Annotated in this window: 61 protein-coding genes (2 of these 61 cut by a window edge); 33 read left to right on the top strand and 28 right to left on the bottom strand. The window is 71.6% G+C overall.

Annotation, left to right across the window (positions count from 1 at the left end; translation table 11 throughout):
• Both ACFRFH_RS16415 and ACFRFH_RS16410 read right to left on the bottom strand, forming a co-directional pair.
• On the bottom strand, window positions 1-102 hold the 5' end (the start) of the coding sequence (locus ACFRFH_RS16415) for a DNA-3-methyladenine glycosylase I (RefSeq protein ID WP_382464059.1). The gene continues 525 nt to the left of window position 1, outside the view; only the first 102 of its 627 coding nucleotides appear in the window; its start codon is at window positions 100-102; the stop codon falls past the left edge of the window.
• Window positions 99-596: a methylated-DNA--[protein]-cysteine S-methyltransferase gene (locus tag ACFRFH_RS16410; protein ID WP_382464058.1), complete on the bottom strand. Its 498-nt coding sequence runs from the start codon at window positions 594-596 to the stop codon at window positions 99-101. The genes ACFRFH_RS16415 and ACFRFH_RS16410 overlap by 4 nt, the downstream gene beginning before the upstream one ends.
• Before the next feature lie 132 nt (window positions 597-728).
• Between ACFRFH_RS16410 and ACFRFH_RS16405 the strand changes: the two genes are divergently transcribed.
• The 4 genes from ACFRFH_RS16405 to ACFRFH_RS16390 all read left to right on the top strand — a co-directional run bounded on the left by ACFRFH_RS16405 (window position 729) and on the right by ACFRFH_RS16390 (window position 6,158).
• Window positions 729-1,700, top strand: coding sequence for an aldo/keto reductase (locus tag ACFRFH_RS16405; protein ID WP_382464057.1), 972 nt, complete (start codon window positions 729-731; stop codon window positions 1,698-1,700).
• A gap of 74 nt (window positions 1,701-1,774) precedes the next feature.
• A complete protein-coding gene (locus ACFRFH_RS16400; protein WP_382464056.1) occupies window positions 1,775-2,419 on the top strand; it encodes a TetR/AcrR family transcriptional regulator in 645 nt (214 codons plus the stop codon).
• Entirely contained in the window at window positions 2,410-4,143 is a 1,734-nt protein-coding gene (locus ACFRFH_RS16395; RefSeq protein ID WP_382464055.1) for an ABC transporter ATP-binding protein, read from the top strand. Before ACFRFH_RS16400 ends, ACFRFH_RS16395 begins: the two co-directional genes overlap by 10 nt.
• Window positions 4,140-6,158: an ABC transporter ATP-binding protein gene (locus ACFRFH_RS16390; RefSeq protein WP_382464054.1), complete on the top strand. Its 2,019-nt coding sequence runs from the start codon at window positions 4,140-4,142 to the stop codon at window positions 6,156-6,158. The genes ACFRFH_RS16395 and ACFRFH_RS16390 overlap by 4 nt, the downstream gene beginning before the upstream one ends.
• 63 nt (window positions 6,159-6,221) lie before the next feature.
• Here the strand turns inward: ACFRFH_RS16390 and ACFRFH_RS16385 are convergent, their stop codons facing one another.
• Window positions 6,222-7,004, bottom strand: coding sequence for a DUF1206 domain-containing protein (locus tag ACFRFH_RS16385; protein ID WP_382464053.1), 783 nt, complete (start codon window positions 7,002-7,004; stop codon window positions 6,222-6,224).
• 117 nt (window positions 7,005-7,121) lie between these two features.
• Here ACFRFH_RS16385 and nusA point away from each other — a divergent pair, with 117 nt between their 5' ends.
• The 6 genes from nusA (at window position 7,122) to ACFRFH_RS16355 (ending at window position 13,308) form a co-directional block, all read left to right on the top strand.
• Complete coding sequence (gene nusA / locus ACFRFH_RS16380; RefSeq protein WP_382464052.1) at window positions 7,122-8,129, top strand: transcription termination factor NusA; 1,008 nt, start codon at window positions 7,122-7,124, stop codon at window positions 8,127-8,129.
• 149 nt (window positions 8,130-8,278) lie between these two features.
• Window positions 8,279-8,572 carry a YlxR family protein gene (locus tag ACFRFH_RS16375; RefSeq protein ID WP_382464051.1) on the top strand — a complete coding sequence of 98 codons (294 nt, stop codon included), beginning with the start codon at window positions 8,279-8,281 and terminating at the stop codon, window positions 8,570-8,572.
• Window positions 8,573-8,652: 80 nt separating this feature from the next.
• On the top strand, window positions 8,653-11,460 hold the full coding sequence (gene infB, locus ACFRFH_RS16370; protein ID WP_382464050.1) for a translation initiation factor IF-2: 2,808 nt from the start codon (window positions 8,653-8,655) through the stop codon (window positions 11,458-11,460).
• A gap of 74 nt (window positions 11,461-11,534) precedes the next feature.
• Window positions 11,535-11,978, top strand: a complete 444-nt coding sequence (gene rbfA / locus ACFRFH_RS16365; RefSeq protein ID WP_382464049.1) for a 30S ribosome-binding factor RbfA — start codon at window positions 11,535-11,537, stop codon at window positions 11,976-11,978.
• A gap of 48 nt (window positions 11,979-12,026) precedes the next feature.
• Complete coding sequence (locus tag ACFRFH_RS16360) at window positions 12,027-13,010, top strand: class I SAM-dependent methyltransferase (protein ID WP_382464048.1); 984 nt, start codon at window positions 12,027-12,029, stop codon at window positions 13,008-13,010.
• A gap of 4 nt (window positions 13,011-13,014) precedes the next feature.
• Complete coding sequence (locus ACFRFH_RS16355) at window positions 13,015-13,308, top strand: YciI family protein (protein ID WP_345836433.1); 294 nt, start codon at window positions 13,015-13,017, stop codon at window positions 13,306-13,308.
• A gap of 27 nt (window positions 13,309-13,335) precedes the next feature.
• On the opposite strand, the gene ACFRFH_RS16350 is transcribed toward ACFRFH_RS16355, so the two are convergent.
• On the bottom strand, window positions 13,336-14,220 hold the full coding sequence (locus tag ACFRFH_RS16350; protein WP_382464047.1) for an A/G-specific adenine glycosylase: 885 nt from the start codon (window positions 14,218-14,220) through the stop codon (window positions 13,336-13,338).
• A 39-nt stretch (window positions 14,221-14,259) separates the two neighbouring features.
• On the opposite strand from ACFRFH_RS16350, the gene ACFRFH_RS16345 reads away from it, so the two are divergent.
• Window positions 14,260-14,850, top strand: a complete 591-nt coding sequence (locus ACFRFH_RS16345; protein ID WP_382464046.1) for a hypothetical protein — start codon at window positions 14,260-14,262, stop codon at window positions 14,848-14,850.
• Here the strand turns inward: ACFRFH_RS16345 and ACFRFH_RS16340 are convergent.
• Together ACFRFH_RS16340 and ACFRFH_RS16335 are read right to left on the bottom strand one after the other, a co-directional pair.
• On the bottom strand, window positions 14,847-15,854 hold the full coding sequence (locus tag ACFRFH_RS16340; protein ID WP_382464045.1) for a ketopantoate reductase family protein: 1,008 nt from the start codon (window positions 15,852-15,854) through the stop codon (window positions 14,847-14,849). The genes ACFRFH_RS16345 and ACFRFH_RS16340 overlap by 4 nt on opposite strands.
• Before the next feature lie 99 nt (window positions 15,855-15,953).
• The gene (locus tag ACFRFH_RS16335) at window positions 15,954-17,414 is read right to left on the bottom strand and encodes a DHA2 family efflux MFS transporter permease subunit (protein WP_382464044.1); all 1,461 of its coding nucleotides are present in this window, start codon (window positions 17,412-17,414) and stop codon (window positions 15,954-15,956) included.
• Window positions 17,415-17,486: 72 nt separating this feature from the next.
• Between ACFRFH_RS16335 and ACFRFH_RS16330 the strand changes: the two genes are divergently transcribed.
• The 6 genes from ACFRFH_RS16330 to ACFRFH_RS16305 are packed head-to-tail and all read left to right on the top strand — an operon-like array spanning window position 17,487 to window position 22,099.
• Complete coding sequence (locus ACFRFH_RS16330) at window positions 17,487-18,125, top strand: TetR/AcrR family transcriptional regulator (RefSeq protein ID WP_382464043.1); 639 nt, start codon at window positions 17,487-17,489, stop codon at window positions 18,123-18,125.
• Window positions 18,122-19,045: a tRNA pseudouridine(55) synthase TruB gene (gene truB, locus ACFRFH_RS16325; RefSeq protein WP_382464042.1), complete on the top strand. Its 924-nt coding sequence runs from the start codon at window positions 18,122-18,124 to the stop codon at window positions 19,043-19,045. Before ACFRFH_RS16330 ends, truB begins: the two co-directional genes overlap by 4 nt.
• Window positions 19,042-19,410, top strand: a complete 369-nt coding sequence (locus ACFRFH_RS16320) for a hypothetical protein (RefSeq protein WP_382464041.1) — start codon at window positions 19,042-19,044, stop codon at window positions 19,408-19,410. The genes truB and ACFRFH_RS16320 overlap by 4 nt, the downstream gene beginning before the upstream one ends.
• 33 nt (window positions 19,411-19,443) lie before the next feature.
• Window positions 19,444-19,923 carry a hypothetical protein gene (locus tag ACFRFH_RS16315; RefSeq protein ID WP_382464040.1) on the top strand — a complete coding sequence of 160 codons (480 nt, stop codon included), beginning with the start codon at window positions 19,444-19,446 and terminating at the stop codon, window positions 19,921-19,923.
• The gene (locus ACFRFH_RS16310; RefSeq protein ID WP_382464039.1) at window positions 19,920-20,864 is read left to right on the top strand and encodes a bifunctional riboflavin kinase/FAD synthetase; all 945 of its coding nucleotides are present in this window, start codon (window positions 19,920-19,922) and stop codon (window positions 20,862-20,864) included. The genes ACFRFH_RS16315 and ACFRFH_RS16310 overlap by 4 nt, the downstream gene beginning before the upstream one ends.
• Window positions 20,861-22,099, top strand: a complete 1,239-nt coding sequence (locus ACFRFH_RS16305; protein WP_382464038.1) for an MFS transporter — start codon at window positions 20,861-20,863, stop codon at window positions 22,097-22,099. The genes ACFRFH_RS16310 and ACFRFH_RS16305 overlap by 4 nt, the downstream gene beginning before the upstream one ends.
• A gap of 15 nt (window positions 22,100-22,114) precedes the next feature.
• Here the strand turns inward: ACFRFH_RS16305 and ACFRFH_RS16300 are convergent, their stop codons facing one another.
• Both ACFRFH_RS16300 and ACFRFH_RS16295 read right to left on the bottom strand, forming a co-directional pair.
• A complete protein-coding gene (locus ACFRFH_RS16300; RefSeq protein ID WP_382464037.1) occupies window positions 22,115-22,426 on the bottom strand; it encodes a pyrophosphatase in 312 nt (103 codons plus the stop codon).
• 25 nt (window positions 22,427-22,451) lie between these two features.
• Complete coding sequence (locus ACFRFH_RS16295) at window positions 22,452-23,411, bottom strand: ROK family protein (RefSeq protein ID WP_382464036.1); 960 nt, start codon at window positions 23,409-23,411, stop codon at window positions 22,452-22,454.
• 80 nt (window positions 23,412-23,491) lie between these two features.
• On the opposite strand from ACFRFH_RS16295, the gene ACFRFH_RS16290 reads away from it, so the two are divergent.
• The 5 genes from ACFRFH_RS16290 to ACFRFH_RS16270 are packed head-to-tail and all read left to right on the top strand — an operon-like array spanning window position 23,492 to window position 28,547.
• Window positions 23,492-24,463, top strand: a complete 972-nt coding sequence (locus ACFRFH_RS16290; RefSeq protein WP_382464035.1) for a sugar-binding transcriptional regulator — start codon at window positions 23,492-23,494, stop codon at window positions 24,461-24,463.
• The gene (deoC, locus tag ACFRFH_RS16285) at window positions 24,460-25,500 is read left to right on the top strand and encodes a deoxyribose-phosphate aldolase (protein WP_382464034.1); all 1,041 of its coding nucleotides are present in this window, start codon (window positions 24,460-24,462) and stop codon (window positions 25,498-25,500) included. The genes ACFRFH_RS16290 and deoC overlap by 4 nt, the downstream gene beginning before the upstream one ends.
• Window positions 25,501-25,517: 17 nt before the next feature.
• Window positions 25,518-27,053 (top strand): aldehyde dehydrogenase family protein, encoded by a 1,536-nt coding sequence (locus ACFRFH_RS16280; protein WP_382464033.1) that lies wholly within the window; start codon window positions 25,518-25,520, stop codon window positions 27,051-27,053.
• Window positions 27,050-27,910: an aldehyde dehydrogenase family protein gene (locus ACFRFH_RS16275; protein ID WP_382464032.1), complete on the top strand. Its 861-nt coding sequence runs from the start codon at window positions 27,050-27,052 to the stop codon at window positions 27,908-27,910. The genes ACFRFH_RS16280 and ACFRFH_RS16275 overlap by 4 nt, the downstream gene beginning before the upstream one ends.
• Before the next feature lie 43 nt (window positions 27,911-27,953).
• Window positions 27,954-28,547, top strand: a complete 594-nt coding sequence (locus tag ACFRFH_RS16270) for an SGNH/GDSL hydrolase family protein (RefSeq protein WP_382464031.1) — start codon at window positions 27,954-27,956, stop codon at window positions 28,545-28,547.
• 9 nt (window positions 28,548-28,556) lie between these two features.
• Here ACFRFH_RS16270 and ACFRFH_RS16265 read toward each other — a convergent pair whose 3' ends face one another.
• The 3 genes from ACFRFH_RS16265 to ACFRFH_RS16255 all read right to left on the bottom strand — a co-directional run bounded on the left by ACFRFH_RS16265 (window position 28,557) and on the right by ACFRFH_RS16255 (window position 30,704).
• Entirely contained in the window at window positions 28,557-29,831 is a 1,275-nt protein-coding gene (locus tag ACFRFH_RS16265; RefSeq protein WP_382464179.1) for a M20/M25/M40 family metallo-hydrolase, read from the bottom strand.
• A gap of 65 nt (window positions 29,832-29,896) precedes the next feature.
• Window positions 29,897-30,424, bottom strand: a complete 528-nt coding sequence (locus ACFRFH_RS16260) for an O-acetyl-ADP-ribose deacetylase (RefSeq protein WP_382464030.1) — start codon at window positions 30,422-30,424, stop codon at window positions 29,897-29,899.
• A 1-nt stretch (window position 30,425) separates the two neighbouring features.
• Window positions 30,426-30,704, bottom strand: a complete 279-nt coding sequence (locus ACFRFH_RS16255) for a metal-sensitive transcriptional regulator (protein WP_382464029.1) — start codon at window positions 30,702-30,704, stop codon at window positions 30,426-30,428.
• Between the two features lie 152 nt (window positions 30,705-30,856).
• Between ACFRFH_RS16255 and ACFRFH_RS16250 the strand changes: the two genes are divergently transcribed.
• The 3 genes from ACFRFH_RS16250 (at window position 30,857) to ACFRFH_RS16240 (ending at window position 34,107) form a co-directional block, all read left to right on the top strand.
• Entirely contained in the window at window positions 30,857-31,285 is a 429-nt protein-coding gene (locus ACFRFH_RS16250) for an RbsD/FucU domain-containing protein (RefSeq protein ID WP_382464028.1), read from the top strand.
• A gap of 111 nt (window positions 31,286-31,396) precedes the next feature.
• Window positions 31,397-31,732 carry a DUF6804 family protein gene (locus ACFRFH_RS16245; protein ID WP_382464027.1) on the top strand — a complete coding sequence of 112 codons (336 nt, stop codon included), beginning with the start codon at window positions 31,397-31,399 and terminating at the stop codon, window positions 31,730-31,732.
• Window positions 31,733-31,902: 170 nt separating this feature from the next.
• Window positions 31,903-34,107, top strand: coding sequence for a DEAD/DEAH box helicase (locus tag ACFRFH_RS16240; RefSeq protein WP_382464026.1), 2,205 nt, complete (start codon window positions 31,903-31,905; stop codon window positions 34,105-34,107).
• 3 nt (window positions 34,108-34,110) lie between these two features.
• On the opposite strand, the gene ACFRFH_RS16235 is transcribed toward ACFRFH_RS16240, so the two are convergent.
• Together ACFRFH_RS16235 and ACFRFH_RS16230 are read right to left on the bottom strand one after the other, a co-directional pair.
• Entirely contained in the window at window positions 34,111-34,302 is a 192-nt protein-coding gene (locus tag ACFRFH_RS16235) for a hypothetical protein (RefSeq protein WP_382460278.1), read from the bottom strand.
• Window positions 34,303-34,359: 57 nt separating this feature from the next.
• On the bottom strand, window positions 34,360-34,755 hold the full coding sequence (locus tag ACFRFH_RS16230) for a DUF3224 domain-containing protein (protein WP_382464025.1): 396 nt from the start codon (window positions 34,753-34,755) through the stop codon (window positions 34,360-34,362).
• A gap of 76 nt (window positions 34,756-34,831) precedes the next feature.
• Between ACFRFH_RS16230 and ACFRFH_RS16225 the strand changes: the two genes are divergently transcribed.
• The 3 genes from ACFRFH_RS16225 to ACFRFH_RS16215 all read left to right on the top strand — a co-directional run bounded on the left by ACFRFH_RS16225 (window position 34,832) and on the right by ACFRFH_RS16215 (window position 37,552).
• The gene (locus ACFRFH_RS16225) at window positions 34,832-35,452 is read left to right on the top strand and encodes a CYTH domain-containing protein (RefSeq protein WP_382464024.1); all 621 of its coding nucleotides are present in this window, start codon (window positions 34,832-34,834) and stop codon (window positions 35,450-35,452) included.
• An 80-nt stretch (window positions 35,453-35,532) separates the two neighbouring features.
• Window positions 35,533-36,561: a 6-phosphofructokinase gene (locus ACFRFH_RS16220; protein WP_382464023.1), complete on the top strand. Its 1,029-nt coding sequence runs from the start codon at window positions 35,533-35,535 to the stop codon at window positions 36,559-36,561.
• Window positions 36,562-36,625: 64 nt separating this feature from the next.
• Entirely contained in the window at window positions 36,626-37,552 is a 927-nt protein-coding gene (locus ACFRFH_RS16215) for an NADP-dependent oxidoreductase (RefSeq protein ID WP_382464022.1), read from the top strand.
• A gap of 70 nt (window positions 37,553-37,622) precedes the next feature.
• Here ACFRFH_RS16215 and ACFRFH_RS16210 read toward each other — a convergent pair whose 3' ends face one another.
• Entirely contained in the window at window positions 37,623-38,915 is a 1,293-nt protein-coding gene (locus tag ACFRFH_RS16210; protein ID WP_382464021.1) for an alpha/beta hydrolase, read from the bottom strand.
• A 137-nt stretch (window positions 38,916-39,052) separates the two neighbouring features.
• Here ACFRFH_RS16210 and ACFRFH_RS16205 point away from each other — a divergent pair, with 137 nt between their 5' ends.
• Window positions 39,053-39,460 carry a hypothetical protein gene (locus ACFRFH_RS16205; RefSeq protein ID WP_382464020.1) on the top strand — a complete coding sequence of 136 codons (408 nt, stop codon included), beginning with the start codon at window positions 39,053-39,055 and terminating at the stop codon, window positions 39,458-39,460.
• 62 nt (window positions 39,461-39,522) lie between these two features.
• Here the strand turns inward: ACFRFH_RS16205 and ACFRFH_RS16200 are convergent, their stop codons facing one another.
• Both ACFRFH_RS16200 and ACFRFH_RS16195 read right to left on the bottom strand, forming a co-directional pair.
• A complete protein-coding gene (locus tag ACFRFH_RS16200) occupies window positions 39,523-40,845 on the bottom strand; it encodes an alpha-hydroxy-acid oxidizing protein (protein WP_382464019.1) in 1,323 nt (440 codons plus the stop codon).
• Window positions 40,846-40,949: 104 nt separating this feature from the next.
• Window positions 40,950-41,639, bottom strand: coding sequence for a LysR family substrate-binding domain-containing protein (locus ACFRFH_RS16195; RefSeq protein WP_382464018.1), 690 nt, complete (start codon window positions 41,637-41,639; stop codon window positions 40,950-40,952).
• Between the two features lie 53 nt (window positions 41,640-41,692).
• Between ACFRFH_RS16195 and ACFRFH_RS16190 the strand changes: the two genes are divergently transcribed.
• Window positions 41,693-42,079: a DUF5997 family protein gene (locus ACFRFH_RS16190; RefSeq protein WP_382464017.1), complete on the top strand. Its 387-nt coding sequence runs from the start codon at window positions 41,693-41,695 to the stop codon at window positions 42,077-42,079.
• 3 nt (window positions 42,080-42,082) lie between these two features.
• On the opposite strand, the gene ACFRFH_RS16185 is transcribed toward ACFRFH_RS16190, so the two are convergent.
• From ACFRFH_RS16185 to ACFRFH_RS16160, 6 genes are all read right to left on the bottom strand, one after another.
• A complete protein-coding gene (locus tag ACFRFH_RS16185; protein ID WP_382464016.1) occupies window positions 42,083-42,496 on the bottom strand; it encodes a DUF1622 domain-containing protein in 414 nt (137 codons plus the stop codon).
• 77 nt (window positions 42,497-42,573) lie between these two features.
• On the bottom strand, window positions 42,574-44,460 hold the full coding sequence (locus tag ACFRFH_RS16180; protein ID WP_382464178.1) for an amino acid transporter: 1,887 nt from the start codon (window positions 44,458-44,460) through the stop codon (window positions 42,574-42,576).
• 337 nt (window positions 44,461-44,797) lie between these two features.
• Entirely contained in the window at window positions 44,798-46,291 is a 1,494-nt protein-coding gene (locus ACFRFH_RS16175) for an SDR family NAD(P)-dependent oxidoreductase (protein WP_382464015.1), read from the bottom strand.
• 43 nt (window positions 46,292-46,334) lie between these two features.
• On the bottom strand, window positions 46,335-46,589 hold the full coding sequence (locus ACFRFH_RS16170) for a DUF6510 family protein (protein ID WP_382464177.1): 255 nt from the start codon (window positions 46,587-46,589) through the stop codon (window positions 46,335-46,337).
• A gap of 5 nt (window positions 46,590-46,594) precedes the next feature.
• Window positions 46,595-47,347, bottom strand: coding sequence for a ferredoxin reductase (locus ACFRFH_RS16165; RefSeq protein WP_382464014.1), 753 nt, complete (start codon window positions 47,345-47,347; stop codon window positions 46,595-46,597).
• Window positions 47,344-47,937, bottom strand: a complete 594-nt coding sequence (locus ACFRFH_RS16160) for a sulfite oxidase-like oxidoreductase (RefSeq protein WP_370056947.1) — start codon at window positions 47,935-47,937, stop codon at window positions 47,344-47,346. The genes ACFRFH_RS16165 and ACFRFH_RS16160 overlap by 4 nt, the downstream gene beginning before the upstream one ends.
• Window positions 47,938-47,998: 61 nt before the next feature.
• Between ACFRFH_RS16160 and moaA the strand changes: the two genes are divergently transcribed.
• The 3 genes from moaA to ACFRFH_RS16145 all read left to right on the top strand — a co-directional run bounded on the left by moaA (window position 47,999) and on the right by ACFRFH_RS16145 (window position 49,774).
• Window positions 47,999-49,093 carry a GTP 3',8-cyclase MoaA gene (moaA, locus tag ACFRFH_RS16155; RefSeq protein WP_382464013.1) on the top strand — a complete coding sequence of 365 codons (1,095 nt, stop codon included), beginning with the start codon at window positions 47,999-48,001 and terminating at the stop codon, window positions 49,091-49,093.
• The gene (locus ACFRFH_RS16150; protein WP_382464012.1) at window positions 49,086-49,337 is read left to right on the top strand and encodes a MoaD/ThiS family protein; all 252 of its coding nucleotides are present in this window, start codon (window positions 49,086-49,088) and stop codon (window positions 49,335-49,337) included. The genes moaA and ACFRFH_RS16150 overlap by 8 nt, the downstream gene beginning before the upstream one ends.
• Before the next feature lie 101 nt (window positions 49,338-49,438).
• Window positions 49,439-49,774: a hypothetical protein gene (locus ACFRFH_RS16145; protein ID WP_382464011.1), complete on the top strand. Its 336-nt coding sequence runs from the start codon at window positions 49,439-49,441 to the stop codon at window positions 49,772-49,774.
• On the opposite strand, the gene ACFRFH_RS16140 is transcribed toward ACFRFH_RS16145, so the two are convergent.
• The 6 genes in view from ACFRFH_RS16140 to moaCB are tightly spaced (at most 57 nt apart) and all read right to left on the bottom strand, a layout consistent with a single transcriptional unit that may run on beyond the window.
• On the bottom strand, window positions 49,771-50,808 hold the full coding sequence (locus ACFRFH_RS16140; protein ID WP_382464010.1) for a sulfate/molybdate ABC transporter ATP-binding protein: 1,038 nt from the start codon (window positions 50,806-50,808) through the stop codon (window positions 49,771-49,773). The two genes, ACFRFH_RS16145 and ACFRFH_RS16140, sit on opposite strands and share 4 nt — an antisense overlap.
• Window positions 50,805-51,602 carry an ABC transporter permease gene (locus ACFRFH_RS16135; RefSeq protein WP_382464176.1) on the bottom strand — a complete coding sequence of 266 codons (798 nt, stop codon included), beginning with the start codon at window positions 51,600-51,602 and terminating at the stop codon, window positions 50,805-50,807. Before ACFRFH_RS16135 ends, ACFRFH_RS16140 begins: the two co-directional genes overlap by 4 nt.
• Window positions 51,603-51,628: 26 nt before the next feature.
• Window positions 51,629-52,465, bottom strand: coding sequence for a molybdate ABC transporter substrate-binding protein (modA, locus tag ACFRFH_RS16130; RefSeq protein WP_382464009.1), 837 nt, complete (start codon window positions 52,463-52,465; stop codon window positions 51,629-51,631).
• Window positions 52,462-52,866 (bottom strand): molybdopterin-binding protein, encoded by a 405-nt coding sequence (locus tag ACFRFH_RS16125; RefSeq protein ID WP_382464008.1) that lies wholly within the window; start codon window positions 52,864-52,866, stop codon window positions 52,462-52,464. The genes modA and ACFRFH_RS16125 overlap by 4 nt, the downstream gene beginning before the upstream one ends.
• 57 nt (window positions 52,867-52,923) lie before the next feature.
• Entirely contained in the window at window positions 52,924-53,337 is a 414-nt protein-coding gene (locus ACFRFH_RS16120) for a molybdenum cofactor biosynthesis protein MoaE (RefSeq protein ID WP_382464007.1), read from the bottom strand.
• A protein-coding gene (gene moaCB, locus ACFRFH_RS16115; protein WP_382464006.1) for a bifunctional molybdenum cofactor biosynthesis protein MoaC/MoaB crosses the window boundary here: on the bottom strand, window positions 53,334-53,880 show its 3' portion. 476 nt of this gene lie beyond the right edge of the window; the window shows 547 of its 1,023 coding nt (coding positions 477-1,023); the start codon falls outside the window, past its right edge; it ends in the stop codon at window positions 53,334-53,336. The genes ACFRFH_RS16120 and moaCB overlap by 4 nt, the downstream gene beginning before the upstream one ends.

The raw sequence follows: 53,880 nt of genomic DNA, 5'->3' as shown, positions 1-53,880 counted from the left end.
CGAGCACCTGGCCCGGCCGTCGTCGCCGACCGCCAGCGCCGCGCGCGCGACGGTCTCGGCCGGGAGGGTGGGCGTCGTCCCGGTCTGATCGGTCGTGCTCATGCCGCGAGGGTGATCCCCTCGTGCTCCAGCAGCCAGAGCTTGGTGGGGATGCCCTCGCCTCCGCTGTACCCGGTGATCTTGCCGCTGGACGCGAGGACGCGGTGGCAGCCGATGATGATGGGCACCGGGTTCGCCCCGACCGCGCCGCCGATGGCGCGCCCATAGCCCGCGTGGCCGAGCGACAACCCGAGCTCGCCGTAGGTGGTGAGCGTGCCGTACTCCAGCGAGGTGAGGCGCTCCCAGACGGCGGTGCGGAACGCGGTGCCGTTGAGGTGGACGGGGACGTCGAACTCCCGCCGCGTGCCCGCGAAGTACTCGTCGAGCTGCGCGGCCGCCGTCTCGAGAACGGCGTCGCGGTTCTCGGGGAGGTCGTCGTGGGGGAGCACGTCGTCGCGTGCGATCGAGAGGGACGTGACGGCCGTGCCGTCGCCGGTCAGCTCGATGCGGCCGATGGGGCTCGGCATCCGGAGGAGGGTGATCGTGGAACTGCTCATGGATCGACTCTACGGCCGGCCACCGACAGCCACTCGCGGAAATCGGACATCGGGGATAAGTCGCATTCCGGCCTCGGCTGTGGAGGACTAATTGGTCGGATCGCACTCCGGCCGCTGCCTAGACTCGAGGGCATGGCGAACATCGAATACCGCACCCTCGGCACCTCCGGCCTGGTCGTCTCGACGATCGGTCTCGGCTGCAACAACTTCGGCCGCGCGGGCACGGCCACCGAGACCCAGGAGGGCACCGACGCGGTCATCGACGCCGCGATCGACGCCGGTGTGACGTTCTTCGACACCGCCGACATCTACGGCAAGGAGCGCGGGCTCTCGGAGACGCTCATGGGCGCGTCACTCCAGGGCAAGCGCGACCGGATCGTGCTGGCCACCAAGTTCGGCATGGACATGGCGGGCGCGAACGGCCCCGACTGGGGCGTGCGGGGATCCCGCCGCTACATCCGGCTCGCCGTCGAGTCGTCGCTGCGCCGGCTGCGCACCGACTGGATCGACCTCTACCAGCTCCACACGCCCGACCCGGCGACGCCGATCGAGGAGACGCTGGAGACGCTGGACGACCTGATCGCCGAGGGCAAGATCCGCTACATCGGCCACTCCAACCTCGCCGGCTGGCAGATCGCGGACGCCGAGTTCACCGCCCGGCTCGCCGGGCACCCGAAGTTCATCTCCGCGCAGAACGAGTACAGCCTGCTCGTCCGCGGCGCCGAGCGGGAGGTGCTGCCGGCCGTGAACGCGTACGGCCTGGGCTTCCTGCCGTTCTTCCCGCTGTACAACGGGCTCTTCACGGGCAAGTTCAGCCGCTCGGGAGGTCCGGCGGACAGCCGCATCATGATGATCCGCAAGCACCTGCTCGACGGCGCCCCGTGGGACGCCATCGAGCGTTACCAGGCGTTCTGCGACGAGCGCGGCGTCACGATGCTGCAGGCGACCTTCGCCTGGCTGCTCGCCCAGCCGGGGCTCACCAGCGTGATCGCCGGGGCGACCCGTCCGGAGCAGATCGTGGCGAACGCCGAGGCGGCGACCGCGTGGACGCCGTCGGCGGAGGATGTCGCGACCATCGCGAGCTTCTTCCCGCTCGACCGCTGAGCAGAAGGGTTGTTCGCTCAGGGCGAACAGCCTCAGCATTGTGAGTGAGCACTCACTCCGCTTACGATTCCCGCGTGGAAACCGAGTTGGAGACGACGCGCAATCGCGCCCAGCCGCTGCCGCCGGAGGACCGCAAGGCGATGATCATCGCCGCGGTCATCCCGCTGCTGATCGAGCATGGCCGCGGCGTGACTTCGCGCCAGATCGCCGACGCCGCCGGGATCGCGGAGGGCACGATCTTCCGCGCCTTCGGCGACAAGGAGACGCTCGTCCAAGCCGCCATCGAGACATACCTCGACCCGGAGCCGCTGCGTGAGGCCTTGCGCGCCATCGATCCCGGCCTCCCGCTGGAGCTCAAGGTCCGCGCGATCGTCTACCTGCTCCGCGAGCGGTTCCAGAACGTCATGCGCATCATGGCCGTGGTCGGCCACGAGCGACCGCCGATCCCGCACGAGCGGACCGAGTTCGCGGCGATCATCGGTCGCATCCTCGCCCCGGAGGCCGACGAGCTGAACTGGCCGCCGGACCGCGTCGCGCACATCCTGCGCCTGATCAGCTTCTCGTCCGCGTTCCCCGCGCTGAACGACGGGATCGAGTTCAGCGTCGACGACCTCGCCCGGATCGCCCTCGTGGGCGTCGCCGGCCGGCCGTTCGCCATCTATACACCCGCCACGACCGCCGCCGACGCGGCAGACCAGGGAGAGCCCGGATGCTTCTGAAACTCCTCGGCCGGCACCTCCGGCCGCACTGGCGGCTGCTGATCGGGGTGCTGGTCTTCCAGCTCGCGCAATCGCTGCTGTCGCTCTGGCTGCCGACGCTGAACGCCGACATCGTGGACAACGGCATCGCCAGAGGCGACACCGGCTACATCCTGTCGACCGGAGCCGAGATGCTCGGCGTGACCGTCGTCCAGATCGCCTGCGCGATCACCGCGGTGTACTTCGGCGCCAAGGTGGCCATGCTGGTCGGCCGCGACCTCCGCGGCGCGATCTTCCACCGCGTCGGCGAGTTCTCCGAGCGCGAGGTGACGCACTTCGGCGCCCCGTCGCTGATCACCAGGAACACCAACGACGTCCAGCAGGTGCAGATGCTCGTGCTGATGACCTGCACGCTCCTGGTGTCGGCTCCGATCCTCGCGATCGGCGGCATCATCCTGGCGATGCAGCAGGACATCCAGCTCTCCTGGCTGATCGCGGTGAGCGTGCCGGTGCTGCTGATCGCCGTGAGCATGATCATCGTGCGGATGGTCCCGCAGTTCCGAAAGATGCAGGAGCGGATCGACCGGGTCAACCGCGTGCTGCGGGAGCAGCTCACCGGCATCCGCGTGGTGCGCGCGTTCGTGCGGGAGGACGTCGAGACCGCGCGGTTCCGGGTCGCCAACGACGAGGTCACCGCCACCGCGATCAAGGCGGGTCGCCTGTTCGCCCTGATGTTCCCGATCGTGACGCTGATCCTCAACGTCTCGAGCGTCGCCGTGATCTGGTTCGGCGCGCACCGCGTCTCCGACGGCTCGATGCAGATCGGCACGCTGACCGCGTATCTGCAGTACCTCGCGCTGATCCTGATGGGCGTGATGATGTCGACCATGATGGCGATGTTCGTGCCGCGGGCGGCGGTCTGCGCCGACCGCATCGGCGAGGTGCTGAACACGGAGCCGTCGGTGGGCGCCGTCGAGAACCCGATCACCGAGGTCACCGCCCGAGGGACGGTCGAGTTCGTCGGCGTCGGCTTCTCCTACCCGGGGGCCGAGCAGCCCGTTCTCAGCGACGTGACCTTCTTCGCGGAGGCCGGCAAGACCACCGCCGTGATCGGCAGCACAGGTGCAGGCAAGACGACGCTGGTCAACCTCATCCCGCGGCTGTTCGACGCCACCAGCGGCATCGTGCTGGTCGACGGCGTGGACGTCGCGGAGCTCGAGCCGGAGCTGCTCTGGTCGCGCATCGGCCTGGTGCCCCAGAGGCCGTACCTGTTCTCCGGCACGGTCGCCAGCAACCTCCGCTACGGCAACCCGGACGCCACCGACGACGAGCTCTGGCGGGCGCTGGAGATCGCGCAGGCGAGGGGCTTCGTGGAGGAGATGCCCGACAAGCTGGACGGGCCGATCGCCCAGGGCGGCACGAACGTCTCCGGCGGCCAGCGGCAGCGCCTGGCGATCGCCCGCGCGCTCGTGCGCCGCCCGGAGATCTACATCTTCGACGACTCGTTCTCCGCGCTCGACACCGCCACCGACGCGCGCCTGCGCAGCGCGCTCGCCCGCCACGAGTCGGAGGCCACCATGATCGTCGTGGCCCAGCGGGTGTCGACCATCGTCGACGCCGACCAGATCGTCGTCCTGGAGGACGGCAAGGTGGTCGGCCGCGGCACGCACGCCGAGCTCGTGGAATCCAATCCGACCTACGCCGAGATCGTCTCGTCGCAGCTCACCGCGGAGGAGGCGGCATGACCCGCGAAGACAGCGCCCGTCGTCCCGCTCCCGCCGCGGCGCCCGCCGGTTCCCCGGCCGCGACCCAGACGCCCGTCCGGACCCCGCCGCGCCGCGGCCCCGGCGGCCCGTTCGGCGGGATGACGTTGCCCGGCGACAAGTCGATGAACTTCGGACCGTCGGCCAAGCGCCTCGCGGCACGGCTGCGACCGGAGCGGGCGGGGATGGTGTTCGTCACACTCCTCGCCGTGGCCAGCGTCGTGTGCCTCGTCCTCGGACCGAGACTGCTCGGCAACGCGATCAACCTCGTGTTCGCCGGGGCCATCTCGGCCCACCTCCCGAAGGGCATCACGCAGGCGCAGGCCATCGCCGGTCTGCGGGCGAACGGCCAAGGCCAGCGCGCCGACCTGATCTCCGGGATGACGCTCACCCCGGGCCAGGGCATCGACTTCGTCGCGGTCGGCCACGTCCTGATGTGGGTGCTCGCGCTCTACATCGCGTCCTCGCTGCTCGCGTACCTCCAGGGCTACGTGCTCAACGGGATCACCCAGCGCACCGTCTACCGGCTGCGCCAGGACGTCGAGGCGAAGATCCACCGGCTCCCGCTGACCTACTTCGACCGGATGCAGCGCGGCGAGCTGCTGAGCCGGGTCACCAACGACATCGACAACATCTCGCAGACCCTCCAGCAGACGATGAGCCAGCTGCTCACCTCGCTGCTGACGGTGATCGGCGTGACGGTGATGATGTTCGTGGTGTCGCCGCTGCTCGCCCTGATCGCGATCATCACGATCCCGCTGACCCTCGTGATCACGATGCTGATCGCCAAGCGCTCGCAGAAGCTGTTCGTCGCGCAGTGGCGCAACACCGGCGAGCTGAACGGCCAGATCGAGGAGGCTTTCACCGGCCACTCGCTGGTCAAGGTCTTCGGGCGGCACCGCGAGGTGGAGGAGCGCTTCCGCTCCAAGAACCAGGAGATGTACCAGGCGAGCTTCGGCGCACAGTTCATCTCGGGCCTCATCATGCCGTCGATGATGTTCGTCGGGAACCTGATGTACGTCGCCATCGCGGTGGTCGGCGGCCTCCAGGTGGCCAGCGGCGCGATGCAGCTCGGGGACGTGACGGCGTTCATCCAGTACTCGCGCCAGTTCACGCAGCCGCTCACCCAGCTCGGCTCGATGGCCAACCTGTTGCAGTCGGGCGTCGCGAGCGCCGAGCGGGTCTTCGAGCTGCTGGACGCCGACGAGCAGAGCGCGGACCCCGCCGAGCCGGTCGAGCACCGGGGCACCCGCGGCCGGCTGGCCTTCGAGGACGTGTCGTTCCGGTACCTGCCGGACCAGCCGCTCATCGAGGACCTCTCGCTGGTGGCCGAGCCCGGCCAGACCGTCGCGATCGTCGGGCCGACCGGCGCGGGCAAGACCACGCTGGTCAACCTGATGATGCGCTTCTACGACCTGGACTCCGGCCGGATCACGCTCGACGGCGTGGACATCGCGACGATGACCAGGCACGACCTCCGCGACCGGATGGGGATGGTGCTGCAGGACACCTGGCTGTTCAAGGGCACGATCCGCGAGAACATCGCGTACGGCCGGCCCGGCGCGACCGAGGAGGAGATCCTGGACGCCGCCCGTGCGACGTACGTCGACCGGTTCGTGCACTCGCTGCCGGACGGCTACGACACGGTGCTGGACGACGAGGGCTCGAACGTCTCGGCGGGCGAGAAGCAGCTGCTCACGATCGCGCGGGCGTTCCTCGCCCGGCCGAGCGTGCTCATCCTGGACGAGGCGACCTCCTCGGTCGACACCCGCACCGAGCTGCTCGTGCAGAAGGCGATGAGCGCGCTGCGTGCCGACCGCACCTCGTTCGTGATCGCGCACCGGCTGTCCACCATCCGCGACGCCGGGCTCATCCTCGTGATGGAGGCCGGACGCATCGTGGAGCAGGGCACCCACGCCGAGCTGCTCGCCCGGGGCGGCGCCTACTACACCCTCTACAACGCGCAATTCGCGGCTCCCGCGGAGGAGGAGGCCTGACGATTCGTGCCGAATGTCGCGTTTGGCGCGCCGAAACGCGACATTCGGCACGAATGTCGCGGGCTACAGGCGCGCGCGGACGGCCCTGACGCACCAGAACAGGCCGTAGGCGAGCAGTCCGAGCGCGATCAGGACGAGCAGCACCACCCCGAACGGGAGGCTGACGAGCGTCTTGAGGCTGCCGTCCAGCCCGGCGGCCTTCGACGGGTCGAAGGTGACGGCGGCGACGACCACCAGGCCGCCGACCAGCAGCAGGGCGACGCCCTTCGCGATGTAGCCGACCCGGCCGAGGACAGTGATCGCGCCAGCCCAGCGGTCGGGCGGCAGCTTCAGGTCGCGCTCGAAGCGGTGCGTCGCGCCGTTGCGGATGAAGCCGACGCCCACCCCGACGATGACCAGCCCGATCAGCCCCAGCACGAACACGCCGCCGGGGAGGGCGAGCAGGCGCGCGCTGGCGGACTTGTCGCTCGACGACGTGTTGTGGCCGCCTCCGCTGGCGATGGTGATCGTCAGGTACGCGAGCCCGCCGTAGACCACCGCCTTAACGACCTCCAGCGCCTTCTTGCCGGCGCCAGGAACGGTGAACGCCACCAGCACCTGCCAGAGCGCCAGCACGATCAGGCCGACCACGATCAGCCAGAGCACGAACACGCCGCCCGGCACCGCGGCGACCGCCTGCAGGGCGCCGGACTGGTCGGCCTGGCCTCCGGCTCCGAACGCCACGGCCAGCGCGATGACGCCGATGAGGATGTGCAGGAGGCCGATCGAGGCCAGGCCCACGCGGGTGAGGGCACGCACCGTGGTGCTGTGCTGGAGCTTCGACGCTGTTCGGGTTGGCGTGCTCATGCCCTGCACGGTACGCGGGGTCCCAGGCCGGCGGAATCTCCGGTACCGTAGATAGCTGAGTCCGCCGCGCCATCGCGCGGCGGCGAGGATCTGAATAGCTGAATAGAGGAGGCCGGCATGGACATCGACCTCAGCGTCTTGCGTCTCATGGAGCGCGAGAAGGAGATTCCCTTCGATGAGCTGGTGCAGATCATCGAGCAGGCCATCCTGACCGCGTATCTGAAGCACACCAACCAGGCCGACCACCGGCACGGGCACAGCGACCAGCCGCCCGCCGCGCGGGTCCACCTGGACCGCAAGACGGGGCATGTCACCGTCTACGTCCCGGAGCACGACGACGAGGGCAACATCATCGGCGAGGCCGAGGACAGCCCGAGCGACTTCGGCCGCATCGCGGCGTTCGCCGCCAAGCAGGTGATCAACCAGCGGCTGCGCGACATCGCGGACGACGCCGTGCTCGGCGAGTTCCGCGGCCGGGAGGGCGACATCGTCGCCGGCATCATCCAGCAGGGGCCGAACCCGCGCATGGTGCACATCGACCTGGGCAGCGTGGAGGCCATCCTGCCCCCCGAGGAGCAGGTGCCGGGCGAGGAGTACACGCACGGCTCGCGCATCCGCGTCTACGTCACGAGCGTGGCGAAGGGCCCCAAGGGCCCGTCGATCACGGTCTCGCGCACGCACCCGGCGCTCGTCCGCAAGCTGTTCGCGCTGGAGGTGCCGGAGATCGCCAGCGGAATCGTGGAAATCGTCTCGCTCGCGAGGGAGGCCGGCCACCGCACCAAGATCGCGGTGCGCGCGACCGTGCAAGGCGTGAACGCCAAGGGCGCCTGCATCGGCGAGCTGGGGCAGCGCGTGCGCGCGGTCACGGCGGAGCTGAACAACGAGAAGATCGACATCGTCGACTACTCGCCCGACCTCGCGACGTTCGTGTCGAGCGCGCTCTCACCGGCCAAGGTGACCAGCGCGTTCGTGATCGACGAGTCGCTCAAGGCCGTGCGTGCGCTCGTGCCCGACTACCAGCTCTCGCTCGCGATCGGCAAGGAGGGCCAGAACGCCCGACTCGCCGCGAAGCTCACCGGCGCGAAGATCGACATCCAGCCCGACTCCATCCTGGACGAGAAGTAAAAACTGCCGAAGGGCACGTTGTTGTCACTTTCGAGTGTGAAAAGTGACAACGACGTGCCCCTCGATTTGGGAATGTGCGGTGCTCGGGGGGCGTTGAGGGGGAGGGCGTCCGTTGGCGGGATTCGGCGCAGGGATGCGTGAGGGGTAAGATGGAAGCCGTCAGAACGTGCGTCGGATGCCGTTCTCGCGCTCCCCGATCCTCTCTTCTGAGGGTCGTCCTCCGGAATTCGGAAGTCGTGGCGGACCCGTCCGCCACTCTCCCCGGACGGGGCGCGTGGCTGCATCCGGTCGACGAGTGTCTCGATCTCGCACTCCAGCGCAGGGCCTTCGGGCGGGCGCTGAAGGTGCAGGAGGCCCTCGACCCGACGGCCATCCGGGCCGCACTGCGACCCCGGGTGGCATTGAGAGAACAGGCTGAAGAAGCAGTGACTTCACATGAGTGACAACAAATGAGCGGCTCGAAATGAGTGCCGTCCACTACTAACGCCTGCCCTGTCCGGGGTGGGCCCCAGACAGGAGAATTGTGGCTGCAAAACCACGCGTACACGAGGTCGCGAGCGAGCTCGGCGTCGACAGTAAAGTCGCGCTCGCGAAACTCAAGGAGATGGGCGAGTTCGTCAAGGGACCGTCCTCGAGCATCGAGCCCCCGGTAGCCCGCAAGCTGCGCGCCGCCCTGGAGGCTGAAGGCTTCACCGCCGACAAGGCGTCGGCGCCCAAGACGGAGGCCGCTCCGCGCCCCGCAGCGCCGCGCCCGCCGGCGTCCAGCGAGGCCGCAGGACCCAAGCCGCAGGCGCCGCTGTCCGTCGCCGAGCGTCAGGCCGCGGCCGAGAAGGCCGCGGCCGAGAAGGCCGCTGCCGAGAAGGCCGCCGCCGACAAGGCTGCCGCTGAGAAGGCAGCCCAGGAGGCTCCGGCCGCGTCCGGCGCGGCCGCCGCCGACAAGCCGGCCTCGCCGCGCCCCAGCACCGGGTCCGCCCCGGGCTCCGGCAGCATCCCGCGTCCGGGCAACGCGCGTCCGGGCAACAACCCGTTCTCGTCCAACCAGGGCATGGGCCAGCGGCCCAGCACCCCGCGTCCGGGGAACAACCCGTTCTCCAGCTCGCAGGGCATGGGCTCGCGCCCGAACCCGAGCCCCGGCAACATCCCGCGTCCGGCTCCGCCGCGTCCCGGCTCGCCGCGCATCGGCGCGCCCGGCCAGGGTGGCGGCGGCGGCAACCGTCCCGGCCAGCGCCCGGGCGGCGGCGGCGGTGGACGTCCCGGCTTCCAGCAGCGCCCGGGTGGCGCAGGTGGCGGCGCGGGCGGCGGCGGCTTCCAGCGTCCCGGCGGCGCCCCGGGCGGCGGCTTCGGCGCCCCGCGTCCGGCGGGCGGCGGCGGTGGCCGCGGTCGTGGACCGGGCGGCGGCACGGCCGGCGCGTTCGGTCGTGGCGGCGGCAAGTCCAAGGCCCGCAAGTCGAAGCGCGCGAAGCGCCAGGAATTCGAGATGAGGGAAGCTCCGTCGCTGGGCGGCGTGAGCGTTCCCCGTGGCGACGGCGGCACCGTTGTGCGCCTGCGCCGCGGCTCCTCCATCTCGGACTTCGCCGACAAGATCGACGCGAACCCCGCGTCGCTGGTCACCGTCCTCTTCCACCTGGGCGAGATGGCGACCGCGACCGAGTCGCTCGACGAGGCGACCTTCGCCATCCTCGGCGAGGAGCTGGGCTACAAGATCCAGGTCGTCTCCCCGGAGGACGAGGACCGCGAGCTCCTCGAGGGCTTCGACATCGACCTCGACGCCGAGCTGGAGGGCGAGTCCGACGAGGACCTCGAGATCCGGCCCCCGGTCGTCACCGTCATGGGTCACGTCGACCACGGTAAGACGCGCCTCCTCGACGCCATCCGCAACGCGAACGTCGTCGCGGGCGAGGCCGGCGGCATCACCCAGCACATCGGTGCGTACCAGGTGTGGACCGAGCACGATGAGATCGAGCGCGCCATCACCTTCATCGACACCCCTGGTCACGAGGCGTTCACCGCCATGCGTGCCCGTGGTGCGCAGGTGACGGACATCGCGATCCTCGTGGTCGCGGCGGACGACGGCATCATGCCGCAGACGATCGAGGCGCTGAACCATGCCCAGGCGGCCAACGTGCCGATCGTGGTCGCGGTCAACAAGATCGACAAGCCGGACGCCAACCCGGCCAAGGTGCGCCAGCAGCTCACCGAGTTCGGTCTGGTCGCCGAGGAGTACGGCGGCGACGTCATGTTCGTCGACGTGTCGGCCCGCAACAACATCGGCATCGACGCCCTGCTCGACGCGGTCCTGCTGACCGCCGACGCCGGGCTCGACCTCCGCGCCAACCCGAACAAGGACGCGCGCGGTGTCGCCATCGAGGCGAAGCTCGACAAGGGCCGCGGCGCCGTGGCGACCGTGCTCATCCAGTCCGGAACGCTGCGCGTCGGCGATGCGATCGTCGCGGGCACGGCTTACGGCCGCGTCCGTGCGATGGCCGACGAGAACGGCGACCCCGTCTTCGAGGCCGCGCCGTCCCGCCCGGTCCAGGTGCAGGGTCTCTCCAGCGTCCCGCGCGCCGGCGACACCTTCATCGTCACCGAGGAGGACCGCACCGCCCGGCAGATCGCCGAGAAGCGCGAGGCCGCAGAGCGCAACGCGCAGCTGGCGAAGGCCCGCAAGCGCATCTCGCTCGAGGACTTCACCCGTGCTCTGGAAGAGGGCAAGGTCGAGGCGCTCAACCTCATCATCAAGGGCGACGTGTCCGGTGCCGTGGAGGCGCTGGAGGAGTCGCTCATGAAGATCGAGGTCGACGACTCGGTCAGCCTCCGCATCCTGCACCGCGGCGTCGGCGCGATCACCGAGTCGGACATCGACCTGGCGACCATCGACAACGCGATCGTGATCGGCTTCAACGTCCGCCCGGACGTGAAGGCGCGCGAGCGTGCGGCCCGCGAGGGTGTGGATGTCCGCTTCTACTCGGTCATCTACAACGCCATCGAGGACATCGAGAACTCGCTCAAGGGCATGCTCAAGCCCGAGTTCGAGGAGATCCAGTCCGGTGTGGCCGAGATCCGCGAGGTGTTCCGCTCCTCCAAGTTCGGCAACATCGCCGGTGTCATCGTCCGGTCCGGAACGATCACGCGCAACGCCAAGGCGCGCGTCATCCGCGACGGCGTCGTGGTGGGGGACAACCTCGCCATCGAGTCGCTGCGCCGGTTCAAGGACGACGTCACGGAGGTCCGTACGGACTTCGAGGCCGGTATCGGTCTCGGCAAGTACAACGACATCCAGATCGGCGACGAGATCGAGACCACCGAGATGCGGGAGAAGCCCCGCGCGTGAATCGGTAGCCTGTGAGGCCCGGCGGGAGACCGCCGGGCCTTCGGCTTCCGCACCGAACATCCAAGGAGAACCACATGGCCGACCCGGCACGCGCGAGGAAGCTCGCCGACAGAATCCAGGTCATCATCGCCAAGCGGCTGGATCGCGGCCTGCGCGACCCTCGGCTCGGCTTCGTGACCATCACCGACGTGCAGGTGACCGGCGACCTCCAGCACGCCACCGTGTTCTACACGGTGTACGGCACCGACCAGGAGCGCGCGGACACCGCGGCGGCTCTGCAGGCGGCGACCGGCATGCTCCGCAGCGAGGTGGGCAAGAACATCACCGCGCGGCTGACGCCGACACTGGCGTTCCAGCTCGACGCCATCCCGGAGAACGCCGCCCACATCGAGGACCTGCTGCGCCAGGCCCGCGACCACGACACCGAGGTGGCGGGGCTCGCCACCGGCGCCAGCTACGCCGGCGACGAGGACCCGTACGTGAAGCCGCGCGAGGACGAGGACGAGGACGAGGACTGACCGGCACACGCGCGGAGCCGGTCGCCCGGCCCAGGTAGGGTGGCGGGTGTGACTGTCAGGAACATCGTGCGCAAGGGGCTCGCGCCCGTCATCGGTTCGGAACGGGTCGACAGGCTCGTGGACGGGGAGGCGAAGGCGCGGGCGTCGCTGGCCTCCTGGATCGCCCCCACGGAGCGGCCGGCCCCCGTGCCGGCCTCAGCCCCGGCCGAGACCGCCCCCGAGTCGGAGTACCCGCTCGCGCCCAACGGCTACCGCATCTACCCGTTCGACGCCTCGCGCTTCCCCGAGCCCACGCTGACGCGGCACGAGTTCCTGACCGGTCTGCACGAGGTGCTCCAGCCGCGTGCGTACCTGGAGATCGGTGTGGACGACGGCCGATCGCTCACCCTCTCGCGCACCAAGACGATCGGCGTCGATCCGGCCTTCCACATCGTCAGCCCGCTGCGGTCCGACCTGCTGCTCGCCCGCGAGACCAGCGACGATTTCTTCGCGTCGACGCAGGCGCAGGACCACCTGGCCGGCACCCCGCTGGACCTGGCGTTCGTCGACGGGATGCACTGGGCCGAGTTCGCCTACCGCGACTTCATCAATGTGGAAAAGCTCTGCGGCCCGCTGAGCGTCGTGGTGCTGGACGACATGATGCCACGGACGGTCCACGAGGCCGCCCGCGACCGCTACACGGACTCCTGGGCGGGCGACGTCTACAAGGTCGTGGAGCTGCTGCGCACCGAGCGGCCGGACCTGATCGTCGTGCCGGTGAACACCTTCCCGACCGGCGTCGTGCTCGTGCTGTCCGTCGACCCCGCTTCGACGGTGCTGGGCGACCGTTACGACGACCTCTTGGCCGGGCTGACCTCCGCGGACCCGCAGGACGTCCCCGACGAGGTGATCGAGCGCACGCGCGCCGTCGACGGCCGCGACCTGATCGCCTGGCCGGGCTGGGCGGAGCTGCGCGACCTGCGGGAGCGCCCGCGTGCGACGGCGATGCGCCGCAAGCTGCTGGCGTCGTTCGCCGAGACTTTCGTACGCTGAGACCATGTACGCCGTCTCGTTCTACGACCCAGACCCCGACACCACCCCTGAGCGGTTCCAGCGCGTCGTCGAGGCCTACCCGCGCCACAAGGCCTACCTGGACGCGTTCGCCGCGGAGACCGGGGACGTGCTGATGATCGGCACGTTCGGCGACCCCGGCACGCAGGGCTCGATGGCGGTGTTCCGGTCGCGGGAGGCCGCAGAGCGGTTCCGCGACGGCGACCCGTTCTTCACCGAGGGGCTGGTGTACCGGTCGCGGATACTGGACTGGAATCCGGTGGTCTTCGCGGAGAGCTGAGCGCCCCGTCTCAGTGCAGCATGTGGGTCAGGGCAGCGTGTAGCCGTCGCCCTCCGCGACCGCGAGGCCGTCGGCGAGAAGCCCGCGGAGGGCGCGGTCGCGCTGCTCGGCGTCGGGCCAGACGTCCTCCAGCTCGGCGACGGTGACCGGGATGTGCGAGCCGCGCAACTCGGCGAGGATGCGGCCGCGCACCTGCCGGTCGCTGCCATCGTACGCCTTCTGAACCGCTTTGCGCGGGCCGGCGTAGGCGGGATAGCCCGCCGCGCGCCACGCGCAGGTCGCCGCCAGCGGGCAGGCGTCGCAGCGTGGCGAGCGGGCGACGCACACGATCGCGCCGAGCTCCATCATCCCGGCGTTGAAGGCAGCGGCCGCCGGGCGGTCGTCGGGGAGCAGCGCGGTCATGGCGGCGAGGTCGCGCCGGGCGCTCGGCGGGGCGGGCTCGCCCTGGCCGTCGACGGCGCGCGCGATGACGCGGCGCACGTTGGTGTCGACGACGGGATGGCGCGCCCCGTACGCGAACACCGCGACGGCGCGCGCGGTGTAGTCGCCGATCCCCGGCAGCGCGAGCAGCGCCTCCACGTCGTCCGGCACGACGCCGCCGTGGCGCTCGGTGATCGCGACGGCCGCGGCGTGCAGCCAGAGCGCGCGGCGCGGGTAGCCGAGCGACTGCCAGGCGCGCACGGCCTCGCCGGGCGGGACGGCGGCCAGGTCGGCCGGCGTCGGCCACCGGGTCAGCCACTCCTCGAGCCGCGGGATGACGCGCGCCACCGGCGTCTGCTGCAGCATGAACTCGCTGACCAGCGTGCCCCACGCGGTGAAGCCGTCGCGGCGCCAGGGGAGGTCGCGGCGGTTGTCGTGGTACCAGTCCACGACCGCCATGGCGAACGCGCCCTGTCTGTACGCGTCTGGCATGCATCGAGGCTACCCGGTGCGGCGGCATATGCTCGTCCCATGATGCTGCCACCGACGCCGCGGGTCCTCGTCCTCCGCGAGATCGTGGCGGAGGTGCGCGCGCTCACGCCGGGCGGCCGGGTGGTGGTCGCGGTGGACGGCGGTGGCGGCACCTCGGGCTTCGCGGACGACCTCGCGGTGGTGTTCCGGGAGTCCGGGGTGGACACGCACCGTGCGTCGGTCGGCGACTTCCACCGGCCGCGTTTCGAGCGCACCCTGTTCGGACCGGAGACGCCGGAGCGCTTCTATCGGGACGCGTTCGACTACTCGACGCTTCAGCGGGTGCTGCTCGACCCGTTCCGGATGGCGGGCAGCACCGGGTTCCAGACCAGGGCGTTCGACGAGGTGCGGGACGCGCCGGTCGTCGCCCGGTGGGAGACGGCAGGGCCGGACGCCGTGCTCGTGGTCGACGGCGAGTTCCTGCTGCGACCGGAGCTGCGGCGGGAGTGGAACGCGTCGATCCTGCTGGTGAACACGCCACAGCGGGCCGTCTACGAGGAGGACGCGCGGCCGGGGGACTTCGCGACCTTCCTCGTCGACGACTCGGACCCGTCCGCTCCGGTGCGCGTGCCTCGTGCCGAGCGGGCCTAGCGGCCCAGCAGCGGGGCGAGCCGGCGCGCGACGTCGGCCGGCGCGATGAACGCCTTCGCGGCCTCCACCTCGTGCACCAGGCCGGTCAGCGCCGCGTTGACAGGCGCCTCCTGCCCGCTCGCGCGTGCCTCGGCGACGACCGCGCCGTTCAGGTAGTCGATCTCGCTGAGCTGGCCGCGCCGGATGCTCTGCAGCGTGGAGCCGGGGTTGGGTGTGGCTCCCATCCTGCGCCGCATCAGCAGCGGGACGACCTGAGCCAGCCAGCGCGGGGAGCGCGCGACGAAGCGCAGGATGCGGTCGTCCAGGCCCTGGATGCTGCCGAAGCGCACGCCGCGCGCGATGCCGACGCGGACGGCCTCCTGGAGGCTCGCGGTGATGATCGGGCGCAGTTCGCGGCTGCCGAGGGTCTCCTGAGTGCTGAGCCCGGTGATCGCGGGCATGGCGTTGACCTGGTTGACCATGAGCTTGGTCCACTGGCAGCCGGTGAAGTTCTCGACCGCGAAGCTGGGCATGGCGGCGTCGAGGATGCGGGCGGCCTCCACTGCACTCGCCGGCGGCTCGCCGTCGCCGGCGCCGAGGTAGGTGTTCGCGGTCGTGGTGACGGTGATGCGACCGGGGGAGAGGTAGCTGGCGGCGTAGAGCGCGAGCGCGCCGACGCAGTCCGAACCAGGGAGCAGCTCGGTCGCGACGCGGAGGCCGGCGAGGCCGTTCTGCACGACCACGACCGTGATGCCGTCGAGGAGAGCGGCGTTGTCGCGGATGGCGGCTTCGGCGTCCTGCGCCTTGGTGCAGACGAACACCAGCTCGGGCCGGGTCTGGAGCCGTTCGGCGGCGGCGACCCGCGCGGTGTGGACGCCCCAGCCGCCGTCGAGCCGGAGGCCGTCGGCGCGGATCGCCGCGAGCTGCTCGCCGCGCGCCGTGACCTCCACGAGGTGGCCGACCCGGTCGAGCAGCGCCGCGATCGTGCCGCCGATCGCTCCCGCTCCCACTACCCCGATTCGCACCTCCCCAGCCTAGGCTGCGCCCAAGCGTCGAACGCCGAAGGGCACGTAAACGCCCCTAAAACGCGGTTTTAGGGGCGTTTACGTGCCCTTCGATCGTTTCTAGTCGACGAGGACGGGGGTGAGGTCGGCTGCTTCCGGAGCGTCGGTGTGCGCGGCTGCGGCGAGCTCCGCCGCGCGGCGGCGGCTGGGCAGCGCGAGCGAGATCACCGCGGCCAGCGCCAGCGCCCCGGCGCCGACCCAGACGGCCGGGATGGCCGCGCTCACGTAGCCGGTCGGGGTGAGCGTGCCGCCCGCGCCGGTGAACACCGCGGTCAGCACCGCGACGCCGAGGGCGACGCCGATCTCCCGCAGCGTGGAGTTCGTCCCGGAGGCCTTGGCGTGGTCGGCCGTCCGCATGTTCGCCAGCACCGCGGTCGAGCTCGGCGCGAACACCAGCCCCATCCCGACGCCGGCCAGCAGGAACGGCGGCCACATCCCCGAGTACGGCAGCGTCGCGGAGAGCGTTCCGGCGATCCACGCCATGGCCACGGCGAGGAACACCAGCCCGACGCCGATCGGGAGGCGGGTGCCCGTGCGGCCGGACACCAGCCCGGTGAGCGGAGCGACGACCATCGGCGCCAGCGTCCACGGCATCGTCATGACGCCGGCCTCCAGCGGGGTGTGCCCCTGCACGACCTGGAGGAACTGGATGAGGATGAAGATCGCCCCGAAGATCCCGAAGCTGAAGGTCATGCCGACCAGGTTCGCGACGGTGAAGCTGCGGTCGCGGAACAGCCGCAGCGGCAGCAGGGGAGCGGAGGTGCGCGACTCCCAGAGCACGAACGCGACCAGCAGCGCGCCGCCGGCGATGAGCGCGAACAGCACCTCGGCGCTGTCCCAGCCCGCGTCGTTGCCGCGGACGATGCCGTAGACGAGCCCGAGCACACCGGGCGCGGCGAGCAGCAGCCCGACGATGTCCGCGCGCACGCGGTCGCCGAAGCTGTTCGGGAGGGCGAGCAGCACGAGCGGGACGGCGATGACGCCGAGCGGGACGTTCAGCCAGAAGATTGCCTGCCAGTTCCAGCCCTGCACGACGGCGCCGCCGATCAGCGGGCCGAGTGCGACGCCGAGGCCGGAGATGCCTCCCCAGATGCCGATGGCGGCGGGGCGCAGCTTCTGGCTGACGCTGCCGGCCAGCAGCGTCAGCGAGAGCGGCAGCAGGGCCGCGGCTCCGGCGCCCTGCACCGCGCGGGCGGCGATCAGCATCCACGGCTCGGTCGCGAGGGCGCTGGCGGCGCTGGCGAGCGTGAAGACGATGATGCCGCCGAGGAACACCGAGCGGCGGCCGAGCCGGTCGCCCATCCCGACGGCCATCAGCATGAGCGTCGCGAAGCTGAGCGTGTAGGCGTTGACGACCCACTGCAGCTGCTCGATGGAGGCGCTGAGGTCGCGGGCGATCACGGGCAGGGCGCTGGTGACGACCAGGTTGTCGAGGGTCGCCATGAACATCGGGAGGGAGGCCGCGACGATCGCGAGCCAGACGGGGATCCGGCGGGCTGCGCCGGGACGGGATGAGGTCATGGTCGCTTCCTGGATTGTTAGTAATCGAATGATTACAACGCACTTTAGTAATCGACTGATAACCTGTCAAGCATGACTTCGGCGATCAGTGAACGGATACCGTCGGCCGCGCGGCGCGAGCAGATCCTCGGCGCGGCGAGCCTCGTGTTCGGGGAGCGCGGCTACTTCGGTGCGACCACGGACCAGATCGCCAAGGCGGCCGGGATCAGCCAGCCCTACGTCGTCCGGATGTTCGGCAGCAAGGAGAACCTCTTCGTCGAGGTCCTGCAGCGCGCCCTCGACAAGCTGATGGCGAGCTTCCAGGCCACGATCGACGAGTGGCGGGCCGACGGCTCGCCCCTGGGGGAGGACGGCGCGGGCGGCGAGCACCACGAGATCGGCCGCCGCCTCGGGCTGGCGTACGTGAACCTCATCGAGGACCGCGGCATCCTGCTCTCGCTCATGCAGGCGTTCGGGATGGGCAACGACGCCGTCATCGGAGGGCGGGCCCGCGAGGGCTTCCTCGCGATCTACAAGCTGGTCCGCGACCAGGTCGGCTTCTCGCCCGACGAGGCGCGCACCTTCCTGGCCGAGGGCATGCTGCTGAACACGCTGCTCGGGCTCAAGCTGCCCGCCGAGTACGGCAAGGACGTCTGCGCCACCGAGATCATCGAGTCCACCTTCCGCACCAAGCTGCAGCTGGTCCTCGACGTCGCCGGCGAGAGCGCATGACCGGCAGCGGTCTGATCCTGGTCGACAAGCCCGGAGGCTGGACGAGCCATGACGTCGTCGCGCGCGTGCGCCGCCTGGCCGGCACCCGCAAGGTGGGCCACGCCGGGACGCTCGACCCGATGGCGACGGGGTTGCTCATCCTGGGCGTCAACTCGTCCACGCGGCTGCTGACCTACATCGTCGGCGCCGACAAGGAGTATCTGGCGACCATTCGACTCGGCGCGACCACGACGACCGACGACGCGGAGGGCGACGTGACCGCGGAGGCCGACCCGGCCGCGGTCGCCGCCGTGTCCGACGACGACATCGCCCGCGGCATCCGGGCGCTGACCGGCGAGATCGAGCAGGTCCCGAGCTCGGTGAGCGCGATCAAGGTGGACGGCAAGCGCGCCTACGCGCGGGTGCGGGCCGGCGAGGAGGTCGTCCTCCAGCCGCGCGCGGTGACCATCGCGGAGTTCGAGCTGCTGGCGGCCCGGCGGCTGCCCGAGGCGGCTGCGCCCGTCGCGATCGAGCTCGACGTACGCGTGGTGTGCTCCTCCGGCACCTACATCCGGTCGCTCGCCCGCGACCTCGGCGCGGGCCTCGGCGTCGGCGGCCACCTCACGGCGCTGCGCCGCACGCGGGTGGGCCCGTTCGACGTGCGGGAGGCCGGCGAACTCGATACGCTCGATGCCGAGGCCGCCCTCATCCCCGCCGCGCGAGCCGCCTCCGACCTCTTCGAGACGCTCGAGCTGACCGAGCAGCAGGCGATCGACCTGACGCACGGCCGGCGCATCCACATCGCCGATCGGGAGGGGCAGGGAGGCGAACCCGTCGCGGCCATCGCCCCCGGTGGCCACCTCGTGGGGCTCATCGAGTTCCGCGGAAAGGAAGCCAGGACCCTCGTGAACTTCCCGACCGACGAGATCGCCTCCGCATGATCGAATGGTTCGTGGCGCTGCAGGTCGGCGTCGCCGTGATCGGCGGCGTGCTCTGCCTGGTGCTCGGGTTCGCCGGGCGTGTTCCAGGCGACCTCACGATGGGCGCCGTCGCGCTGGTGGAGCTGCTGCTGATCGTGCAGCTCGTGATGGCGATCGTGGCGCCGCTGGTGGGCAACCCGCCCACCGGCAGCCTCGCCGAGTTCTACATCTACCTGATCTCGGCACTGCTGCTGCCGCTCGCCGGCGGCTTCTGGGCGCTGATCGAGCGCAACCGGTGGAGCACCGTCATCCTGGGCGGGGTCTGCCTCGCGATCGCGGTGATGGTGTACCGGATGGGGCAGATCTGGTTCGTTCAGGGGGCGTGAGCGGCGTCGGCGCGCGCGAATAGAATCGTTACGATGTCCCACCACACCATGTCCGCCCGTGAGCAGAGCGGTGACGAGTCGCCGAAGCGCCGCATCACCGGCATCGGCCGCGTCCTCGTGTTCGTCTACGGCGTGCTGGCGCTCGCCGCGACCGGCCGCAGCGTCTTCCAGATCATCGACCGCTTCCACGAGGCGCCGGTCGCCTTCACGCTGTCCGCGCTCTCGGCCGCCGTCTACATCGTCGCGACCATCGCGCTCGTCGCGCCCGGGCGGGTCTGGTACCGGGTGGCGTGGATCACGATCACCTTCGAGCTGGTGGGCGTGCTCGTGATCGGGACGCTCAGCCTGTTCGCGCCGGCGACGCTCGGCCTCCACGACATCGACCCGTTCGGGCGCGACGCGACCGTATGGTCCGTGTACGGCATGGGCTACCTGTTCATCCCGCTGGCCCTGCCGATCCTGGGTCTGCTCTACTTGTCGAAGCACAAGCCGGTCGACGGGGCGCGTTCATGAGGGTGTTCGGGTCGGTCGCGGAGATCCCGGACGGCTTCGGGCCGAGTGCGGTCACCATCGGCAAGTTCGACGGCGTGCACACCGGCCATCGCGCGGTGATCGAGCGGCTGCGCGTGGTCGCAGCCGAGCGCGGGCTGACGTCGGCAGTCATCACCTTCGACCGCAACCCGCTGGAGCTGCTCGCCCCGGACAAGTGCCCCGCGTCGCTGGTGAGCAACCGGCAGAAGCTGGAGCTGCTGGCCGAGACCGGGATCGACGCGACGCTCATGGTCGCCTTCGACCGCGCGCTCGCGGACCTGCCCCCCGAGGAGTTCGTCCGCCACATCCTGGTCGACCGGCTGCACGCCGCCGCCGTGCTGATCGGCAGCGACTTCCGATTCGGCGCGCGCGGGGCCGGCGACGTGACGCTGCTGCGCGAGCTGGGGGAGCGCCACGGCTTCACCGTCGAGCTGATCGACGACGTGCGGCCCGAGCACGGCCGCCGGGTGTCCTCCACCTGGATCCGGGAGCTGCTGGCCGCCGGCGACGTCGGTCACGCGGCCGAGCTGCTCGGCACCGTCCCGACCGTGCGCGGGATCGTCGTGCACGGCGCTGCGCGCGGACGCGAGCTCGGCTTCCCGACCGCGAACCTGTCGCCGGAGTCGGAGGGCCTCATCCCGGCGGACGGCGTCTACGCCGGCTGGCTGACCGACGACGACGGCACCCGGTATCCCGCCGCCATCTCGGTCGGCAACAACCCGACCTTCGAGGGCGTGCCGCAGAAGCAGGTGGAGGCGTACGTGCTCGACCGCGAGCTCGACCTCTACGGTCACACGGTCGACGTGGCGTTCTCCGAGCGCATCCGCGGCATGGTCGCGTACGCCGGGATCGAGCCGCTGATCGCGCAGATCGCTGCCGACGTGGAGCAGGCCCGCCGCATCCTGACGGTCGAGCCCGCGTGAGCGAGGCCGCGCAGGACACCGCCTCGCCAGCCGCGGCGCCGCGCCCGCTCTGGCACGGCCGGGCGGTCGCGCTGCTCGGCATCCTGCTGGTCGCCGCGAACCTGCGCACGGCGGTCGCCGCTCTGTCGCCGATCTTCGCGGAGATCCGGGTCGAGTTCCCGGTCTCGAGCGTCGGCGTGGGCCTGCTCGGCATGTTGCCGCCGGTCTGCTTCGCATTGTTCGGGCTCCTCGCGCCGACGTTCACCCGGCGGGTGTCGCTGGAGGCGGTGCTGCTGATCGCGCTCGGTGTGATGCTGGCCGGGCACCTCCTGCGCGCGACGGCCGGGTCGTTCGTCATGCTCGCGGTCGGGTCGGCGGTCACGTTCGCGGGGATGGGCGTCGGCAACGTGCTGCTGCCGCCGTTGGTGAAGCGCTACTTCCCCGACCGGATCGGCCTGGTGACGGCGCTCTACGCGACCGTGATGTCGGTCAGCACGCTGCTGCCGCCGCTGGTCGCCGTGCCGGTGGCGGACGCGGCAGGCTGGCACGTCTCGGTCGGGATGTGGGCGCTGGTCAGCGTGCTGGCGATCGTGCCGTGGCTGCGCATCCTCATCACCCATCGTCCGGCGCATCCCGCGCACGACGTGGAGGTCGAAGGGTCCGACCATTCGATGACCCGCCGGATCTGGCGCTCCGGGCTGGCCTGGGCGATGGCGGTGGTGTTCGCGGTGTCAAGCCTCAACGCGTACGCGATGTTCGCGTGGCTGCCGCAGCTCGTGCACGACGTCGCGGGGACGCCGCCGGCGGAGGCGGGCGCGCTGCTGTCGATCTACGCAGGGATGGGCATCCCGGCCGGTCTGCTGGTCCCGCTGCTCGCCGCCCGGATGAAGAACGTCTCGCTGCTGATCTACGCCGGCGTCGCGTTCTTCATCGCGGGCTACGCCGGGCTGGTGTTCGCCCCGGCGACGGCGACCTGGCTGTGGGTGGCGTTCGCCGGCCTCGGCCCGCTGCTGTTCCCGCTGAGCCTGGTGCTGATCAACGTGCGCACACGCACCCACGCCGGCTCGGTCGCGCTGAGCGGGTTCACGCAGGGCCTCGGCTACACCCTCGGCGCGCTCGGCCCGCTGGTGGTCGGCATCCTGCACCAGACGACGGGCGGCTGGACCGTGCCGCTCGTGGTCCTCACGGCGACCGCGCTGGCTGCCGCGGCGGCAGGCGCCGTCGTGGCGCGGCCGGTGCCGCTCGAAGACCGCTGAGGCGTGCTGCGGCGATCAGCGGGATGGTTTCCACACGAGCCACTTGCGCTCGACCTCCGCGCTGAGGTCGACGTCGAATCGCTCGGCGAGCAGGAGGGCGTGTGCGAGAACATCGGCCAGCTCCGCCCGGAAGTCACCATCGAGCTCGTCCGGAGAACGTCCCTTGTCGCGCGACTGCCCTGACCGCGCGAGAAATGCCTGGGTCAGCTCCCCGACCTCTTCATTGAGCTTCAACATGAACCAGTCATCGGTGCGAACGATGTCGTGGCGCTCGGCGTAGTACGCGGATACCGTCTCGACGTCGCGCTGCAGGGTCTCGATGTCCATGGATCGCAATCCTCAGCAACGCACTCTAGGCGCGCGGGTTCGCCGGAAGCATCGCGCTGCGGTGGATGAGCGCGGCAGCCCCGATCAGCGGTCCCTCCGACGAGAGGGCGCTCGGGACGATCCGCACCTTGCGCACGAACGGGAAGTAGTGCGCCTCGATCACCGCGCGCATGTGCGTGAAGAGGTCGGGGGTGGAGTGCGAGAAGCCGCCGCCGATCGCGACCAGCTCCAGGTCGAGCAGCGCCGTCGCGGAGGCGATGGCGTGGCCGACGGCGCGGCCGGTGCGGGTGATCGCGGCGACGGCGATCTCGTCGCCCGCCGTGTACGCTGCGGCGAGCTCCTCGCCCGTCTCTCCGGTGAAGCCCTGGCGGCGTGCCCAGGCGACGGTGTGCGGGCCGGAGGCGATGGCCTCGAGCGCGTACGGCGCGCCGAAGGTGTCCTCGCCCCGGGTGTCGCCGACCTCGACGTGCCCGATGTGCCCGGCGTTGCCGGTCGGGCCGGTGATGACCCGGCCGTCGACGATGAGGCCGCCGCCGATGCCGGTCGAGATGACCATGCCCATGACGTTGTCGACGCCCTGGGCAGCGCCCACCCAGTGCTCGGCCATCGTGATCGCGACCCCGTCCATCTCCAGCGTCACCGGCACGTCGAGTCCGGCGGAGGCCACCACGGAGGCGATGAAGTCGCGGAGCGGGTAGTCGCGCCAGTCCGGCACGTTCAGAGGCGAGACCAGGCCGCGCTTGCGGTCGATCGGGCCGGCGCAACCGATGCCGACGCCGACGACGGTCGCGCCTTCCGGCAGCGCGGCGAGCGTGTCGCGCACGACACCGCCGACCGAGGCCTCCAGGTCGGCGACCGTCGCCGTGCGGCCGGTCGGGAGGCGGTGGCGGGAGCCGGGGAGGAGGACGCCGTCCGCGTCCACGAGGGCGGCTTCGACCTTGGTTCCGCCGAAGTCGACGGCGAGTGCGAGGGGAGTGGCAGACACGACCCAACGATAAACGAAACTGCACCCGCTCATTTGAGCAATCAACGCGCAACCGTTGCACCCCGTCCTAACATGGACGCGTGGCCCTGAACGATACCGACGAGATCCTCGCCGTCAAAGCCGCAGAGCTGTACTACGAAGCCGGCAAGACCCAGGACGAGATCGGCGTCGCCCTCAACGTCTCCCGGTGGAAGGTCGGCCGGCTCCTGGTGGCGGCGCGCGAGCACGGCTTCGTGCGCATCGAGATCGTGCACCCGAGCGCCAGGAAGTTCTCGCTGGAGCGCGAGCTGTGCGGCTTCTACGGACTGGAGGACGCGGTCGTCGTGCCCTCCGCGGAGTCCGACTCCGACTCCCAGGCCCGCGTTGCCCAGGCCGCGGCCGACTACCTCACGACCCTGCGCCCGGTCCCGCGCACCCTCGGGGTGAGCTGGGGCCGCACCCTGCACGCCGTCGCCGCGCGGCTGCGCCCGGGCTGGGCGGTCGGCGTGAACCCCGTCCAGATCAACGGCAGCGTGTCCAGCACCCGGCAGGCCACCGCCGCCGCGGACACCGCGGTCGTGATGGCCCGCAAGGCCCAGGGCACCGCGACGCTGCTGCCGAGCCCGGCGATCTTCGAGCACGCGGCCACCCGCCGCGCGATCGAGGCCGACCGGTCCGTGCAGTCCGTGCTGGAGCTCGCGCGCGGCGCGAACGCGTACCTGTTCAGCGCCGGCGTGGTCGACACCAGCTCGGTGCACGTCGACTCCGGCTACCTGTCGTCGGAGGACGTGCTCGCGCTGGCCGCGAAGGGCGCGGTCGGCGACGTCGTCGGCCGCTTCATCGACGACGAGGGCCAGGTCGCCGACCCCGAACTGGACAGCCGCACGCTCGGCCTCACCCTCGACGAGCTGCGCAACGCGGGCACCTCCATCGCCGTCATCGCGGGGGAGGCCAAGCACGGCATCGCCCACGCCGTCGTCGCCAGCGGGCTGTGCACCGTCCTGATCACCGACGAGTCGACCGCCAACGACCTCCTCGGCCGCGCGCCGAACATGAGAAAGCAGACGTCATGACCATCGAAACGACACCGCCCGTGCGCACGCTCGCGCCGGCGGCCCGCGCCGTCGAGGTGCTGGGCGGCGACCTCACCGAGGGCTCGCTCCGGCGCTACCTCGGCGGCATCCCCGGCGTGGACGCCGTCGGACTGGAGCAGCGCGCTGCCGGCCTCGGCACCCGCTCCATCAAGACCACCAGCAAGGCCTGGGCGCTCGACAAGATCATCGAACTGATCGACCTGACCACGCTCGAGGGCGCCGACACGCCCGGCAAGGTGCGCTCGCTCGTCGCCAAGGCGCTCACGCCCGACCCGAGCGACCTGACCGCCCCGCGGCCCGCCGCGGTGTGCGTGTACGGCGACATGGTCCCCTACGCGGTGCAGGCGCTCGGCGCCGCCCACGCCGGCCGTGTGCTCCGCGAGACCGGGCAGACCGGCGGCATCAACGTCGCCGCCGTCGCCACGGCGTTCCCGAGCGGCCGGGCCTCCCTCGCCGTCAAGCTCGCCGACACCGCCGACGCGGTCGCGGCCGGCGCGGACGAGATCGACATGGTCATCGACCGCGGAGCGTTCCTCTCCGGCCGCTACGGCCTCGTGTTCGACGAGATCGTGGCCGTCAAGGAGGCCTGCCGCCGCGACGACGGCAGCTACGCCCACCTCAAGGTCATCCTGGAGACCGGCGAGCTGAACACCTACGACAACGTGCGGCGCGCGTCCTGGCTGAGCATCCTCGCCGGCGCGGACTTCATCAAGACCTCCACCGGCAAGGTGTCGCCCGCCGCGACCCTCCCGGTGACGCTGCTGATGCTGGAGGTCGTGCGCGACTGGCACAACCTGACCGGCGAGGAGATCGGCGTGAAGCCGGCGGGCGGCATCCGCTCGTCGAAGGACGCCATCAAGTACCTCGTGACGGTCGCCGAGACCGTCGGCGAGCGCTGGCTGCAGCCGCACCTGTTCCGGTTCGGCGCCTCCAGCCTCCTCAACGACGTGCTGCTGCAGCGCCAGAAGCTGAGCACCGGGCACTACTCCGGCGCCGACTACGTGACGATCGACTGAGACGGGACGACAACACCATGAGCTTCCTCGAGTACGCCCCGGCCCCCGAGTCGCGCGCGATCCTCAACCTGCGCGACCAGTACGGGCTCTTCATCGACGGCGAGTTCGTCGACGGGCACGGAACGCCGTTCCAGACCATCTCCCCGGCGACGGAGGAGCGCATCGCGACCATCGCGACCGCGGACTCCGCCGACGTCGACCGCGCCGTCGTCGCCGCGCGCCGCGCCTACGACCGGGTCTGGTCCCGGATGAGCGGCAGCGACCGCGGCAAGTACCTCTTCCGCATCGCCCGCCTCATCCAGGAGCGCGCCCGCGAGCTGGCCGTCGCCGAGAGCCTCGACAACGGCAAGCCGATCAAGGAGAGCCGCGACGTCGACGTGCCCCTGGTCGCCGCCTGGTTCTTCTACTACGCCGGCTGGGCCGACAAGCTGGAGCACGCCGGCCTCGGCCCCGCGCCCCGGGCGCTCGGCGTCGCCGCCCAGGTCATCCCGTGGAACTTCCCGCTGCTCATGCTGGCGTGGAAGATCGCCCCGGCCCTCGCGGCGGGCAACACGGTCGTCCTCAAGCCCGCGGAGACGACCCCGCTGACCGCGCTGCTGTTCGCCGAGATCGTGCAGCAGGCCGACCTCCCGGCCGGCGTCGTCAACATCGTCACCGGCGCCGGGGAGACCGGCCGCGAGCTGGTCGCGCACCCGGACGTCAACAAGGTGGCCTTCACCGGCTCCACCGCCGTCGGTCGCGAGATCGCGCGCTCGGTGGCCGGCACCGACAAGAAGCTGACACTGGAGCTCGGCGGCAAGGCCGCGAACATCGTCTTCGACGACGCGCCGATCGACCAGGCCATCGAGGGCATCGTCAACGGCATCTTCTTCAACCAGGGCCACGTCTGCTGCGCGGGCAGCCGCCTGCTGGTGCAGGAGAGCGTGCACGACGAGGTCGTGGACCGTCTGAAGCGCCGCCTCTCGACGCTGCGCCTCGGCGACCCGCTCGACAAGAACACCGACATCGGAGCGATCAACAGCGCCGAGCAGCTCCAGCGCATCCGCGAGCTCTCCGACATCGGGGAGGCCGAGGGCGCCGACCGCTGGACGGCCGAGTGCGCCATCCCGGAGAACGGCTTCTGGTTCGCGCCGACCATCTTCGACAACGTGTCGACCAGCCACCGGATCGCCCGCGAGGAGATCTTCGGGCCGGTGCTGTCGGTGCTCACCTTCCGCACCCCGGCCGAGGCCATCGCCAAGGCGAACAACACGCCGTACGGCCTCTCCGCGGGCATCTGGACGGACAAGGGCAGCCGCATCCTGGCCGTCGCCGACCAGCTCCGCGCCGGCGTGATCTGGGCGAACACCTTCAACCGGTTCGACCCGGCCAGCCCGTTCGGCGGCTACAAGGAGTCCGGTTACGGCCGCGAGGGCGGCAGGAACGGCCTCGGCGCCTACCTGGTGCCCGGCCGGTCGGCGCCCGCCTCGCGGTCCCTGCCTAGCGCGCGTTCGGCGGTCACCGCATCGCGTACCTCCACCCGCACCACGACCCGCAAGGGAGCGACGAAATGAGCCGCCTGGCCGTGCCGAAGACCTACAAGCTCTACATCGGCGGGAAGTTCCCGCGCTCCGAGTCCGGCCGCACGTACGAGGTCGTCTCCGCGAAGGGCGGGTTCCTGGCGAACGCCGCCAAGGCCTCCCGCAAGGACGCCCGCGACGCCGTCGTCGCCGCGCGCGGCGCGGTCTCCGGCTGGGCCGGCGCGACCGCGTACAACCGCGGCCAGGTGCTCTACCGGATCGCCGAGCTGATGGAGGGCCGCCGGGCCCAGTTCGTGGACGAGATCCAGCACGCCGAGGGCGTCTCCGCCGCCGTCGCCGGCGCGCAGGTGGACGAGGCGATCGACCGCTGGGTCTGGTACGCCGGCTGGGCCGACAAGTTCGTCCAGGTGGCGGGCAACGCCAACCCGGTCGCCGGCCCGTACTTCAACATCTCGGTGCCGGAGCCGACCGGTGTGGTCGCGATCGTGGCCCCGCAGGACTCCAGTCTGCTCGGCTTCGTCAGCGCCATCGCCCCCGCCCTGGTCGCCGGCAACACGGTCGTCGTCGTGGCGAGCGAGCGGTTCCCGCTGTCGGCCATCAGCCTGAGCGAGGTGCTCGCGACGAGCGACGTGCCCGGCGGCGTGGTCAACATCCTCACCGGCTCGCCGGCGGAGATCGCCCCGTGGCTGGCCTCGCACGCCGACGTCAACGCGCTCGACCTGGTCGGCGCGGGAGCGCTGGAGTGGGTGGACCTGCAGATCGCCGCGGCGGACACGCTCAAGCGCGTCCTCGCCCCGGAGAACGGGCCCGACGCCGCCGCGCCGTCGCTCGACCGGATCGCGTTCTTCACCGAGACGAAGACGGTCTGGCACACCAAGTCGCTCCTTTAGCGGCGCTCTTCCCGCCTCCCTCCTTGTGAGGGAGGATGGGAGGATGAGCGACGGGTGGGGATCTGGGCACGGCACTCTCGTCCTGGTCGGCGACAGCCTGACCCAGGGCGGCGACTGGGAGTCCTGGATGCCCGGCGAGGAGATCGTCAACCTCGGCGTCGCGGGCGACACCTCCGATGACGTGGTCGCCCGCCTGAACGACGTGGTGGAGGCCGGCCCCGCGCTCGTCGCGCTCCTCATCGGGACCAACGACCTCGCCTGGCGCCGGTCGGTCGAGCACGTCGTCCGCAACGTGGAGACCATCCTGGTCACGCTCCGCAAGGAGCTGCCGGAGGTGCGCATCCTGGTGCAGTCGGTGATGCCGCGCGGCCACGAGTTCGCCGACCAGATCCGCGACATCAACCGTCACCTGTGGCAGTTCGCCCCGACCGTCCACGCCGCCTGGCTCGACCTCTGGCCGGCGATGGCGCTGGAGGACGGCGAGCTGAACCCGGCGTACACGGACGACCGCCTCCACCTCAACGCGGAGGGCTACCGGGCGTGGCTGGGGGAGCTGGTGCCCGGGTTGGAGCGGGCGCGGCAGCTGCCGCCGAACAGCCGGGCGATCCAGTTGCCGGATCTGGGCGGGGCGGTGTAGGGCCGCCGGCTACCTTCCCCGCAGCACCGCTTCGTAGAACCGGATGCCCCGCAGCCAGGTCGCGACGTGGATGCGCTCGTTCCTGGCGTGCAGCGTTCCGCGCTCCTCCGCGCTCATCTCGAACGGCGTGAACCGGTAGACGGCGTCGCTGATCGCGGTGAAGTGCCGGCCGTCGCTCGCGGCGAGCATGATGTACGGCGTCACCACCGCATCCGGGTGCACGGCCGCGATGCTGCCGGCCACCGCCTCCCACTCCTTGCCGGAGGTGGGGGACACCGGGGACGGCTCCGCAGGGTCGATCGTCTCGATGCGCACGAGCGGGTCGTGGATGGCGCGGCGGAGGTGGGCGACGGTCTCGGCGACGCTCGACCCGACCGCGATGCGCACGTTGAGCACCGCCGTCGCGGTCTCCGGCAGCGCGTTCGCGGCGAGGCTGCCGCTGAGCTGCGTGACCGCGGTCGTCGTGCGGACCATCGCGCGCGTCTCGTCGCTCAGCCGGCCGAGCACCGGCACCAGGGCCGGCTTCAGCCGCCTGGCGCGTGTGAACACCGCGCGGAGCGGGCCGGTCGCGTGCGCGCCGAGCGTCTCCACCATCTGGAGGTTCGTCTCGGTGAGGCGCGCGGGGAACGGCCTGGCGTTCAGCCGGGTGATCGCGCGCGCGAGCCGCACGGTCGCCGTCAGCTTCGGCGGGGTGGAGGCGTGGCCGCCGAGCTGCTCGACCGTCAGCCGCACGCTCGTGATGCCCTTCTCGCTGACCCCGACGACGGCGATGGGCTTGGTCACGCCGGGGAAGACGCCCTCCACGACGGCGCCGCCTTCGTCCAGCACCAGGGCCGGCCGCACGCCGCGCTCGGCGAGGGCGGCGACGATGGCCTGCGCGCCGGAGCCGACCGTCTCCTCGTCGTGGCCGAAGCTGAGGTACACGTCCGCCGCCGGGGTGTGGCCGGCGGCGACCAGGGCCTCCACCGCCTCCAGGATGGCGACGAGCGCGCCTTTGTCGTCCAGCGTCCCGCGGCTCCACAGCACGCGGTCGTCGCCGGATCCGGTGAGCTCCGCGCCGAAGGGCGGGTGCTCCCAGCCCTCGTCGGTGGCGGGGACGACGTCGTAGTGCGCCATCAGGACGGTGGGGGCGCCGTCGCCCGCGCCGCGCCAGCGGTAGAGCAGCGAGTGGCCGAGCTGCTCGCGTTCGAGCACCGCGTGCAGGCGCGGGTACAGCTCCGGCAGCGCCGCGACGAACGCGTCGAACGCCGCCCAGTCGGTCTCCTCGACCGGGTTGCGGGACATGGTCGGTATGCGCAAGAGCGTGCGGAACCGCTCGACGGCAGCGTCGCCGAGGTGGGCGGCGTCGCTCACTCGCCGGCCGCCGTGCGGAACGCCGCCAGCGCGTCGTCGTTGAACAGCACGAAGCGCACCAGTTCGACCGAGCCGACGCCGGAGGACAGCACGGCGCGCACGGTGCTGACCGCGATCCGCGCCGCGTCGTCCATCGGCCAGCCGTAGACGCCGGCGGACACGGCCGGGAAGGCGACCGTCGCGGCGCCGAGCTCGCGGGCGACCCGCAGCGACGACCGGTAGGCGTTCTGCAGGTCGGGGGTGCGGTCCTCGTGCTGCGCCCAGACCGGGCCGACCGTGTGGATGACCCACTGCGCAGGGAGGTCTCCCGCGGTCGTCGCGACGGAGTGACCCGTCGGCAGGCCGTCGGGCAGGGCGGTGGCGCGCAGCTCGCGGCAGGCGGCGAGGATGGCGGGGCCGCCGCGGCGGTGGATGGCGCCGTCGACGCCGCCTCCGCCGAGGAGCGAGCTGTTGGCGGCGTTGACGACCGCGTCCACGGCCTGCTCGGTGATGTCGCCGCGGACGATCTCGATGGGATCCGCCACGTCAGCCCCGGTTGTTGGAGAGCTCGTACACCTTCAGGAGCTCGAGGATGGCGTCGTCGCGCTGGTCCCCGCCCTCCTCGAACATCGTGGTGATGTGCGTCTTCAGGTGGTTCTCGACGAGCAGCTTGTTGAGCGAGCCGAGGGACTTCTGGATGGCGAGCGATTGGGTGATGATATCGACGCAGTAGTCCTCGTTCTCGATCATCTTCTCGAGGCCGCGCAGCTGCCCCTCGAGGATGCGCGTGCGGTGCAGCGCCCTCTTCTTGATGTCTGCGATCACGGGACCAAGGATACCGCGGAAAGCGGATACCCCGGCGAGGTATGCGGAAGCCGGAGTGCACCCCCTAACGGGGGGGTGTGAGAGGACATACCGCCGGGTCTATCCTCCCAACAGGGGTTGAGAAATATTCGTTTTACAGGAAAGGCCCGACTTTGCTGAAGAACCTCAGCCCGCTGCTGTCCGGTGCGCTCTTGAGCGCTCTCGACGCCATGCACGATGGCGACACGCTTACCCTTGTCGGCAGCGGCTATCCCGAAGAAGCACTCACCGCGCCCGTCGTCCTCCTCGGGGAGGACGTCACCACCGAAGCGGCCGCCGAGGCCATCCTCAGCGTGTTCCCGCTCGACACCGCAGACCCGTCGCCCATCGTGTTCCTCGACCTCGCAGGAGAGCCATACGAAGTCCCCGACGTCGCCTTCGCCGTCAACGGCATCGCTTCGGACGCGGAACTGCGCCGCATCCCGATGAGCCGGCTCGACCTCGAGCCGTTCGTCGCCCTCGCCCGCAACTCCGCCGTCATCGTCCGTGTGGGATCGGACGCGCCGCCGTGCGCGTTCCTGTTCCGCAGGGGCACACTCTGAACGACCGGCACCAGCAGCCGTCCGCGCCCCGGGGATGAGGTCTCGTCCCAGGGGCGCGGACCGTTCGGGGCCCGGCCGGTCGTGCCGTGCCTGGTCGCTTAGAGTTGGACGGTGCCATACACCCCGCAGTCGCCCGCCTACAACCGCGCCGCTCTGGCGCCCGGCATCCTCGGCGCGCTGGTGCTGCTCTTCGGGCTCGCGTTCGTGGACTGGTACACCTACGTGGAGTACGCGGTCTGCATCCTCGCGCTCATCCTGTGCGTGTTCTCCTGGCAGGCGAAGCGCCGGTGGTGGCTGGCCGGGCTGATCCCGATCGCCGTGCTCTGGAACCCGATCTTCCCGGTCCCGGGACTCACCCCGGTGCTGCCGTTGCTGAGCCTCGCGGCGGCCGCCGTCTTCGTCTCCGCTGGGCTTCTGATCAAGATTCCGGCCGACACACGCCGCTGATCCGTCGAGATACGGTAAAATGACGGTTGCACGGCAGTTCTGCGCCGTGCGCCCGGCGTTCTGCGATGCTCGGTCGGACCACTCGGTTCCGTTCCCCGCCGCCGCGCCGGCCCTCACGCCATAACGGCGTCGCGTCCGCTGTCAGCGCGCGGCGCCTCCACTGGAGGACCATGTCTCGTTCGGGTCAGCGCACGTCGCAACAGCGCATGTCGGGCCAAGGCGCGTCTCAGCGCGCCTCGTCGCGGCCGCAGCAGCAGCAGCGCCGCAACCGCCACGCCAACAACGACGGGCTCATCCCCGTCCTCGCGCGCAAGGTGCGCGAGGTGGAGGCGAAGGCCGCCGACGGCAAGAAGCTCGGCCCGACGAACCGCACCAAGTTCCAGGTCATCGCGTTCCTCATGCGCGAGGAGCGCGCCCGCGCCAAGGCCGACACGGAGCTGAGCGACGCCGCACGCGCGGAGCAGCTCAAGCGGCTCGACGGCATCGCCACCATCCTGGCGAAGACCGCGGCCCGCGACACCTCGCTCATCGCGCTGCTGGAGAGCGCGGCCCCGCCCACGGCGACGGCGCAGAAGATCCGGCGCGACTGGCTGCTGGAGTCCGGCACGGAGCTCAGCCCCGACGATCTCATCATCACCACCGAGCGGGTGATCGCGCCGGAGAGCATCATCCCGCCGGAGCTCGCCGAGAAGCAGGTCGTGCCCGCCTCGGTCAAGGCTCGCCAGCTCTCCAACCCGTTCCTCGCCCCCGACTTCAGCAAGAGCGCCGCCGCCGCCCCCGCGCCGCGCCGCCGCCTCGACTCGTGGGAGCTGCTCGGCCCGCTCTTCAAGTCGTTCGAGTACGGCGCCGGAGGCCAGGCCGCGAGCATGGAGCTCCCGCCCGCCCCGAAGATCGACCGCTACTCCCCGCAGGGGCTGGAGCTCATGCACCACCAGTCGCGCTTCATCGAGAGCGTGCGCCAGGGCCACCGCCGCTTCCTGCTCGCCGACGAGCCCGGACTCGGCAAGACCGCCCAGTCGGTGCTCGGCGCGTCCGTCGCCGGCGCCTTCCCGCTGCTCGCGGTCGTCCCGAACGTGGTCAAGATGAACTGGGCGCGCGAGGTCGAGCGCTGGACGCCGCACCGCCGCGCCACCGTCATCCACGGCGACGGCCAGGGCCTCGACGCCTTCGCCGACGTCGTCATCGTCAACTACGAGGTGCTCGACCGGCACCTGTCCTGGCTGCGCACGCTCGGCTTCCAGGGCATGGTCGTCGACGAGGCGCACTTCATCAAGAACCTGCACTCGCAGCGTTCCCGGCTCGTGCTCGGCCTGGCCGAGGCGATCCGCGAGAAGGCGGCGGACCCGCTGCTCATCGCGCTCACCGGAACGCCGCTGATCAACGACATCGACGACTTCAAGGCGATCTGGCAGTTCCTCGGCTGGATCGACGGCAACAAGCCGACCGCCGAGCTGATGGAGAGCCTGGAGGAGACCGGCCTCACCCCGGCCGACTTCGGCTTCTACGCCGCCGCGCGCGAGTCGGTCATCGACCTGGGCATCGTCCGCCGCCGCAAGGTGGATGTGGCCGCCGACCTCCCGAGCCGGCGCGTGGTCGACCTGCCGGTGGAGCTGGACGGCGACCTCGGCCGCTCGATCATGCAGGCCGAGAAAGAGCTGGCCGCGCGGCTGGTCGCCAAGTTCAACCGTGCCGCCGCCGCGGGCCGTCCCGACTCGTTCGACGGCGACGACGAGGCGCACCGCAAGCACCTCATCCGGCTGGTCGCGCAGTCCGAGCTGGAGGAGGCGAAGTCGGCCAAGACCGGCGACAACGTCTTCACGATGGTCAGGAAGATCGGCCAGGCGAAGGCCGGGCTGGCCTCCGACTACACCGCGCAGCTCGCCCGCTCGGTCGGCAAGGTGGTGTTCTTCGCCAAGCACATCGACGTCATGGACGCGGCGGAGGAGGCCTTCGCCGCCCGCGACCTGAAGACCATCTCCATCCGCGGCGACCAGACCGCGCTCGCCCGGCAGAAGGAGATCGACGCCTTCAACAACGACCCGGAGGTCGCGGTCGCTGTCTGCTCGCTCACCGCGGCGGGTGTCGGGCTCAACCTGCAGGCCGCGTCGAACGTCGTGCTCGCCGAGCTGTCCTGGACGGCCGCCGAGCAGACGCAGGCGATCGACCGCGTGCACCGCATCGGCCAGGACGAGCCGGTCACGGCGTGGCGGATCATCGCCGCGCAGACCATCGACTCCAAGATCGCGGAGCTGATCGACTCCAAGCAGGGCCTCGCGGCCCGCGCGCTCGACGGCAGCGACGTGGAGATCGGCTCGACCGACTCGGTGCAGCTCGACGCCATCATCAACCTGCTCGAGGAGGCGCTGGAGGCGTAGCCGTCAGGCGATCTCGGCGTCGTCCGGGTCGAGCGGCACCGGGCGCTCGTCGTCGGGAAGGATCCGGTCGTCGTCCTCGTCGTCGTCCACCGGCAGGTCGTCTTCGTCGCGGATGACGTCGGCAGGCTCGTAGTCGCCCTCCTGCGCCTCGAGGAAGTCGTCGTCGTCCTCTCTGGTGCGGTCCGTCTCGCTCATGCCACGAGGGTACCGCGCTGGCCGAATGTGCACGAGAGTGGTTCGCGACGGCCCGGCTCAGCCCAGGTCGAACTCGAAGTAGGCGCCGCGGTCGTCGTGCCGGATGCGCGCCGGGCCGCTGACGCCGGCGAAGTCGTCCGTCCCCGTGCCGGGGACGATGTAGCCGAACGCCGACGGGTCGTCCGGGTGCTGAAGCGCGCCGTGGTGGACCGTGAACGAGCCGGAGCGGCCGTCCGGCAGCGTCCCGGTGATCCGCTCGGCCGCGAGGTAGCCGCGGCCGCCCACCTCCGTGCCCGAGGAGACGAAGTGCGCGACCGACGCGCCGACCAGGCCCTCCGTGTACGTCTTGCGCATCGCCACCGCGCCCAGCCAGTCGCCCGCGATGCCGGGCAGCTCCTCCGGGTCCCAGCCGGTGACGTCGAAGCGGGCGGTGACGATGGTGGTGTTGTCCATGCCCGGAGCCTAAACGCGTGCGCCCGCGCACCGCTTGCAATTTCGCGACAGCGCCGAAGTGGACTAAACAGGGGACATGGCGCAGCACCATACCCAGCTCGAGATCGAGCGCAAGTACGACGTGGACGGCGACCTCCGCCCACCCCAGCTCGTCGGCGTCGGGGCGATCGCCGTCGAGAGCGAGCCGGAGACCGCGGAACTGGTGGCGACCTACTTCGACACGGCCGAACTGCGGCTCGCCCGGCAGCGCGTCGCGGTGCGCGCGCGGCGCGGCGGCTCCGACGAGGGCTGGCACGTCAAGCTGCCGCCGACCGGCGAGGGGCGCCCGGAGCTGCACTGGCCGCTCGGCGACGGCGTCGAGCCGCCGGCGGACCTGCGCGAGGTCATCCGCGAGCAGCTCGGCGACGGAGTCCTGATCCCGGTCGCGCGCGTGACGAACAGCCGCGACACCACCCTCCTCAAGGACGCGGCGGGCTTCGAGCTCGCCGAGCTGTGCGACGACCACGTCCGCGGCGAGAACCTGCAGACCGGCGCGAGCGACGCCTGGCGGGAGTGGGAGGTCGAGCTGCTCAGCGGCGCCCCCGACTCGCGCGAGCGCCGCACCGCGCTCCTCGACGGCATCGAGGCGGAGCTCCTGGCGGCGGGAGCCCGGCCCTCCGCGAGCTCGTCCAAGCTCCAGCGCGCGCTCGGCCTCTGAGCGGCTCGGAGCGCCGGGATTTTGGTGCTCAGGTACACCTCGGGCATGATGCTCAAGGGCGCAACGAGAAAGAGAGCAGCATGAAGATCGGCATCCTCACCAGTGGCGGCGACTGTCCAGGACTGAACGCGGTCATCCGCGGCGCCGTCCTCAAGGGCGACCGCGTGTACGGGTCCGAGTTCGCCGGCTTCCGCTACGGCTGGCGCGGCGTGGTCGACGGCGACATCATGCCGCTCGACCGGCACAGCGTCCGCGGCCTCTCGCGCCAGGGCGGGACCATCCTCGGCTCCAGCCGCACGAACCCGTTCGAGGGCGACAAGGGCGGCCCGGAGAACATCCAGCGGATGATGGACGAGAACGGCATCGACGCGATCATCGCGATCGGCGGAGAGGGCACCCTGACCGCCGCCCGCCGCCTCACCGACGCGGGCCTGAAGATCGTCGGCGTGCCGAAGACCATCGACAACGACCTCGCCGCCACCGACTACTCCTTCGGCTTCGACACCGCGGTGGAGATCGCCACAGAGGCCATCGACCGCCTCCGCACCACCGCCGAGTCGCACCAGCGCTGCATGGTCGTGGAGGTCATGGGCCGCCACGTCGGCTGGATCGCCCTGCACTCCGGCATGGCCGGCGGCGCGCACGCCATCCTCATCCCGGAGCAGCCCAAGTCCATCGAGCAGATCGTGGAGTGGGTCGAGTCGGTCCGCGACCGCGGCCGCGCTCCGGTGATCGTGGTCTCCGAGGGCTTCCACCTCGACACGATGGAGGAGGCGCACTCGCACAAGGGCCTCGACGCCTTCAACCGTCCGCGCCTCGGCGGGATCGGCGAGATGCTGGCCCCGATGATCGAGGAGCGCACCGGCATCGAGTCGCGTGCGTCGGTGCTCGGTCACATGCAGCGCGGCGGCGTCCCCAGTGCCTACGACCGGGTGCTCGCGACCCGGCTCGGCATGGCGGCGGTCGACGCCGCCTACGAGGGCCGCTGGGGCTCGATGGTGTCGCTGCGCGGCACCGATGTCGTGAACGTGTCGATCGCCGACGCGACCGGCGGCCTCAAGACGGTGCCGCCGGCGCGGTACGAGGAGGCGGAGCTGCTCTTCGGCTGACCGCCCCTCCCTTCCCGCGAGCAGCGGGGTTAGGCTCCACCGTATGAGCGGAAGGAGCCCGACCGTGCCCAGATTCGTCCAGCTCGAGGAGTTCGGCTCGCGCGAGTTCCTCCACCTCGTCGGGCGGGAGCGACCGTGGCCGGGGCCAGGACAGGTTCTGGTGCGGGTGATGGCCGCCGGCCTCAACCCGATGGACTACAAGGCGTACCGCAGCGAGCGGGCGGCCGCCCGGATGGGCGTGACCCTGCCGAGCGGGATGGGCCAGGACTTCGCCGGCTTCGTGGAGGAGCGCGGTGAGGGCGCCGTGCGCTTCGGGCTCGGCCAGGCCGTGCTCGGCACCGCCCCGTTCGCCGCGCTCGCGGATTTCGTCGTGGTCGCCGAGGACGGGCAGATCGTCGAGAAGCCCGACCCGCTCACCTTCGAGGTGGCCGGGTCGCTCGGCGTGGTCGGGCGCACCGCGATGGCGACGGCGGCCTCCCTCGACCTCGGCGAGGCCGACACGGTTCTGGTGAGCGCGGCCGCCGGCGGGGTCGGGGTGCTCGCGGCGCAGCTCGCGATCCGGTGCGGCGCGACCGTCATCGGCACGGCGAGCGAGGAGAACCACGAGTTCCTGGAGACGCTGGGCATCATCCCCGTGGCCTACGGGGAGGGCCTGGCCGACCGGGTGCGGGAGGTCCTGGACGACGGGCAGCGGGTGACGGCCGTGCTTGACAACCACGGCCCGGACACCGTCGACGCCGCGATCGAGCTCGGCGTCCCTCCGGAGCGGATCAACACGATCGCCGCGTTCGGCCCGGCCGCCCGCGGCGCTCGGACCGTCGGCGGCCGCACGGCGGGCAACGCCGAGCTGGCCGAGCTCGCCGACCTCCTCGCGCAGAACGAGCTGGTGCTGCCGATCGACTCGATCTTCCCGATCGAGCGCACCGTCGAGGCCTACGGGCGGCTGGAGACCGGTCACGTCCGCGGCAAGATCGTGATCGTCACCGACTGACCGGCGAGTCGCCGCGCGCGGATCAGCCGGGCTTCTGGAGCCCCAGCGTCGCGAACAGCCGCGCGCCGACTCAGCCCGGCTTCTGCAGCCCCAGTGTGGCGAACAGCAGCGGGAGTCCGCCGTTCAGTCCGCCCATCAGCGCGCCCATGCCGTGGCCTCCGGACGGCAGGTCGATGAAGGTGCTGGCGACCCCGGCGCGCTGCGCGGCCCGCAGCTCCACCTGCGCCACCCGGTGGTAGCCGGGATCATCGCGGCAGGCGGTGAAGATCATGCTGCCCGGGAACGCCCCGGGCAGCAGCCGGTTGAGCGGCTTCGCGCGGTCGTAGGCGGCCTGGTCGCCGTGGAAGATCTCGCTCAGCGTGACGGTCGGGTGCTCGGCGCCGGGGTATTCCTCGCCGGAGATGTCGAGCACGTTCGCGAACAGCTCGGGATGGTCGATGCCGAACGACAACCCGCACAGGCCGCCGTTCGAGTATCCGGCGATCGACCAGAACCGGTGGTCGTGCGTGATCGGGAGGTGCCGGGTCGCCCAGTCCGTGACGTCCCTGGTGATGTAGGTCGCCGCGTTGCCGTACCGCGTCGTGTCCAGGCACAGGGTGTCCGGCATCCCGGCGCCGAGCTGGTCGGCGACGATGACGACGGGGGCGAGCCCGTGATGCTGGGCGGCCAGAGCGTTCAGCACCGACGCGATCGGCTCCGGGTCCGGATTGCCGGGCTGGCCCATCATCATCACGACGAGCGGCAGTGCGGGCGGATGCGCCACCAGGGCGGCGGGAGGCAGGTAGACGCCGGCCTCCCTGGCGTGGAATCCGCTGATCGTCCCCTCGATGTGCGCCGTGCCCGTCCTGCCTTTGAGCGGCATGTCGGCCGGCGCCTTCCAGTGCTTCCAGAGCGCGACGTCGTAGGCCGTGCTCTGCGGGGCGAGCGGCTTGGCCTTGATCGGGTTGGGGATCGTGATGGCGAGGACGTTGCCGACCGTGCGGTCGAGACCGTAGTTGAGGTTGATGCCCAGGGCCGCCGCGAGGACGAAGGCCGGCACGGCGACGATGGCCACGGCGGTACGCCAGCGCGGCGCGCGGCCGATGCTGGCCACGGAGAGCGCCAGACCGCAGAACACCGCGGCCACCCAGAGGTAGTTGCCGGCGCCGAGGGACTCGCCGAACAGGTTCAGCCAGCGGATGCACACCAGCCAGGCGATGACTGCGCCCAGGAGGCCGATCGCGCCGGCCAGGCCGAGCCGGCGCAGCAGCGCGAGCGACGGACGGCGCGCCAGCAGGGCGACCAGCAGCGCGGCGGCGGCGGCGAACACCAGGAACGGGACCGGGCCGCCGAGCACATCGATCGAGAGCAGTGCGTCAAACACGGCGCGCCGGCGGGATTCCCATACGAGCAATCTATGGCCGAGAATCGAACGAACGGTGAACGAGGCCAGGGAACCGGGGCGTATTCTCGGGCCGCGCCCCCGAACTGGGGGTGATCCGTCAACGGAGAGGAGCAGCCATGATCGACGAGGACACCGCGCGTCTGCTGCGCGCCGCCGGGCTGCGCTGGCAGCCGGCCTCGGGGGACACCTTCGCCATCGACCGGCCGGGGATGGCGGGCGACCGCTTCACCGTGAGCGAGATGACGATCGAGCCGCACCACTTCGACACCGGCACGATCCTCGGCTTCAACGGCACCACCGAGTGGGCGCTCGACTCGCTCGCCGTCGAGGACGCGCTGTGGATTCCGCGCGAGGACCAGCTGCGGGAGCTGCTGGGCGGCTCCTTCCGCCACCTCGCGCGCACGGCGGACGGCTACCGGGTCACGCTGGAGCTGGAGGGCGTCGAGCGCTTCTTCGAGGAGGAGGACGCCGCGTCCGCCTACGCCCAGGCGCTGCTGTCGCTCATCGCCAGAGCGGTTGCCTAGCGGGCACTGAGCGGTCGCCTAGCGGGCACAGAGCGGTTGCCTAGCAGGCACAGTGCGGTCGCCTAGCCAGTACAGGGCGGTGGCGTAGCCAGCACGGAGCGGTCAAGGTCGGCGACCCTGCTGACGCCGGAGAGTCCCAGCGTGATGTCGAGTTCGGCCAGGAGGTTGCGGAGCAGCTCGCGCACACCGCGCTCGCCGGCCAGCGCGAGCGCGTAGGCGTACGGCCTCCCGACCGCGACGGCTCTGGCGCCGAGCGCGAGCGCGATCACGGCGTCCGCGCCGCCGCGGATGCCGCTGTCGAACAGCACCGGGAGGCGGCCGGCGACCGCGTCGACGACGCCGGGCAGCGCGTCGAGGGCCGCGACCTCGCCGTCGATCTGCCGGCCGCCGTGGGTGGACACCTGCACGCCGTCCACGCCCGCGTCGACGGCGCGGCGGGCGTCGTCGGGGTGCAGGACGCCCTTCAGGACGATCGGGAGGCGGGTGCGCTCGCGCAGGAAGGCGAGGTCGTCCCAGCCGAGCGACGGGTCGGCGAACACGTCGAGGAACGTCTCGACCGCCGCGAGCGGTTCGCCGGAGCGCAGCTTCTCGCGCAGGTCGCCGGGGTGGTGGCGCAGGATGCTCGCGAAGGATGCGACGGCGGCCGGGGTGACGGCCGTGCGCTCGCGCGGACCCGCGCCCGCCATCCGCTCCCGCACCAGCCCGCGGAAGACGGGGTCGCTGGTGTACTGGGCGATGCCGAGGCCGCGGCTGAACGGCAGGTAGCCGAGGTCGAGGTCGCGGGGGCGCCAGCCGAGCACATGCGTGTCGAGGGTGACGACGATGGCGTCGCAGCCGTTGGCCTCCGTCCGGGCGACCAGGCTCGCGACCAGGTCGCGGGACGAGCTCCAGTAGAGCTGGAACCAGCGCGGGGCGCCGGGCCGGACGGCCTCCATCGCTGCGGCCACCGCTTCCATCGGCGCGGACGCCTGGTTGGACAGCACGGCCGGGATGCCGTGCGCGGCGGCTGCGCGCGCGGCGGCCGCGTCGCCGTCGCGCCGGGCGAGCTCGAGCACGCCGATCGGCGCCAGCAGCAGGGGAGTGGGCAGCCGGCGGCCGAACAGTTCGATGGAGAGGTCGCGTTCCGAGACGTCGCGGAGCACGCGCGGGACGATCCTGTGCCGCGCGAACGCGTCCGCGTCGGCCCGGTCGGTGCGCTCCAGCCCGGCGGAGCCGGCGATGTAGGCGAAGGCCGCGCGCGACATCCGCCGGCGCGCCGCCCTCTCCAGCGCGGGGAACGCGACCGGGATGGCCGGCCGGCGCCCGCTCACGCCCGCGCGGTACACGGCGCTCTGCGCCGCCCGCCCGATACTCGTCCCGATGCTGGTCCCGATGCTTGCCGCCATCCGCCCATTCTCCCCACCCAGCGCGCGGCGCGCCCCATCCATCTGACAGGACACGCCGCCTCGCGCGGCGGTGAGACGGCGTGTCCTGTCAGATAGATCGTCGGTCAGCGCTTGGGGCGGGGGCGCTTGCCGGTGGAGCGCTTGGCGGCGGCGGCGCGCTTGGCGCGCTTGGCGTCGCGCGCGGACTGGGTGGCGGCGATCTTCGCGGACTTGGCCGCCTTCGCGTCCCTGACCGAGCGCTCGGCCTCGGTCGCCGCGACGTCCGGGTTGCGCGAGCTGTGCGCGGAGCGGCCGCGCACGATGCCGATGAACTCGTCCACCAGCGGATGCTGACCCTCGCGCGGCCAGGTGAGGCCGACCTGGGAGGTCGGGCCGTCCTCCAGCCGCATCGCCGTCACGTCCTTGCGGCGCAGGGCCTTCGCCACCGACGCGGGCAGCAGGGCGATGCCGTCGCCCTCGGCAACGCGGCGCATGAACGCCTCCGACGGCTCTCCGGTGACCCGGGGCTCGCCGTCGAGGTCGGCGAGGTGCAGCTTCTCCTCCAGGGTCAGCAGATGCTCGTGGTGCATCACGACCACGACGTCCTCCGTGTAGAGCGGGATGAGGTGCCGGTCGTCGTCGGCCGGTGCGTCGCGGGCGAACACCATGTCCGCCTCGCCTGCCGCCAGCACGGCCAGCGGGTCGGCGGACGGCCGCACCACCAGCTCCACGTCGGGCTGCCGCTCGGCGAAGGCGCGCGTCCACTTGCCGATCGTGACACCGAGCGGGAAGGCGAGGGCGAAGCGGGAGGCCATGCACGCCAGGCTACCGTCCGGCCGGACGGCTCGCGGACGATACCCTTGAAGGCATGAAGCCCCAGACCATGAAGGCGGCCACCGCGGCCAAGAAGCTCGGCATCCTGCTGTCGGCCGCGCCGGAGGAGTTCCGCGACCGCGAGATCAGCCGTACCGAGCTCGACGAGCTGACCGCGAACCCGCCCGCCTGGCTGGTCGCCCTCCGTGCCGACGGCCCGCACCCGCGCGACGTCGTCGCCCACAAGCTCGGCGTGAGCAACTCGGGGCTGGCCCGCGCCGGCGTCACCGAGCCGCTCACCACGGCCGAGATCAAGACGCTGCTGGAGGAGAAGCCGGAGTGGCTGGTCGCCGAGCGTGCGACGCAGGCGCAGGTCCACGCCGAGAACGCGCGTGTGAAGCAGCGCAACGCCGAGCGCGCGGCGCGCTCCGAGCGCGACTGAGTCCTACTGGTTCTCCGGCGTCCCCGCTGCGCCGGCTTTCCTGGCCGCGTGCGCCAGCACCTCCGGCCCGGTGACGAAGGCGCGGCGCCAGGGCGCGACGCCGTCGATCTCCACCTGCAGCGAGAAGCTCAGGATGGTGCGGATGAGCACGATGATGCCGAGCACCAGCGCGTCGGTGAGCGTCGGGTTGGACGTGACGGTCTTGATGAGGTCGGCCGCCACCAGCAGCTCCAGGCCCAGCAGGATGACGCCGCCGAAGGACTCGCGCAGCGTGCGGAAGGCGTCCGTGCCGCTGCGCGTGCGCACCCAGACCGCGAGCGCGATCGCGAGCGCCACGACGAAGCCGACCGCCAGGGCGGCGACCCCCGCGAACTCGAAGGCGACCCCGACCGCCGCGAAGACCGCGTGGGTGTCCATGCGCACATGGTGCCACAGGAGTGGCCCGGTGGAGAGAGGCGCGGTGGAGAGGGGCGCGGTGGAGAGAGGCGCAGTGCTCAGGCGACGTGGACGGCCGGCCTCCGTTTGACGTCCTTCTCGGCCTCGCGCAGCACCTCGCGGGTCACCGGGGCGACTTCGCCGACGCCGGTGATGAGGTAGCGGAACATGTTCGAGATCGGGTTGCCTTCCGTCCACTCGAAGTAGATGGTCGGCACCACCCCGGTGATGTCGCGCATCTCCAGCAGGATGGCCGCGATGGTGTTCGGCACGTTGCCGCTCTTCACCCGCAGCACGCGGTAGCCGTACTTGACGACGCCGTGCACGACCAGGTCCTCCTCGAAGTCGGAGGAGTCGGACTTCATGACCTCGAGGAAGATGGTCCGGGAGCGCTGCGGGATGTGGCTGAAGCGGCGCTCGTCCTTGTTCTTCTCCTCGTACTCCTTCGTGGTGTCGACGTCGGGCTCGTGCGAGATGATGCGGATCTCGCCCTCCTCGGCGTCCTCCAGGATGAAGTCGAGCGCCGACACGTCGAACGTGACGCTGGTCGCCCGCACCTGGAACGACCGCCCGACACGCGACACGATCGACACGATCAGGATGCCGATGATGAACAGCGTCGCGATGCGGAGGCCGTCCGGGCGCTCGATGATGTTGTCGATGGTCGTGTAGACGAAGATCGCGGTGATGACCGCGAACACGACCGTGCGCTTCGGCTGCTTCTTGCGCCACGCGGAGAGGCTCACCGCGAGCGATGCGGAGGTGATCAGCACCAGCACGCCGGTGGCGTACGCGCCGCCCTGCGCGTCGACGTTCGCGTCGAAGACGATCGTGATCAGGAAGGCGATCGCGGTGAACACCAGCACGAGCGGACGCACCGCGCGCGCCCACTGCGGCGCCATCCCGTACCGGGGGAGGTAGCGCGGCACCAGGTTGAGCAGGCCGGCCATCGCCGAGGCGCCGGCGAACCACAGGATGAGGATGGTGCTGATGTCGTAGACCGTGCCGAAGCCGTTGCCCAGGTACTCGTGCGCCAGGTACGCCAGCGCACGGCCGTTGGCCGCTCCGCCCGCCTGGAACTCCCGCTGCGGGATGAGCAGCGTCGTCGTGAAGCTCGATGTGATGAGGAACACGCTCATGATGATCGCCGCCGTGGTGAGCAGGCGGTGCGCCCCGCGGATGCGGCCTTCCGGCTGGTTCGGGTCGTCGTCCGGCTTGCCCTTGATCTGCGGCATGACGGCGACGCCGGTCTCGAAGCCGGAGAGGCCGAGCGCGAGCTTCGGGAACACCAGCAGTGCCACGCCGACGATGAGCAGCGGATTGCCGTGCGACACGAAGAGCGCGTTCCACCAGTCGTCGATCAGGGTGGGGTGCGCGAACACCTGGACGATGGAGGTCGTCACCACGACCACGTTGAGCGCGAGGTAGACGGCGACGAGCACGACGGCGATGCCGATCGCCTCCCGGAAGCCCTTGAGGAAGACCGCGCCGAGGAGCGTGACGAGCACCAGCGTGATGATGACGTTGTTGCCGTGGAACCAGGCCGGCGCGAACGGGTTCTCGATCGCGTGCGCCGTCGCGTCGGCCGCGGACAGCGTGATCGTGATCATGAAGTCCGTCGCGGCGAACCCGAGCAGCACGAGGACGAACAGCTTGCCGGCCCACCACGGCAGGAACCGCTCCAGCATCGCGATCGAGCCGGAGCCGCGGAAGCTCTCGCGCGCGACCCTGCGGTAGACGGGGAGGGCGCCCAGCAGCGTCAACGCGACGAGCACCAGCGTGGCGAACGGCGAGACCAGGCCGGCCGCGAGCGCCGCGATGGCGGGCTGGTAGCCGAGGGTGGAGAAGTAGTCGAGGCCGGTGAGGCACATGACCCGCCACCACGAGTGCAGGTGCTCCGGGTTCTGGCCGTGCGGGCCCGTCTGGGTGCCGCGCTCGTCGACCATGCCGCGCAGCAGCCAATGCTTGAACCTGCTGCTGTGCGGCGGCGCCGCGAGCGAGTGCGTCTGCCCGGCGATCGGGACGGGCTCCTTCGGCCGGACCAGACGCGGCGTGCTGCCGCCGAGCTCGGCCGGGGCGGGCTGTGAAGCGGGATCGTCCGCGGCGGCGGGACGGGTGCCCTGCGCCTTGTCACCGGACGGGGTGGTGCTCGACATCGACTGCCCTTCGTTCGCCTTCGTGCTCACTGTACGTTCTGCACGCGAGCGCCCGGAAGACCTTCAGGAAGGTCACTGGCGGCCTCCCCGCGATGCCTGGGCAAGTATAGTCAGCGCGATGCGTGCGTCACCACGCCGACGACCGGTAGTCCTTCAGGAACACCCCGTGCAGGTCCTCCCCGGCCTCCCCGCGCACGACCGGGTCGTACACCCGCGCCGCGCCGTCGACCAGGTCGAGCGGGGCGTGGAAGCCCTCCTCGGCGAGGCGGACCTTCGTGTAGTGCGGGCGCTCGTCGGTGATCCAGCCGGTGTCGACGCTCGTCATCAGGATGTTGTCCGTCTCGAACATTTCCAGCGAGCTCGTGCGGGTGAGCATGTTCAGCGCGGCCTTCGCCATGTTCGTGTGCGGGTGGCCGGCGCCCTTGTAGCGGCGGCCGAAGACGCCTTCCATCGCCGACACGTTCACCACATACGAGCGGCCGGCGGCGGCGAGCGACGGGCGGAGGCGGTCGATGAGGATGAACGGCGCCGTCGTGTTGCAGAGCTGCACCTCCAGCAGCTCCAGCGGGTCGATGCCGCCGACGGCCCGGGTCCAGGTGTTCACGCGCTGAACGTCGGGCACGAGGCCGCCCGCGTCGATCGCGGTGCCGTCGTGGTGGCGTTCCAGCGACGACGAGCCGGCGGCCATCGCGGCGGACGCGAGGTCGTTCGCGGTGAGGGCGGCGGCGCCGACCAGTTCGGCGACGGTGCCGTGGACGTTCGCCGACGACAGAAGCGGGTGGGCGGCGACGGAGGCCTCCAGCGCCTGCGGGTGCGGGTCGGCGGTGTGACCGAAGGTCTCCAGCTCGGGGAGCGGTCCGTCCGGCAGCGGGTGCGACTCGGCCTCGGCCAGCAGCGAGTACGAGCCGGGGGAGCGGCGGACCGTCTGGGCGGCGTTGTTGATGAGGACGTGCAGCGGGCCGCGGGCGGCGACGGAGTCCGCGAGGCCGATCACCTGGGCGGGGTCGCGGAGGTCGATGCCGACGACGCGGAGGCGGTGCAGCCAGTCCTTCGCGTCGGGGAGCTGGGAGAACCGGCGCACCGCGTCGCGCGGGAAGCGCGTGGTGATGGTGAGGTCGGCGCCGTCGCGAAGCAGGCGCAGCGCGATGTGCATGCCGATCTTGGCGCGGCCGCCGGTGAGCAGCGCGCGCTTGCCGGTCAGGTCGGTGCGGGCGGTGCGCTTGGCGTGGCTGAAGGCTGCGCAGGACGGGCAGAGCTGGTGGTAGAACCAGTCCACCTCGGTGTAGTGCTGCTTGCAGATGTAGCAGGCCTGCGAGTTGATCAGCGTGCCGGCCGTCGCGGAGCCGGCGGTGGGGGAGGTCAGGTCGCGGCCGCGGGTCTCGTCGTCGATGCGGTCGGGCGCGCCGGTGGCGGTCGCCGCGATCACGGCGCGGTCGGCGAGGAGCTCGGCTTCCCGCAGCTCGCGGCGCCTGGCCTGCTTGACGGCCTTGAACATGTGCGCGGTCGCGCGGCGGACCGAGACGAAGTCGGGATGCTCCTGGTCGAGCTCGTGGAGCTGCGCGAGGACGCGGAGGGTGGTCGCGAGGTCGTCGGGGTCGAGGCTCGCAGGTGATTCTGGCACCGGACGATTGTACGGGGCGCGGGTGACCGCCCGCTGAGGGGCGCTACACCTCCAATTCGAGCCAGTCCAGCCCGCGGAGGTCGAGGCACAGCTTGCCGTCGCGCTCGGTCGCCATCGCGATCACGTCGCCGCAGATCCGGCAGCGCAGCACCATCCCGTGGTCGTCGGGCCAGAGGTGCGCCTGCGCGATCACCGACACGTCGCCGCAGTGCGCGCACTTGCCGCGCGCCACGGTCACGTCGACGGCGAAGACCTCCGAGAGGAGTCCCGCCGCGGCGTTGCCGTCCAGATAGTCCATGTCGCTCACGCGGCGCCTCCGATCCCGCCGTAGCGTTCGGTGCGGATGCGGTCCGGGTCGTGCCCGGCGTCCACCAGCCAGCCCGACACCGTCTCGACGAACGGGGTGGACCCGCACAGATAGAACCGCGGGGAGTCCGCGGCAGGCAGCACCAAGCCGCCCAGCGCCTCCTGCGTCAGCCGCCCCGCCGCGACCGGCCAGCCCGTCGGCGCCTCCCGCGTGTACACGTAGTCGACGTGCAGCGGTGCGGAGGCCTCGCCGAGCGCCATCAGCTCGTCGCGGTAGTAGACCGACATCGGCGCGCGGGCGGAGTACAGCAGCCGGAACGGCGCAGCGCTGGCGGCGGCAGCGTGCGCACGCGCCATCGACATCAACGGCACGACCCCGGAGCCTCCCGCGATCAGCTGCACCGGCCCGTCGTCGCCCGCCCGCCAGACGAACCAGCCGCCGACCGGGCCGCGCACCTCCAACTGGTCGCCCACCGCGAGGCCGCGCACGAGGTACGGCGAGACCTCGCCGTCCGGGAGCTCCTCCACGGTCAGCTCCAGCTCGTCCGCCGCGAGTCCGTCCGCGCCGGAGGCCGACGCGATCGAGTACGAGCGCACGGCCTGGTAGCCGTCGGGCGCGGTGAGCCGCACGTCGACGTGCTGACCGGCGAGGTGCCCCGCGAGCCCCGGGATGCGCAGCCGGATCGTGCGGGCCGTCGCGGTCTCCTCGTGCGCGGCCACGACCTCCGCCACCCGCCACGCGGTGCTCACCAGTAGCGCTCTTCCTTCCAGGGGTCCCCGTACAGGTTGTAGCCGTTCTGCTCCCAGAAGCCCGGCTGGTCCTGCGGCAGCATCTCCAGCCCGCTCACCCACTTGGCGCTCTTCCAGAAGTACAGGTGCGGCACCAGCAAGCGGGCCGGGCCGCCGTGCTCCGGTGGCAGGTCAGCGCCGTCGAACGTGTGCGCCACCCAGGCCTTGCCGTCGAGGAGGTCCTTCAGCGGAACGTTCGTCGTGTAGCCGCCGTAGGAGTGCGCCATCGTGTACTCGTAGTCGGTGTCGACGTTCTCGAAGAGTGTGTCGAGCGCGACGCCGCGCCACGACGTCCCGAGCTTCGACCAGCTCGTCACGCAGTGGATGTCGGTGCCGACGTCGGCCTGCGGCAGGGCCAGGAACTCGTCCCAGCTCCAGCGGTGCACGACGCCCTTCTCGGTCGTGATCGTGAACGCCCAGTCCTCCTTCGCCACGCGCGGCGTCGGCCCGGCGGACAGGACGGGGAAGCCCTCCGTGACGTACTGGCCCGGGGGGAGGCGCGGGTCCTCGGTTCTGCGCCGGCCGAGGAAGCCGGACGAGATGATTCCCATGCGCGGAGCATATTCCCGTCGCCGTGCGCCGGTCTATGGCCGGCCGGTCTAGGGTGAGGACATGGTGGCGGTGAATCTCGGACTCCCGCGCGGCGCGTCGCTGCGGGTTGCGCCGGGCGCGCCCGGCCTCGACGGCCGCCCGGATGTCGCCGGCCGCCCGGACGTTTCCGGCCTCGTGGACCGGTTCGGCCGCGTCGCCCGCGACCTGCGCGTCTCGGTGACCGAGAAGTGCTCGCTGCGCTGCACCTACTGCATGCCGGCGGAGGGCCTGCCCGCCATCCCGCGCGAGGACCTGCTGACCCCGGCGGAGATCGCCCGGCTGGTGGGGATCGGCGTGCGCGACCTCGGCATCCGCGAGGTGCGCTTCACCGGAGGCGAGCCGCTGATGCGCGCCGACCTGGCGGAGATCATCGGGCTGTCGGCCGCCGCCGCCCCCGGCATCGACCTCAGCATCACGACCAACGGCATCGGCCTCGACCACCGCGTGCGCGAGCTCGTCGCCGCCGGGCTGACCCGGGTGAACGTTTCGCTCGACACCGTCGACCGCGAGCACTTCGCGGCGCTCACCCGCCGCGACCGGCTGCCTGCCGTGTTCGCCGGGATCGCCGCCGCGCACGCCGCCGGGCTGACGCCGCTCAAGCTGAACGCCGTGATGATGCGCCAGACCCTCGCCGGCGCCCCCGACCTCCTCGCCTGGGCGCTGGAGCACCGCTGCCGGCTGCGCTTCATCGAGCAGATGCCGCTGGACGCCGACCACACCTGGCTGCGCGACAACATGGTCTCCGCCGAGGAGCTGCTCGCCGTCCTCCGCAACCGGTTCGACCTGATGGAGTCCGGCCGCCCCGACGACCCGTCGGCCCCCGCCGAGGAGTGGCTGGTCGACGGCGGCCCCGCCACGGTCGGCATCATCGCCTCGGTGACCCGCTCGTTCTGCGCGGCGTGCGACCGCACCAGGATCACCGCCGAGGGCACGGTGCGCTCGTGCCTGTTCGGCGACGACGAGACCGACCTGCGCGGCTTGCTGCGCGGCGGCGCGGACGACGCCGAGCTGGCCCGCTGGTGGCGCGGCGCGATGTGGGGCAAGCAGTCCGGGCACGGGATGGACGCCGCGGACTTCGTCCCTCCGGTGCGGAGCATGGGAGCCATCGGTGGCTGAGCGCAGCGTTCTGGTCCGCTACTTCGCCGCCGCCGAGGAGGCCGCCGGACGCGAGGAGGAGCGCGTCACCCTCGACACGCCCACCGTCGGTGCCCTCCGTGAGCACCTCGACGCGCGCTACGGGGAGGCGATGCGGCTGGTGCTGCGCAACGGGTCCTTCCTGGTCGACGGCGTCGTGTCGCGCGACCCCGACGCGCCGATCGGCGAGCGCGTCGACGTGCTGCCTCCCTTCGCCGGGGGCTGACGCCGACATTCGGCACGAATGTGTCGAATGACGCCGGCAAACGCGACATTCGTGCCGAATCCGCGGCGGGCCCTCCGCTAAGCTGCGGCGAGGGGGACACCATGAGCGTGCATGTGCGGGACCTGGAGGCCGTTCGGCGTCGGCAGGGGAGGTTCGCGGCGCTCGTGGTCGCGGCCGTGCTCACCGCGGTCGGGACGTGGCTGACGCTGCCGTTCGGCATCGTGCTGCTGACGCGCGGGGCGGTGTTCGGGCTGGCGCTGGTGGTCGCGGGGGTCGTGCTGCTGGCGGCGTGCGTCGTCGCGATCGTCGGAGCGGCGCGGGCGCGGGTGGTGCCGCAGAGTCTCCCGGGCAAGCCCAACCCGGCGTTCGACGAGCCGAGGCCGTCGGCGAACCCCGACGGCGGCTACTCCACGGCAGGGATGAAGCTCGGCTCCTAAGCGGGGGAGATCCTGACCTCGGCGGCCGGCACGGTCAGGGTCACGCGTGCGCCGGCGGTGAGCCGCAGCTCCGCAACCACCGCAGCAGGGACCAGCGCCGTGAGCCGGTCGGTCCGGACCCGCACCAGATCGTCCCGCGGTTCCAGGGCCGTGACGGTCGCGGCGACACCGGTCGCACCCTCCCGCGGCACACCGACCCGCACGGCCACGGTCGACGGCCGCACCACCGCGGTCACCGGCCGGCCCTCGGCGATCGGCGTCGTCGGCGTGCCGTCGAGCGCGAGTCCGTCGTCGGTCACCAGCCCCGTCGCCGTGCGCCGTCCGGCCAGCAGGCTGAGGCCGGTCAGCTCGGCGGTGAACGGGTGCCGCGGCTGCGTCAGCACGTCGCGCGCCGCGCCCTCCTCGACCACCCGGCCGCCGCCGAGGACCGCGACGCGGTCCGCGAGCAGGTAGGCGTCGAGCGCGTCGTGCGTCACCACGACCGCGGTGCGGTCGGCGAGCACCTCCGCCAGCACCCCGCGGAGCTCGCCCGCCACGTTCACGTCGAGGGAGGCGAGCGGCTCGTCCAGCAGGATCAGCTCGGGCTCGGCGGCCAGAGCGCGCGCGATGGCGACGCGCTGCGCCTGCCCGCCGGAGAGCTCGTCGGGCCGGCGCTCGGCCAGCGCGTGGACGCCCGTCCGCTCCAGCCACTCGCCGGCCTTCGCGCGCGCCTCCGGCCGGGAGGCCCCCGCCGACCGCGACGCGAACTCGACGTTCCGGCGCACGGTCAGGTGCGGGAAGAGCAGGGCGTCCTGGGCGAGCAGTGCGATCCCGCGGCGGTGCGGAGGCAGCCAGGCCGCCGGGAGGTCGAACAGCGTCTCGTCCGCGAGCGTCGCGCGCCCCGCATCCGGCCGGATCAGGCCCGCCAGCACCCCGAGCACCGTCGACTTGCCCGCGCCGTTCGGCCCGAGCAGCGCCAGCGTCTCGCCCGTGCCGAGCCGCAGCTCCACGTCGACGTCGCGCTCGGCGACCGTGGCCGAGAAGTCGAGACTCACGATGCCGCCTCCCGCACCGGACGCGGCCTCCGGCGCAGCGGCTCGCCCGCACCGTGCGCCACCGCGACGACGGCGATGGCGACCGCGATCAGCACCAGCGACAGCGCGACGGCGGTGTCGGGGTCGGTCTCCCGCTGCAGGTAGATCTCCAGCGGCAGCGTGCGCGTGGTTCCCTGCAGGCTCCCGGCGAAGGTCAGCGTCGCCCCGAACTCGCCGAGGGCGCGCGCGAAGGACAGGATCGAACCGGAGACGATCGCGGGGGTCACCAGCGGCAGCGTCACCCGGAACAGCACGCTCGACGGCCGCGCGCCGAGCGTCGCCGCGACGGCCTCGTAGCGCTGGCCCGTCGTCCGCAGCGCACCCTCCAGGCTCAGCACCAGGAACGGCAGCGCCACGAACGTCTGCGCGATCACCACCGCGGGCGTCGAGAACGCGATCGGGATGGCCCCATCCAGCAGCCCGCGCCTGCCGTACAGCGCGAGCAGGGCCAGGCCGCCGACGACGGGAGGCAGCACGAGCGGCAGCAGCACGATCGCGCGCACCAGGGCGCGCCCGCGGAACGGCACCCGCGCCAGCACGATCGCCAGCGGGATGCCGAGCACCAGGCACCCGATCGTGGCAGCGACGGAGGTGCGCAGGCTGAGCAGCAGTGCGTCCACGGAGGAGGGCGACGTGATCAGCGCGACGAAGTGGGTCCAGTCCACCCGGGTGACCATCGCGACGATCGGGAGCAGGACGAACAGCGCGCCGAGGGCGGCGACGACGAGCACCCAGGCGGGGATGCCGGTTCCCATCCCCGTGCCGACGGCCGCGCGGCGCGTCACGGCTTCCCGAAGCCGGCGGCCTCGAGCACCTTCCTGCCCTCCGGGCCGGTCACGTACGCGATGAAGGCTGCGCCCCCGGTGAAGTTCTGCCCCTGTTTGACGGCGGCGATGGGGTAGGTGTTGACCACGTCCTTCGCCTCGGGGAACGGCACGGAGTCCACGCTCTTGCCCGCGCCCTTCACGTCCGTCACGTAGACGATGCCAGCGTCGGCCTCCCCGGACGACACCTTGCCGAGCACGTCCGTCACCGACGACTCCTGGCTGACCGGCTTGAGCGTGACGCCCGTGCTGGCCTCCACCTTCGCCGTCGCCGCGCCGCACGGGACCTGCGGAGCGCAGACGACCACCTTGAGGCCGGGCTTCGCGAGGTCGGCCCACCCCGTGACGTGGGCCGGGTTCCCGGGCGGCACGGCGATCGCGAGTACGTTCGTCGCGAAGTCGACGGGGGCGCCGGAGACGACGCCGCCGGAGACGGCCTTGTCCATGTTCTTCTGGTCCGCCGACGCGAACACGTCGGCGGGGGCGCCGGCGGTGAGCTGGGTGACCAGGTCGGACGAGCCGCCGAAGCTGAAGGTGACGGTGCTGCCCGGGTTGGCCTTCTCGAAGTCCTTGCCGAGCTCGGTGAACGTCTTGGTGAGGGAGGCCGCGGCGAAGACGGTGACGGTGCCGGTGATGGCGTGCTTCGTCGGCGTCTGGGTCGGCGTCTGCGATCCCGGGTCCGCCGAGCATCCCGCGACGGCTACCAGCACCGCCGCGAGCGCGGCCCCGACGATCCCGACGCGCCTGCCCACGATGCTCTGCACTCGGCTGTTCTTCACCCGATTGGTCCTCATTCCGGCGATCCCGCCGTCTCCACGATCACGTTGGTGGCTTTGACCACCGCGACGGCGACCGAGCCCAGCTCCAGGCCGAGCTCGCGGACGGCCTCGCTGCTGATCAGCGACACGACGCGGTGCGGGCCGCACTGCAACTCGACCTGCGCCATGACCTTGTCCATGACGATGTCCGTCACGATCCCGACGAAGCGGTTGCGCGCCGACCGGCCGACGCCGGACGGGTCGGGAGGGAGCACCGCGTTCTGCTTGGCGAGCTGCGCGAGCTCCAGTCCGTCCACGACGGTGCGGCCGCCGTCGTCCTTGGCGCTGGAGAGCACCCCGGCGTCGATCCAGCGACGAACGGTGTCATCACTCACTCCGAGGAAGCTCGCGGCGTCCTTTACCCGTATCTGCGGCACGAATGCCACTCTAGACCGGCAGGAGCGTGAAAATCGACTCCCGGCAGGGTCGGCGCCTCAGAGCCCGACCCACTCCGACGCGCCGTCGCCGAAGTGCTGGCGCTTCCAGATCGGCACCTCGGCCTTGATCCGCTCCACCAGTTCCGCGCACGCGGCGAACGCCTCGGCCCGGTGCGGGGCCGCGACCGCGGCGATGAGGGCGAGGTCGCCGATGGTCAGCGAGCCCACCCGGTGCACGGCGGCGACGCGCAGCCCGGTGCGCTCGGCGACCTCCTCGCAGCAGCGCCGGAGGAAGTCGGCGGCGTCGGGGTGCGCGCGGTAGTCGAGCGAGACGACCGAGCGGCCGCCGTCGTGGTCGCGCACGATGCCCTGGAACGACACGACGGCGCCGGCCTCGCGGCGCCAGACGAACGCGTCCAGGGTGGACGGGTCGAGCGGCCGGTCGGAGACGTCCGCGAAGACGGCGGTCATCGGCGGGCTCCGTCGTGGCCGCGGTCGGTGTCGCCGCCGAGCTGATCGAGGAGGTGCGCCAGCACGTCGTCCAGGACGGCGAGCCCGTCGGCGACGCCTCCGCGGGAGCCGGGGAGGTTCACGACCAACGTGCTTCCTGCGACGCCCGCCCGGCCGCGGCTCAGCGCGGCCAGCGGAGTGGAGGCCGCGCCCCTGGCGCGCAGCGCGTCGGCGAGCCCGGGAAGCTCCCGGTCGAGCACGGCGGCGGTGGCCTCCGGGGTGCGGTCGCCGGGAGCGACCCCGGTGCCGCCCGTGGTGAGGACGACGGCGGGGCGCTCGGCGACGGCGGCCGTCAGTGCGGGCGCGATGTCGGCGTCCGCCACGACGCGCACCTCGGCGTGGAGGCCGTGGGCGTCGAGCCAGGAAGCGATGACCGGCCCTGTGGTGTCGTCGGCTGTGCCCGCGGCGGCGCGGGTCGAGGCCACGATCACGACGGCCGCGGTGGAGCGTGCGGGCGCCGACGAGGAGGTGCGCTCCGGCGTCGAGGCGGTAGTGCTGTCCTCG

Source organism: Leifsonia sp. NPDC056824, assembly GCF_042789575.1.
GTDB lineage: Bacteria > Actinomycetota > Actinomycetes > Actinomycetales > Microbacteriaceae > Leifsonia.
Note: the sequence above shows the minus strand (reverse complement) of the source record. Positions and strands in the feature narration are given on the sequence as shown.

Bases quoted from the DNA above. Each gene is read 5' to 3' on its own strand.
- ACFRFH_RS16410 (WP_382464058.1), bottom strand. From the start codon at position 596: ATGAGCAGTTCCACGATCACCCTCCTCCGGATGCCGAGCCCCATCGGC.
- ACFRFH_RS16405 (WP_382464057.1), top strand. From the start codon at position 729: ATGGCGAACATCGAATACCGCACCCTCGGCACCTCCGGCCTGGTCGTC.
- ACFRFH_RS16395 (WP_382464055.1), top strand. From the start codon at position 2,410: ATGCTTCTGAAACTCCTCGGCCGGCACCTCCGGCCGCACTGGCGGCTG.
- ACFRFH_RS16390 (WP_382464054.1), top strand. From the start codon at position 4,140: ATGACCCGCGAAGACAGCGCCCGTCGTCCCGCTCCCGCCGCGGCGCCC.
- ACFRFH_RS16385 (WP_382464053.1), bottom strand. From the start codon at position 7,004: ATGAGCACGCCAACCCGAACAGCGTCGAAGCTCCAGCACAGCACCACG.
- nusA (WP_382464052.1), top strand. From the start codon at position 7,122: ATGGACATCGACCTCAGCGTCTTGCGTCTCATGGAGCGCGAGAAGGAG.
- ACFRFH_RS16375 (WP_382464051.1), top strand. From the start codon at position 8,279: ATGGAAGCCGTCAGAACGTGCGTCGGATGCCGTTCTCGCGCTCCCCGA.
- rbfA (WP_382464049.1), top strand. From the start codon at position 11,535: ATGGCCGACCCGGCACGCGCGAGGAAGCTCGCCGACAGAATCCAGGTC.
- ACFRFH_RS16355 (WP_345836433.1), top strand. From the start codon at position 13,015: ATGTACGCCGTCTCGTTCTACGACCCAGACCCCGACACCACCCCTGAG.
- ACFRFH_RS16350 (WP_382464047.1), bottom strand. From the start codon at position 14,220: ATGCCAGACGCGTACAGACAGGGCGCGTTCGCCATGGCGGTCGTGGAC.
- ACFRFH_RS16345 (WP_382464046.1), top strand. From the start codon at position 14,260: ATGATGCTGCCACCGACGCCGCGGGTCCTCGTCCTCCGCGAGATCGTG.
- ACFRFH_RS16335 (WP_382464044.1), bottom strand. From the start codon at position 17,414: ATGACCTCATCCCGTCCCGGCGCAGCCCGCCGGATCCCCGTCTGGCTC.
- ACFRFH_RS16330 (WP_382464043.1), top strand. From the start codon at position 17,487: ATGACTTCGGCGATCAGTGAACGGATACCGTCGGCCGCGCGGCGCGAG.
- truB (WP_382464042.1), top strand. From the start codon at position 18,122: ATGACCGGCAGCGGTCTGATCCTGGTCGACAAGCCCGGAGGCTGGACG.
- ACFRFH_RS16320 (WP_382464041.1), top strand. From the start codon at position 19,042: ATGATCGAATGGTTCGTGGCGCTGCAGGTCGGCGTCGCCGTGATCGGC.
- ACFRFH_RS16315 (WP_382464040.1), top strand. From the start codon at position 19,444: ATGTCCCACCACACCATGTCCGCCCGTGAGCAGAGCGGTGACGAGTCG.
- ACFRFH_RS16310 (WP_382464039.1), top strand. From the start codon at position 19,920: ATGAGGGTGTTCGGGTCGGTCGCGGAGATCCCGGACGGCTTCGGGCCG.
- ACFRFH_RS16300 (WP_382464037.1), bottom strand. From the start codon at position 22,426: ATGGACATCGAGACCCTGCAGCGCGACGTCGAGACGGTATCCGCGTAC.
- deoC (WP_382464034.1), top strand. From the start codon at position 24,460: ATGACCATCGAAACGACACCGCCCGTGCGCACGCTCGCGCCGGCGGCC.
- ACFRFH_RS16280 (WP_382464033.1), top strand. From the start codon at position 25,518: ATGAGCTTCCTCGAGTACGCCCCGGCCCCCGAGTCGCGCGCGATCCTC.
- ACFRFH_RS16275 (WP_382464032.1), top strand. From the start codon at position 27,050: ATGAGCCGCCTGGCCGTGCCGAAGACCTACAAGCTCTACATCGGCGGG.
- ACFRFH_RS16270 (WP_382464031.1), top strand. From the start codon at position 27,954: ATGAGCGACGGGTGGGGATCTGGGCACGGCACTCTCGTCCTGGTCGGC.
- ACFRFH_RS16265 (WP_382464179.1), bottom strand. From the start codon at position 29,831: ATGTCCCGCAACCCGGTCGAGGAGACCGACTGGGCGGCGTTCGACGCG.
- ACFRFH_RS16240 (WP_382464026.1), top strand. From the start codon at position 31,903: ATGTCTCGTTCGGGTCAGCGCACGTCGCAACAGCGCATGTCGGGCCAA.
- ACFRFH_RS16235 (WP_382460278.1), bottom strand. From the start codon at position 34,302: ATGAGCGAGACGGACCGCACCAGAGAGGACGACGACGACTTCCTCGAG.
- ACFRFH_RS16230 (WP_382464025.1), bottom strand. From the start codon at position 34,755: ATGGACAACACCACCATCGTCACCGCCCGCTTCGACGTCACCGGCTGG.
- ACFRFH_RS16225 (WP_382464024.1), top strand. From the start codon at position 34,832: ATGGCGCAGCACCATACCCAGCTCGAGATCGAGCGCAAGTACGACGTG.
- ACFRFH_RS16220 (WP_382464023.1), top strand. From the start codon at position 35,533: ATGAAGATCGGCATCCTCACCAGTGGCGGCGACTGTCCAGGACTGAAC.
- ACFRFH_RS16205 (WP_382464020.1), top strand. From the start codon at position 39,053: ATGATCGACGAGGACACCGCGCGTCTGCTGCGCGCCGCCGGGCTGCGC.
- ACFRFH_RS16200 (WP_382464019.1), bottom strand. From the start codon at position 40,845: ATGGCGGCAAGCATCGGGACCAGCATCGGGACGAGTATCGGGCGGGCG.
- ACFRFH_RS16195 (WP_382464018.1), bottom strand. From the start codon at position 41,639: ATGGCCTCCCGCTTCGCCCTCGCCTTCCCGCTCGGTGTCACGATCGGC.
- ACFRFH_RS16190 (WP_382464017.1), top strand. From the start codon at position 41,693: ATGAAGCCCCAGACCATGAAGGCGGCCACCGCGGCCAAGAAGCTCGGC.
- ACFRFH_RS16185 (WP_382464016.1), bottom strand. From the start codon at position 42,496: ATGGACACCCACGCGGTCTTCGCGGCGGTCGGGGTCGCCTTCGAGTTC.
- ACFRFH_RS16180 (WP_382464178.1), bottom strand. From the start codon at position 44,460: ATGGTCGACGAGCGCGGCACCCAGACGGGCCCGCACGGCCAGAACCCG.
- ACFRFH_RS16170 (WP_382464177.1), bottom strand. From the start codon at position 46,589: ATGGACTATCTGGACGGCAACGCCGCGGCGGGACTCCTCTCGGAGGTC.
- ACFRFH_RS16160 (WP_370056947.1), bottom strand. From the start codon at position 47,937: ATGGGAATCATCTCGTCCGGCTTCCTCGGCCGGCGCAGAACCGAGGAC.
- moaA (WP_382464013.1), top strand. From the start codon at position 47,999: ATGGTGGCGGTGAATCTCGGACTCCCGCGCGGCGCGTCGCTGCGGGTT.
- ACFRFH_RS16145 (WP_382464011.1), top strand. From the start codon at position 49,439: ATGAGCGTGCATGTGCGGGACCTGGAGGCCGTTCGGCGTCGGCAGGGG.
- ACFRFH_RS16135 (WP_382464176.1), bottom strand. From the start codon at position 51,602: ATGGGAACCGGCATCCCCGCCTGGGTGCTCGTCGTCGCCGCCCTCGGC.
- modA (WP_382464009.1), bottom strand. From the start codon at position 52,465: ATGAGGACCAATCGGGTGAAGAACAGCCGAGTGCAGAGCATCGTGGGC.
- ACFRFH_RS16120 (WP_382464007.1), bottom strand. From the start codon at position 53,337: ATGACCGCCGTCTTCGCGGACGTCTCCGACCGGCCGCTCGACCCGTCC.